At 30.6% G+C, this 52764-nt stretch carries 57 protein-coding genes; 8 read left to right on the forward strand and 49 right to left on the reverse strand.

The annotated features are described in order from the left end of the window. Positions 1-4 precede the first annotated feature (4 nt). The 5 genes from coaD to JJD95_RS05910 form a co-directional block, all read right to left on the reverse strand. Entirely contained in the window at positions 5-487 is a 483-nt protein-coding gene (coaD, locus tag JJD95_RS05890) for a pantetheine-phosphate adenylyltransferase (protein WP_291641306.1), read from the reverse strand. Positions 488-517: 30 nt separating this feature from the next. Further along, positions 518-1084 (reverse strand): 16S rRNA (guanine(966)-N(2))-methyltransferase RsmD, encoded by a 567-nt coding sequence (gene rsmD, locus JJD95_RS05895; protein WP_291641308.1) that lies wholly within the window; start codon positions 1082-1084, stop codon positions 518-520. A 78-nt stretch (positions 1085-1162) separates the two neighbouring features. Beyond that, positions 1163-3199, reverse strand: coding sequence for an ATP-dependent DNA helicase RecG (gene recG, locus JJD95_RS05900; protein ID WP_291641310.1), 2037 nt, complete (start codon positions 3197-3199; stop codon positions 1163-1165). 57 nt (positions 3200-3256) lie between these two features. Then, complete coding sequence (locus tag JJD95_RS05905) at positions 3257-4900, reverse strand: DAK2 domain-containing protein (RefSeq protein ID WP_291641312.1); 1644 nt, start codon at positions 4898-4900, stop codon at positions 3257-3259. Between the two features lie 13 nt (positions 4901-4913). Further along, the gene (locus JJD95_RS05910) at positions 4914-5264 is read right to left on the reverse strand and encodes an Asp23/Gls24 family envelope stress response protein (RefSeq protein ID WP_291641313.1); all 351 of its coding nucleotides are present in this window, start codon (positions 5262-5264) and stop codon (positions 4914-4916) included. A gap of 191 nt (positions 5265-5455) precedes the next feature. On the opposite strand from JJD95_RS05910, the gene rpmB reads away from it, so the two are divergent. Continuing rightward, entirely contained in the window at positions 5456-5647 is a 192-nt protein-coding gene (gene rpmB, locus JJD95_RS05915) for a 50S ribosomal protein L28 (RefSeq protein WP_291641315.1), read from the forward strand. A gap of 156 nt (positions 5648-5803) precedes the next feature. Here the strand turns inward: rpmB and JJD95_RS05920 are convergent, their stop codons facing one another. The 20 genes from JJD95_RS05920 to JJD95_RS06015 form a co-directional block, all read right to left on the reverse strand. After that, the gene (locus JJD95_RS05920; protein ID WP_291641317.1) at positions 5804-5974 is read right to left on the reverse strand and encodes a hypothetical protein; all 171 of its coding nucleotides are present in this window, start codon (positions 5972-5974) and stop codon (positions 5804-5806) included. 134 nt (positions 5975-6108) lie between these two features. Continuing rightward, the gene (locus JJD95_RS05925; RefSeq protein ID WP_291641319.1) at positions 6109-6744 is read right to left on the reverse strand and encodes a thiamine diphosphokinase; all 636 of its coding nucleotides are present in this window, start codon (positions 6742-6744) and stop codon (positions 6109-6111) included. Position 6745: 1 nt separating this feature from the next. After that, on the reverse strand, positions 6746-7396 hold the full coding sequence (gene rpe, locus JJD95_RS05930; RefSeq protein WP_291641322.1) for a ribulose-phosphate 3-epimerase: 651 nt from the start codon (positions 7394-7396) through the stop codon (positions 6746-6748). Continuing rightward, positions 7393-8262: a ribosome small subunit-dependent GTPase A gene (gene rsgA, locus JJD95_RS05935; protein ID WP_291641324.1), complete on the reverse strand. Its 870-nt coding sequence runs from the start codon at positions 8260-8262 to the stop codon at positions 7393-7395. Before rsgA ends, rpe begins: the two co-directional genes overlap by 4 nt. Positions 8263-8329: 67 nt before the next feature. Continuing rightward, a complete protein-coding gene (pknB, locus tag JJD95_RS05940; protein WP_291641326.1) occupies positions 8330-10246 on the reverse strand; it encodes a Stk1 family PASTA domain-containing Ser/Thr kinase in 1917 nt (638 codons plus the stop codon). After that, positions 10236-10967 (reverse strand): Stp1/IreP family PP2C-type Ser/Thr phosphatase, encoded by a 732-nt coding sequence (locus tag JJD95_RS05945; protein WP_291641328.1) that lies wholly within the window; start codon positions 10965-10967, stop codon positions 10236-10238. The genes pknB and JJD95_RS05945 overlap by 11 nt, the downstream gene beginning before the upstream one ends. A gap of 2 nt (positions 10968-10969) precedes the next feature. Then, positions 10970-12016 carry a 23S rRNA (adenine(2503)-C(2))-methyltransferase RlmN gene (gene rlmN, locus JJD95_RS05950; RefSeq protein ID WP_291641330.1) on the reverse strand — a complete coding sequence of 349 codons (1047 nt, stop codon included), beginning with the start codon at positions 12014-12016 and terminating at the stop codon, positions 10970-10972. Positions 12017-12024: 8 nt separating this feature from the next. Further along, the gene (rsmB, locus tag JJD95_RS05955; protein ID WP_291641333.1) at positions 12025-13356 is read right to left on the reverse strand and encodes a 16S rRNA (cytosine(967)-C(5))-methyltransferase RsmB; all 1332 of its coding nucleotides are present in this window, start codon (positions 13354-13356) and stop codon (positions 12025-12027) included. A gap of 42 nt (positions 13357-13398) precedes the next feature. Then, a complete protein-coding gene (fmt, locus tag JJD95_RS05960) occupies positions 13399-14328 on the reverse strand; it encodes a methionyl-tRNA formyltransferase (protein ID WP_291641335.1) in 930 nt (309 codons plus the stop codon). Position 14329: 1 nt separating this feature from the next. Beyond that, positions 14330-14782 carry a peptide deformylase gene (gene def / locus JJD95_RS05965; protein WP_291641337.1) on the reverse strand — a complete coding sequence of 151 codons (453 nt, stop codon included), beginning with the start codon at positions 14780-14782 and terminating at the stop codon, positions 14330-14332. A gap of 18 nt (positions 14783-14800) precedes the next feature. Further along, a complete protein-coding gene (gene priA / locus JJD95_RS05970; protein WP_291641339.1) occupies positions 14801-17002 on the reverse strand; it encodes a primosomal protein N' in 2202 nt (733 codons plus the stop codon). 49 nt (positions 17003-17051) lie between these two features. Continuing rightward, on the reverse strand, positions 17052-18242 hold the full coding sequence (gene coaBC / locus JJD95_RS05975; RefSeq protein ID WP_291641341.1) for a bifunctional phosphopantothenoylcysteine decarboxylase/phosphopantothenate--cysteine ligase CoaBC: 1191 nt from the start codon (positions 18240-18242) through the stop codon (positions 17052-17054). A gap of 1 nt (position 18243) precedes the next feature. Beyond that, a complete protein-coding gene (rpoZ, locus tag JJD95_RS05980; protein ID WP_291641343.1) occupies positions 18244-18462 on the reverse strand; it encodes a DNA-directed RNA polymerase subunit omega in 219 nt (72 codons plus the stop codon). Further along, positions 18455-19066 (reverse strand): guanylate kinase, encoded by a 612-nt coding sequence (gene gmk / locus JJD95_RS05985; RefSeq protein WP_291641345.1) that lies wholly within the window; start codon positions 19064-19066, stop codon positions 18455-18457. Before gmk ends, rpoZ begins: the two co-directional genes overlap by 8 nt. Continuing rightward, positions 19059-19337, reverse strand: coding sequence for an extracellular matrix/biofilm regulator RemA (gene remA / locus JJD95_RS05990; RefSeq protein ID WP_291641347.1), 279 nt, complete (start codon positions 19335-19337; stop codon positions 19059-19061). The genes gmk and remA overlap by 8 nt, the downstream gene beginning before the upstream one ends. Positions 19338-19351: 14 nt before the next feature. Next, on the reverse strand, positions 19352-20230 hold the full coding sequence (locus tag JJD95_RS05995; RefSeq protein WP_291641349.1) for a YicC/YloC family endoribonuclease: 879 nt from the start codon (positions 20228-20230) through the stop codon (positions 19352-19354). A 197-nt stretch (positions 20231-20427) separates the two neighbouring features. Then, on the reverse strand, positions 20428-21582 hold the full coding sequence (locus tag JJD95_RS06000) for an aminotransferase class I/II-fold pyridoxal phosphate-dependent enzyme (protein ID WP_291641351.1): 1155 nt from the start codon (positions 21580-21582) through the stop codon (positions 20428-20430). 55 nt (positions 21583-21637) lie between these two features. Then, positions 21638-22636: an asparaginase gene (locus JJD95_RS06005; RefSeq protein WP_291641353.1), complete on the reverse strand. Its 999-nt coding sequence runs from the start codon at positions 22634-22636 to the stop codon at positions 21638-21640. A gap of 229 nt (positions 22637-22865) precedes the next feature. Beyond that, positions 22866-23021, reverse strand: a complete 156-nt coding sequence (locus JJD95_RS06010) for a hypothetical protein (RefSeq protein ID WP_291641354.1) — start codon at positions 23019-23021, stop codon at positions 22866-22868. Between the two features lie 356 nt (positions 23022-23377). Beyond that, positions 23378-23869 (reverse strand): ferritin family protein, encoded by a 492-nt coding sequence (locus tag JJD95_RS06015; RefSeq protein WP_291641356.1) that lies wholly within the window; start codon positions 23867-23869, stop codon positions 23378-23380. A 314-nt stretch (positions 23870-24183) separates the two neighbouring features. Here JJD95_RS06015 and JJD95_RS06020 point away from each other — a divergent pair, with 314 nt between their 5' ends. Next, positions 24184-24729, forward strand: a complete 546-nt coding sequence (locus JJD95_RS06020) for a glutathione peroxidase (protein WP_291641358.1) — start codon at positions 24184-24186, stop codon at positions 24727-24729. A gap of 23 nt (positions 24730-24752) precedes the next feature. Next, the gene (locus JJD95_RS06025; protein WP_291641360.1) at positions 24753-25199 is read left to right on the forward strand and encodes a MarR family winged helix-turn-helix transcriptional regulator; all 447 of its coding nucleotides are present in this window, start codon (positions 24753-24755) and stop codon (positions 25197-25199) included. Positions 25200-25293: 94 nt separating this feature from the next. Here JJD95_RS06025 and JJD95_RS06030 read toward each other — a convergent pair whose 3' ends face one another. The 3 genes from JJD95_RS06030 to JJD95_RS06040 are packed head-to-tail and all read right to left on the reverse strand — an operon-like array spanning position 25294 to position 27986. Further along, complete coding sequence (locus tag JJD95_RS06030; RefSeq protein ID WP_291641362.1) at positions 25294-25704, reverse strand: hypothetical protein; 411 nt, start codon at positions 25702-25704, stop codon at positions 25294-25296. Positions 25705-25752: 48 nt separating this feature from the next. Next, positions 25753-27030: an FAD-dependent oxidoreductase gene (locus JJD95_RS06035; RefSeq protein WP_291641365.1), complete on the reverse strand. Its 1278-nt coding sequence runs from the start codon at positions 27028-27030 to the stop codon at positions 25753-25755. Then, positions 27027-27986: a sulfide/dihydroorotate dehydrogenase-like FAD/NAD-binding protein gene (locus tag JJD95_RS06040; RefSeq protein WP_291641414.1), complete on the reverse strand. Its 960-nt coding sequence runs from the start codon at positions 27984-27986 to the stop codon at positions 27027-27029. Before JJD95_RS06040 ends, JJD95_RS06035 begins: the two co-directional genes overlap by 4 nt. A 174-nt stretch (positions 27987-28160) precedes the next feature. Between JJD95_RS06040 and JJD95_RS06045 the strand changes: the two genes are divergently transcribed. Together JJD95_RS06045 and JJD95_RS06050 are read left to right on the forward strand one after the other, a co-directional pair. Next, positions 28161-28346, forward strand: a complete 186-nt coding sequence (locus JJD95_RS06045) for a hypothetical protein (protein ID WP_291641366.1) — start codon at positions 28161-28163, stop codon at positions 28344-28346. Between the two features lie 3 nt (positions 28347-28349). Next, a complete protein-coding gene (locus JJD95_RS06050; protein WP_291641415.1) occupies positions 28350-28820 on the forward strand; it encodes a phosphatase PAP2 family protein in 471 nt (156 codons plus the stop codon). A gap of 41 nt (positions 28821-28861) precedes the next feature. Here the strand turns inward: JJD95_RS06050 and JJD95_RS06055 are convergent, their stop codons facing one another. Both JJD95_RS06055 and JJD95_RS06060 read right to left on the reverse strand, forming a co-directional pair. After that, positions 28862-31195 (reverse strand): ATP-dependent Clp protease ATP-binding subunit, encoded by a 2334-nt coding sequence (locus tag JJD95_RS06055; protein ID WP_291641368.1) that lies wholly within the window; start codon positions 31193-31195, stop codon positions 28862-28864. A 48-nt stretch (positions 31196-31243) separates the two neighbouring features. Beyond that, positions 31244-31468: a hypothetical protein gene (locus JJD95_RS06060; RefSeq protein ID WP_291641370.1), complete on the reverse strand. Its 225-nt coding sequence runs from the start codon at positions 31466-31468 to the stop codon at positions 31244-31246. 180 nt (positions 31469-31648) lie between these two features. On the opposite strand from JJD95_RS06060, the gene JJD95_RS06065 reads away from it, so the two are divergent. Then, complete coding sequence (locus tag JJD95_RS06065) at positions 31649-33247, forward strand: recombinase family protein (protein ID WP_291641372.1); 1599 nt, start codon at positions 31649-31651, stop codon at positions 33245-33247. A 338-nt stretch (positions 33248-33585) separates the two neighbouring features. Here the strand turns inward: JJD95_RS06065 and JJD95_RS06070 are convergent, their stop codons facing one another. Further along, positions 33586-34716, reverse strand: coding sequence for a D-alanyl-D-alanine carboxypeptidase family protein (locus JJD95_RS06070; RefSeq protein WP_291641374.1), 1131 nt, complete (start codon positions 34714-34716; stop codon positions 33586-33588). Between the two features lie 130 nt (positions 34717-34846). On the opposite strand from JJD95_RS06070, the gene JJD95_RS06075 reads away from it, so the two are divergent. Beyond that, complete coding sequence (locus JJD95_RS06075) at positions 34847-35413, forward strand: DUF2953 domain-containing protein (RefSeq protein WP_291641376.1); 567 nt, start codon at positions 34847-34849, stop codon at positions 35411-35413. After that, a complete protein-coding gene (ytfJ, locus tag JJD95_RS06080) occupies positions 35406-35828 on the forward strand; it encodes a GerW family sporulation protein (RefSeq protein ID WP_291641378.1) in 423 nt (140 codons plus the stop codon). The genes JJD95_RS06075 and ytfJ overlap by 8 nt, the downstream gene beginning before the upstream one ends. A 113-nt stretch (positions 35829-35941) precedes the next feature. Here the strand turns inward: ytfJ and scpB are convergent, their stop codons facing one another. From scpB to JJD95_RS06170, 18 genes are all read right to left on the reverse strand, one after another. Then, a complete protein-coding gene (gene scpB, locus JJD95_RS06085) occupies positions 35942-36550 on the reverse strand; it encodes an SMC-Scp complex subunit ScpB (protein ID WP_291641380.1) in 609 nt (202 codons plus the stop codon). Between the two features lies 1 nt (position 36551). Continuing rightward, on the reverse strand, positions 36552-37292 hold the full coding sequence (locus JJD95_RS06090; RefSeq protein WP_291641382.1) for a segregation/condensation protein A: 741 nt from the start codon (positions 37290-37292) through the stop codon (positions 36552-36554). Positions 37293-37514: 222 nt separating this feature from the next. Continuing rightward, the gene (locus tag JJD95_RS06095) at positions 37515-38696 is read right to left on the reverse strand and encodes a D-alanyl-D-alanine carboxypeptidase family protein (RefSeq protein ID WP_291641384.1); all 1182 of its coding nucleotides are present in this window, start codon (positions 38694-38696) and stop codon (positions 37515-37517) included. Positions 38697-38896: 200 nt separating this feature from the next. After that, a complete protein-coding gene (locus tag JJD95_RS06100; protein ID WP_291641386.1) occupies positions 38897-39124 on the reverse strand; it encodes an endonuclease III in 228 nt (75 codons plus the stop codon). Beyond that, positions 39121-39771 carry a stage II sporulation protein M gene (gene spoIIM, locus JJD95_RS06105; RefSeq protein ID WP_291641388.1) on the reverse strand — a complete coding sequence of 217 codons (651 nt, stop codon included), beginning with the start codon at positions 39769-39771 and terminating at the stop codon, positions 39121-39123. The genes JJD95_RS06100 and spoIIM overlap by 4 nt, the downstream gene beginning before the upstream one ends. A gap of 151 nt (positions 39772-39922) precedes the next feature. Then, on the reverse strand, positions 39923-40738 hold the full coding sequence (spo0A, locus tag JJD95_RS06110; protein ID WP_291641390.1) for a sporulation transcription factor Spo0A: 816 nt from the start codon (positions 40736-40738) through the stop codon (positions 39923-39925). 196 nt (positions 40739-40934) lie between these two features. Continuing rightward, positions 40935-42134, reverse strand: a complete 1200-nt coding sequence (gene spoIVB / locus JJD95_RS06115) for a SpoIVB peptidase (RefSeq protein WP_291641392.1) — start codon at positions 42132-42134, stop codon at positions 40935-40937. A gap of 325 nt (positions 42135-42459) precedes the next feature. Next, a complete protein-coding gene (gene recN, locus JJD95_RS06120) occupies positions 42460-44148 on the reverse strand; it encodes a DNA repair protein RecN (RefSeq protein WP_291641393.1) in 1689 nt (562 codons plus the stop codon). Between the two features lie 11 nt (positions 44149-44159). Further along, positions 44160-44612: an arginine repressor gene (locus JJD95_RS06125; RefSeq protein ID WP_291641395.1), complete on the reverse strand. Its 453-nt coding sequence runs from the start codon at positions 44610-44612 to the stop codon at positions 44160-44162. A 1-nt stretch (position 44613) separates the two neighbouring features. Next, positions 44614-45462, reverse strand: coding sequence for an NAD(+)/NADH kinase (locus tag JJD95_RS06130; RefSeq protein ID WP_291641397.1), 849 nt, complete (start codon positions 45460-45462; stop codon positions 44614-44616). A gap of 60 nt (positions 45463-45522) precedes the next feature. Next, positions 45523-46335 (reverse strand): TlyA family RNA methyltransferase, encoded by an 813-nt coding sequence (locus tag JJD95_RS06135; RefSeq protein WP_291641398.1) that lies wholly within the window; start codon positions 46333-46335, stop codon positions 45523-45525. A gap of 36 nt (positions 46336-46371) precedes the next feature. Then, complete coding sequence (gene dxs, locus JJD95_RS06140) at positions 46372-48234, reverse strand: 1-deoxy-D-xylulose-5-phosphate synthase (RefSeq protein ID WP_291641400.1); 1863 nt, start codon at positions 48232-48234, stop codon at positions 46372-46374. Positions 48235-48381: 147 nt separating this feature from the next. Beyond that, positions 48382-49251 (reverse strand): polyprenyl synthetase family protein, encoded by an 870-nt coding sequence (locus tag JJD95_RS06145; protein WP_291641402.1) that lies wholly within the window; start codon positions 49249-49251, stop codon positions 48382-48384. Positions 49252-49278: 27 nt separating this feature from the next. Beyond that, positions 49279-49509 carry an exodeoxyribonuclease VII small subunit gene (locus JJD95_RS06150; RefSeq protein ID WP_291641404.1) on the reverse strand — a complete coding sequence of 77 codons (231 nt, stop codon included), beginning with the start codon at positions 49507-49509 and terminating at the stop codon, positions 49279-49281. Beyond that, a complete protein-coding gene (gene xseA, locus JJD95_RS06155) occupies positions 49509-50714 on the reverse strand; it encodes an exodeoxyribonuclease VII large subunit (RefSeq protein WP_291641406.1) in 1206 nt (401 codons plus the stop codon). The genes JJD95_RS06150 and xseA overlap by 1 nt, the downstream gene beginning before the upstream one ends. Further along, a complete protein-coding gene (locus JJD95_RS06160; protein WP_291641408.1) occupies positions 50704-51552 on the reverse strand; it encodes a bifunctional 5,10-methylenetetrahydrofolate dehydrogenase/5,10-methenyltetrahydrofolate cyclohydrolase in 849 nt (282 codons plus the stop codon). The genes xseA and JJD95_RS06160 overlap by 11 nt, the downstream gene beginning before the upstream one ends. 156 nt (positions 51553-51708) lie before the next feature. Next, positions 51709-52104, reverse strand: coding sequence for a transcription antitermination factor NusB (gene nusB / locus JJD95_RS06165; protein WP_291641410.1), 396 nt, complete (start codon positions 52102-52104; stop codon positions 51709-51711). A gap of 114 nt (positions 52105-52218) precedes the next feature. Then, a complete protein-coding gene (locus JJD95_RS06170) occupies positions 52219-52608 on the reverse strand; it encodes an Asp23/Gls24 family envelope stress response protein (protein ID WP_291641412.1) in 390 nt (129 codons plus the stop codon). Between the last annotated feature and the right edge of the window lie 156 nt (positions 52609-52764).

Below are 52764 nucleotides of genomic sequence, written 5' to 3' on the forward strand. Positions count from 1 at the left end.
CCCCCTATTTAGAATTCATTTTCCTAATAATATCTGGAATAATTTCATCTGGTACTAATCCTTTAATACAACCACCAAACATTGCAACCTGTTTAACTGATGAAGAACTTAGATATGAATATTCTGCTTTTGTCATCATAAACACAGTTTCTTTACTTGGATCCAATTTATTATTCATTGATGCCATTTGATACTCATATTCAAAATCCGAAACAGCTCTAAGGCCCTTAACAATAACCCCCGCACCTTCTTTATTCATTAGATTGACAAGTAAGCCACTAAACTTTTTAACTTTTACATTTGGCAATTCTTTCACTAGTTTTTTTATTTGCTGTACTCTCTCATCAGCAGAAAAGAGATTTTCTTTCTCAGGATTAACTAGTACTCCTACAATTAATTCATCGAAAACTATAGACGCCCTCTCAATAATATCTAAATGTCCGTTGGTTATTGGATCAAAACTTCCAGGGCAAATTGCTTTTTTCATGTTATACCTCCACTTTTTCCACTAGGAAAATTAATAATTATTAGTTTCCTTATATTCGTAAATAAGTACTGTAGTATTACCATATTTTCTCAAATCAGAAAGGTTAATAATAGAATCACCTTGGTATATTTCTTCTGATGAATCTATTTTGCAAACAATAAGTCCATCTTTACTTAAAAGTCCATTTGTCGCAATAATTTCAATAGCGGGTGGAATCATGTCTTTTGCATATGGTGGGTCTATAAAAATTAAATCAAATACAACTTTCTCATCTGCAAACTGTTGCATATATTTATATGTATCACCTTTTAAACACTTACATTTATCATTGAACTTTAAATTATCTACATTTTTTTGTAACATTTCAAATGTAGTATCACCCATATCAATTAAATAGCACATGGCCGCTCCTCTACTTATTGCCTCAAGACCCAAGCTACCAGTGCCCGAAAACATATCAACCACAACGGAACCTCTTGTTTTATTTTGTATTATACTAAACATTGATTCTTTTATTCTATCTAATGTGGGCCGAGTTCCCATACCAATTGGGGATAATAGCCTTCTTCCTCTTGCACTTCCTGCGATGATTCTCATATGTTTTTCCCTCCATTCAAGCCAGTTTCGATAATATTTTATCATATATATATAATTTATACAAAGATATTCTTTTTCTTAATTAAAACAAATGTAGTTGGCATTTTGTTCTATTTTTTCTATTATTTCATTCTTTATCTTTTGGTCTTCGATGATATTACTTTCTATTAATTTTTTTGCCTCACTATTTGCAAGTTTCAGAATATTAATATCTTCAATTACATCAGCTAAAATTAAACCTGATTCACCGTGTTGCTTAAATCCAAATAATTCTCCTCCACCCCTAGTTTTTAAATCTTCTTCTGCGATAAAAAAACCATCATTACTTTTTATAAGTATATCTAGCCTTCTTTTCACTATGCCACTTGTAATCTTAGCCAGTAATATACAATAAGACTTATGTTCGCCTCTTCCTACTCTTCCTCTAAGTTGATGAAGTTGTGCAAGCCCAAATCTTTCTGAGTTTTCAATTATCATAATTGTGGCATTAGGTACGTTTACCCCCACTTCAATTACAGTAGTTGAAATTAACGCCTTAATTTCACCGTTTTTGAATTTATCCATAATTTCTATTTTGTGTTTACCATTCATTTTACCATATATCATTCCTATTTCTATAGAGCTAAAATATTTTTCTTTCAATTCTTCATAAAGCACTTGGACAGAGCTTAATTTCATTTCTTCATTTTCTTCTACTAGTGGACAAACAATATAAACTTGCCTTCCTTTATTAATTTCACTTAGTGCAAACTCATACACATGACTGCTAGATTCCATACTTTCATAAGACGTATCAATTTTCTGTCTTCCTGGTGGTAATTCGTCTATTATAGATACATCTAAATCACCATATAAATATAGTGATAGGGTCCTTGGAATAGGCGTAGCTGTCATTACAAGTATATCTATATTTTTACCTTTATTAGAAAATCTATTTCTTTGCGATACTCCAAAACGATGCTGTTCATCAGTAACAATCATTCCTAAGTTCTTAAATTCTACATTATCTTCAATAAGTGCGTGTGTTCCAATAATTATGTCAATAGTTCCGCTTCTTAACTGCTCCTTAATTAGTTCTTTGTTTTTGGGCGATGTACTTCCACTTAATAGTTGTATTTCAAGCGGAAAATCTTTTAGCACCTTTTTAATTTCTTCGTAATGTTGCTTTGCTAAGATTTCAGTTGGTGCCATAAGCGCAGCTTGATATCCATTTTTCACCACGTTGAACATAGTAATTATAGCAACTATAGTTTTGCCACTTCCAACATCCCCTTGAAGTAGCCTATTCATGCCTCTGTCTTTCTTTTGATCTATCAGTATTTCCCTTACAACTTTGCTTTGTGCACTAGTTAGCTCAAACGGAAGCAATTTCTTTAAGATAATAAGTTCTGGAGCTATTTTGAATGCAATACCCTCATTATGATATTTTATAAACTCTTTTAACATCAATATTTTTAATGAATAGTTAAATAGCTCTTGAAATTTAAGCCGCCTTTTGGATTCATTAAGAAGTTGTAAATTTTTAGGGCTATGTATATTTCGAGTTGCCTCATCCAGAGAACAAAAATCATATTTTTTAAGGAGCCACTGCGGTAAATTTTCTGCTATTTCAACGTTACAAAGCACATCTGATATAATTTTATTAAAAAAACTATTAGTAACATTATTTTTAAGTGGATACACAGCGATAATTTTATTTGTATCCATTGATGTGTTTTTTACTATTTTAGGATTCATAATTGTAATTTCGTTCCTAAATTTATCTACTTTACCTGTTATTATGTATTTATTTGATATCTTAAAACTATTTTTTGCATATGTTTGATTAAACCATTTACCTTTGAATTTGTTTCCCCCTTGAGAAAATACTATTGTAGAAAGCGTTTTATTATTTTTTAATCTAAGGTCTCTTAATATATCTAAAACAGTACACTCTACAATTATTTTTTCACTTGCTGCGCATTCTAGAATGCTTTTCCCCACAGATACCTGTTCATAATCTCGCGGAAAATATAATAACAGATCTATCACATTAAAAATTCCACATTTATTTAAAATTTCAGCCATTTTAGGGCCAACACCTTTTATATATATTATGTTGCTATAAATTTCCACAAATACCACTCCAAAAATAAAATTTTAAATTATATAAGAAAAAAAGCCCTAAGGCTTTTATTCAACTGAAGCAATAAAATAATATAATGGTTGTTTTCCATTATAATGTTGAATATCTATATCTGGATATTTAAGCTCTAGTGCAGAAATAAACTCCTCAACTTCACTTGAATTACAATCTTCGCCATAGAAAATCGTAACAAGCTCGCTATCCTCGGTTATCATACTGTCTATAACTAATTCACAGATTTTATAAATATCTGTTCCAACCTCTTTAATGCTATTCTCTACTAATCCCAAAATATTTCCTTCTTTTATTATCTTACCATCTGACTCAGTATCTTTAACTGCAAATGTTACAGAAGCTGTTGCAACATTTTTAATCGCTTCTTTTAATGTATTTTCATTTTCTTCAACACTAACTTCTGCATTAAACATTGTTACAGCCGTTACTCCTTGAGGTATAGTTTTAGAAGGAATAACTACCACATTTTTATCTGACAGGTCAGCCGCTTGTAATGCTGCCATAAGTATGTTCTTATTATTGGGTAACACAAATATATTTTCTGCATTAATTTTATTTATGCCATCTAGTATGTCTTGTATACTTGGATTCATAGTTTGGCCACCTTGTATTACAACATCCACACCTAAATCTTCAAAAATGTTTTTAATACCTTCTCCAAGTGCAACAGATATAAATCCATATTTTTTATTTTCAGAAGCATGTTCTACTGCAGTTTCCACAACTTCTTCATACTCAAGGCCTAGTATATTTCTATGTTGCTCTCTCATATTTTCAATCTTAACTTTAGAAAGTTCTCCCAGTGTTACTGCTTTTGAAAGCACTAGTCCTGGATCATTTGTGTGTATATGTATTTTAAGAAATTCGTCCTGTGCAACTACAACCATTGAGTCTCCAAACTTTTCTAAATAACTCTTAAGTTCATTTGTATCAACATCTTCAGCTATAACTAAAAGTTCAGTGCAATACCCAAATTCTATGTGTACAGGCATACCTAGTGCTCCAGGTGATGTTATTTTAGGTTCATCACTTGGTGTTTGCAATTTATTTATTGTAGCCTGCATATTAGCATTCAAGGCTTCATACATACCTTTAAATAGTATTAGAAGTCCCATACCTCCTGCATCAACTACTTTTGCTTGTTTTAATGCTGGAAGCATATCTGGAGTTTTATCCAGCATAATTTTACTGTCCTTGCATATATCTTGCATAAGCGTAACTACGTTAGTTGTATTATTATTAACTGCGCTATGACCAGCTGCTTTAATAATAGTTAAAATAGTTCCTTCTGTTGGCCTCATAACAGCCTTATATGCATAAGTAGCACCTTCTAATATACTCTTGGCAAACTCTTCAGCCGTAGCTTCGTAAAGGCCCTCGAGTCCTTTACTAATACCTCTAAATATTTGTGATAGTATTACACCAGAATTACCTCTTGCACCCATAAGAGCACCTCTAGCTAGTTTTTGTGATACCTCAGAAATAGACTCCGTTGTCATATCTTCAATCTCACATACCGCAGCTTTAAATGTCATCGACATATTAGTACCTGTATCTCCATCTGGAACTGGAAATACATTTAGTGTATTTACATATTCTTTTTCTGCTTCTAACCTATTTGATGCATTTATTAGCATATTACGGAAATTTTGTCCGTTAATTTTTAAGCATTCCACTATCTATACCTCCTTAGACCCTTACACCTTGGACGTTCACTGTTATTGCTGCAACATTCAGTCCTGTATAATTTTCAACATTATATTTTGTTTTTTGAATTATATTGTTTGCTATTACAGATATCTTTGTGCCATACTCAACTATTATATATAATTCAATAAATAGTTGATTTTCCTTAGAATGAATTTTAACACCTCTATTTAAACCATCACTTTTAATTAATTGCCAAAATCCATCCTTAGCGTCTTTTAATGCCATGCCAACAACTCCATAACATTCCATAGTAGAAATGCCAACTATGTTAGCTAAAGCCTCCTCTGAATAATATATAGTTCCATTGTCTTTCATAATGTTACCTTTCATTGTAACTCCTCCTTATACCACTATATAGATTATTTTATATTATAATAGTAATTTATTCAAGAAAATTGTTTTTATAATTGTTTTTAATACTATTTTATTTGTATTTTACTTGCAAGAGTAGTCTAATTTATGATACAATAATTGTGTTTCAATCGAGAAGATTTATCTTCGTAGGTTAAGGAGGTGTTTTCATGTCAAGAAAATGCGATATATGTAATAAAGGTGTTATTTCAGGTAGCCAGTATAGTCACTCACACAGAGAATCAAAAAGAAAATGGGCTCCAAATATCCAAAAAGTTAAAGCTATAGTTAGCGGAACACCTAAATCTATTCATGTTTGTACTAGATGTCTTCGTTCTGGTAAAGTACAACGTGCAATATAATTGTGAATTAAAAATGCAGCTGTAAAGCTGCATTTTTTATTTTACTTTTTTATGTTACCTTCTCAAAAAAAAATTAATTATTCGAGACATAAATCTAGGCAATTTAATAGCCATAATCTTCATTTCTATTACCTCCCAAACATGAAATGCATATCACTAACAATGATTGTTGTGATTCATTATAGTAAACCCACAGTAAACAATTCCCCCTCCCGCAGCAATTAGCCACAACCAAAATGGAACTAGTACTACTGATATAACCCCTATGCCTACACAGGTAACAATTACTCCAAGCTGATTTCCTAAACGCTTATAATGCCTTCTCATAAGTTGCTCCCCTCCCAAAGTATTCCAATATTATTATATGATTTACCATTGCTAATGATACAAAAAAAGAAAAGTATATATTACACCTTCATATGGCATAATGTATACCTTTCTTATATGGAACTAAATATATATTAATCACATGATAATATTATCATCAGTGTTCCAGATTTAAAATTAAGCTTAACATTCGATGATACAAACTCATTTGAAATAGTTATACTCTCACCAATTTTTAAATTATAATTATTTAGTGGATATTTTGCACCATCAATAGTTAATCCAATTACTTCATCGCCATAAGCTTGTACTGAGAAAATTTGGCCCACAGTGCCATTTAATATAGTTGTGGCATTAGATAACCTAATATCATTGTTTTCGTCCACAATATGGGCACTAACACTATTTTTCAAACACTTTTTAAGCATTCCTATGTTTCCAAGCAGATGATCAACTCTACTTCCAGTACATCCTAGTAATACTATTTCACTTGGTTTCATGTTTATAGCTTTTTTAACCGCAATTTCTGTATCAGTAAAATCTTTTTCTGTAGGATAAATATCTATGATACATTGACTTTTTTCAAAATACTTTAATACCTTTTTACTGATAGAATCAAAATCTCCTAGCAGCAAATTAGGAAGAATCTTATAGTCATATAAGCAATTAGCACCACTATCTGCTGCAATTATAAATGTACCCTCTGTAATTTCTTTTATGAGAAGCTCTCTAGAAGGAGGTATACCGCCTGATACTATTATGACCTTCATGCTAAATTCCTGCTTTCAAAGTTTTTATATTTTTCTCGATTTCATCATTTTTAAATACCGCTGATCCAGCTACAATTACATTAGCACCACTATTTATAACTTCTGAAATATTAGTGCCATCAATGCCTCCATCTACTTGAATCATAAGATCTTTATTGAATTTTTCCGAAAGTTCTTTAACTTCCTTGATTTTACCTGAGCAGTACTTAATATACTTTTGACCACCAAATCCAGGGTTTACTGACATAATAAGTACCATGTCAACATTGCTTATTAAATGTTTAATTGTGTCTACAGGGGTAGCAGGGTTTAATGCAACTCCTGCTTTAATTCCAAAACTTTTTATGAAATTAATAGTTCTATCAATATGCCTATCAGCTTCATAATGAACGGTTATGATGTCAGCTCCTGCAGCTGCAAAATCTTCTACATACCTTGAGGGCTCTTCTATCATAAGATGTACATCAAATGGCAATTTTGTTAGTTTTCTAATACTCTTAATAATAGGCACTCCAAAAGAAATATTAGGTACGAACATTCCATCCATTACATCAATATGAACCATATCAGCACCGGATGCCTCTAGCACTCTAATATGTTCTCCTAGTCTTGAAAAATCCGCTGAAAGTATAGACGGTGCTATTTTTATCATTTGTTATTCCCCCTAGCAATAATTTCTTCTAATGTTTTCACATAGAATTTGTATCTATTAGTATAAATTTCGTTATTTTCTACTGCTTCCTTCACCTTACAGTTAGGCTCTTTATAATGCATACAATTAGAAAATCTACATTCACATCTATGTTTTTCAAATTCTGGAAAACAATATTGTAACTGTTCTTTATCTATAAAATCTAAACTTAAAGATGAGAATCCTGGGGTATCTAGCAAAAACCCTTCTTCATACTCAATAAGTTCACTATGCCGAGTTGTGTGTTTACCCTTTTGCGATTTTTTACTTATATCTCCAGTTTCCATAGCTTCTCTTCCAAGTAAACTGTTTAATATAGTTGACTTACCAACTCCAGACGGTCCACAAAAAACAGAAATATTATTTGCTATTCTTATCTTAAGCTCCTGAAGTCCTTCACCCTCTAATGCTTTTAAAAATACTATATCACATCCTACGCTTTTAAGTTCTTCTATAAGTTCTCCATCAACTTTTTGAACTAAATCCAGCTTATTCAAACAAAGAACTATTTTTAAGTTATAGTGTTCACAAAGCACTAAAAATTTATTTAACAAATCCATATTAAGATCAGGTTGTTTAAAGGCAAAAACTACAAAGGCTTGAGTGACATTAGCAACAACCGGGCGTATCATTTCTGTTTCTCTCGGGAAAATTTTTTCAATTACACCTTTACTAGTATCCGTCTCTAATATTATTTCCACTTTGTCACCAATAACTGGGGAAAGCCCGGTATACCTAAACTTTCCTCTTGCCTTGCATTCTATGACTTTGTCTTCAACTCTTACAAAATAAAGTCCACCTATACCTTTTGTGATTACTCCTTGCATATATCCTCCATCTTTTACTTATTTTTTTAATATTCTTCAAATATATTTTCTACAATTATTAATTGTTTTAAGGTTTATCTGTAGGTACTGTAGGTACTGTAGGTACTGTAGGTACAACCGCCTTAGATGTTAAAGTTATAGCATCTCCGACATCAGCCTTAGTACCCGCTGCTTTATCCTGAGAATCAATTATGTCCTCATCTGCACCATTAACTTTAATGGTTATGTCTTCTTCTGTTGCTTTATCTCTTGCCTGTTTAACAGTTTTTCCTACAAAGTCTGGGACAACATATGTTTCTTTTACTGGTTCTTTATAAACATAATAACTAACGCCTACAGTACTACCTTCCTCAACTTTCGTAGTTGCTGGAATACTTTGATCTAATATTTTGCCTTCCAGTTCTTTATCTTCAGTTTCTACTTCTTTTTTATTTCCCAATATTAAATTATTACTTAATAATAAACTTTCTGCTTCACTTACAGATCTTCCAAATAAACTTGGAACCTCTGTAGGTTTAAAATCTTTCCCCTTACTTATTACTAAATTTACTTTATCACCTTTTGATACTAAAGTGTCTTCAACCGGATCTTGGCTTATTACAATACCACTAGCTGCAGAATCACTAAATTCCTGTTCAACATTGTTTAGTACCAGCCCCCTTTGCTCAATCATGGTTTTAGCCAAAATTTGATCAAACCCTTTAACATAAGGGACTTTAACAGTCTCAGGTCCTTTACTTATTTTAACTCTTACTTCTCCAGTAACTGCTTCTGCTCCCTCCTCAGGAAAACATTCTACCACTATGCCCTCAGGTTTTTCGCTATTTACTTCTTCACTTACTGTAAAGAGTAAATCTTCCCCCTCAACTAATACTTTTGCCTCATCTTGATCTAATCCGATAATTTCAGGCACTAGTATTTGGCCTGCAACTATTTCCTCATTTTTGTTTCCGGAAAGCATAGTTTTCCATATTATACCGAAAAGAGTACCTAGAACAAGAAGTAAAATTATTGCAAGAGATATCATTATCTTTGTTTTACTTTTCTTGTTAATATTTGGATTTGCATCTTTTAAATCTTCTTCGTTTGCATAGTCAGCTACGTTTACAGGTGCCATAATTCTAGTGTACTCATTTTCATTGTTATTTGTTGCTATAGTATATTCACTATTACTTTGTATCCTCTGTAAATCTAAATACATATCTTTAGCAGTTTGATATCTTTTTATAGGTTCCTTTTCTATAGCTTTTACTATTAATTTATTTAAATTTAAGGGAATCCTATCATTTATATTTTTAGGTGGAACAACTGGTTCCTGTATATGTTTTAGTGCAACTGATACGGGGCTTTCTGCGTCGTAAGGCACTCTCCCTGTAGTCATCTCATAAAGTACTATTCCAAAAGAATATATATCTGTTCTAAAATCGACAAAACTCCCTTTTGCTTGTTCTGGTGAAAAGTAATGAGCTGAACCCATTACTGTGCTAGTATTAGTCATAGTTACAGAACTAGCAGCTTTTGCTATACCGAAGTCTGTAACTTTAACTGTTCCATCTTCAGTTATTAAAATATTATGAGGTTTAATATCCCTATGTATAATGTTATTCTTATGAGCACACTCAAGTGCTTTTGCAATTTGCATACCATAGTCTATTACAAGATTACTATCCATGCTACCATTTTGAAGTATAATTTGTTTTAAGGTTTTACCTTTAATATACTCCATTACAATATAGTTAACATCACCTTCCTGGCCAACATCATAAATATTAACTATATTATTTGATGAAAGACTAGCTACAGATGCTGCTTCTCTTTTGAACTTTTCCATGAATTCTATATTATTCGAAAATTCTTCTTTCAGTATTTTTACAGCAACAAAACGGTTGAGTAAACGGCATTTAGCTTTATAAACTATTGCCATTCCACCCTCTCCGATTTTTTCAAGTAGCTCATATCTACTCCCTAATATTCTACCTATCATCTGTGCACCCTCCTTCAAATACGATAACTGATATGTTATCTCTTCCACCTCTTGATTTGCTTAAATCTACTAATAGTTTGCAGCTGGAATCATTATCATTTTCTGTAATAATATTAAACATTTCAGAATAGGTCACTTCGTTACTAAGGCCATCCGTGCATAAAATACATTTAATTACACTCGTCAAATCGACATCAAATAAATCTACTTCCACTGATTCATTTGTCCCAAGCGCTCTTGTAATAATATTTTTATTAGGGTGATTTCTAGCTTTTTCTTCAGTTATACTACCATTATCTAAAAGCTGTTGTACCAGTGAATGATCTCTTGTTATTTTTACTAATTTTCTTTTATTGTCAACAATGTAACAACTACTGTCTCCTACATTTGCAACAACCATTTTGCTTTGTTTTATTAAGCACATTGTTATAGTTGTACCCATCCCCTTAAGGGAATCATCTCTACTTGCCATATCATAAATTTTATCATTGGCAGATTTTATCGCTTCAGAAATCACTTTTTTCATATCTAAAGTACTGTGATTATCTTTTATATATTCTATTATAATATTTATAGCAAGTTCACTTGCTACCTCTCCTGCATTGTGTCCACCCATGCCATCTGCTACAGCATAAATACCAATATCATCACCTTCAAAATAACCCACTGAGTCTTCATTTGTTTTTCTAACATTTCCGACATCAGATAAAATCCCCAGCATTGTTATACCCCCTCATTTAAGTTTTCGCCTTTAATGTGGCTTATTCTAAGTTGTCCACACGCCGCATTAATATCTAGGCCCATTTCTCTCCTTATTGTTGTTTGAATATTATTAGCTTCAAGTACCCTCTTAACCTCAGCAACATTTTCATTTGATGATCTTTTTAATTCATTTTCTTTTATTTCATTGATTGGAATTAAATTAACATGACATAACATTCCCTTTAATAGCTGGCTTAACTTTTCTGCATCATCCGTGCTATCATTTATATTCTTCACAAGTGCATATTCAAAAGTTATTCTTCTATTGGTCTTCACTATATAGTACTTACACGCCTCAATAATTTCTGCAACAGAATACTTGTTTGCAATTGGCATACTTTTCATTCTAACTTCATCCGTAGCTGCGTGAAGTGAAATAGCCAGTGTTGTTTGCAGGTTAATATTTGCAAACTCTATAATTTTGGGAACAATTCCACAGGTAGAAATAGTTATATGCCTTTGACCTATATTTAATCCATTTTCTGAATTTACAATTTCAAGAAATTTCATAACATTGTCAAAATTATCAAAAGGTTCCCCACTGCCCATTAATACCACATTGGAAATTCTCTCAGAGATTAGCTCCTGTGCTTTCATTATTTGGGACAACATTTCTCCGGGTGTTAAATTTCTAATAAGTCCTCCAATTGTAGATGCACAAAATTTGCATCCCATCCTGCATCCAACTTGAGTGGATATACATATAGAATTTCCATGTTTATATTTCATAACAACGCATTCAATTAAATTACCATCCTCCAATGCAAATAGATATTTTATTGTATCGTTTTGTTTTGATTTATATTCGGAAATCAGCTCAGGTATTCTTATACAAAAATTACTTTTAAGCTTTTCTTTTGTACTCTCTGAAATATTACTCATATCTTCAAACTTCAAAACACCCTTGTAAATCCATTCTGTCACTTGCTTAGCCCTAAATTGACTCTCCCCATTATTTTTCATCCACTCTTTTAGTTCTACTAAATTCAAATCTATAATATTTATCATTTATACACCTACCGAGACTTTATAATTTTGGCTATAAAAAATCCATCCATGTACTGGTTTGGTAATATTGTAATATAACCGCTATCATTATATCTTATATTATCCAATTCTCCAAAAAATACTGGTTCGACCTTAAATTCGGGATGTGTTTCTATAAACCATTCTATATTGTCTTCATTTTCTTCTTTATTAAGGGTACAAGTTGAATAAACCATCACTCCACCTTTTTTTAGGTATTTTGAAGCGTTATCCATAATTTTTCTTTGCGTCTCTATTATACTTTTTATATTATTTATGTGTTTGCTCCACTTTATCTCAGGTTTTTTCCTAATAATTCCAAGCCCAGAACAAGGCACATCAATAAGTACTCTATCTGCACATTCAAATAAATTTTCAGTACATACCGTAGCATCAATAACATCACAAGTTGTATTTGTAATCCCTATTCTTTTTAAATTCTCCTGGATTAATGACAGTTTGTTTTGATGTATATCATATGCATAAACCTGACCTGTATTTCTCATAATCTCTGCAATATGTGTGGTCTTTCCCCCTGGTGCACTACATAGGTCTAAAACCTTTTGATCTGGCTTTAAATCCATAGAAGGTGCTGTGAGCATTGCACTTTCATCCTGAACAGTTATGTATCCTTCATTAAATAAAAGATTGTTCTCTATGTTTTTTCCTTTGATAATTCGTATTGCTTCAGGGGCTACATTCCCTTTCTCTATATTATACCCATTTTCTATAAGTTTTTCCCATATTTCTTCAAAAGTTAACTTTAGAGTATTAACCCTAACTGTAACATCAGGTTTACAATTGAGTCCTTTAAGAATTTCTTCAGCACTATTAAACCCATATTGCTTTATAAAAAGCTTAACTAAAGCCTTAGTGAAGGAATACTCAAAGCATAATCTTTCAATGTCATCTTCAGTATTATAGTACTTTGCACTTGTTTCTCTTAGATAACTTCTAAGCACCGCATTAACAAGTTTTGATGCTCCTATATTGCTCTTTTTTTTGGTTAAGTTTACAGCCTCGTTAACCGCTGCAAAGCTAGGTACTTTATCTAGAAATCTAATTTGATAAATAGATATTCGCAGTATATTTAAAACAAAGCTATCTAATTTATCTATACCCTTTTTAACATAGTTACACAATATTTTATCTATAGTATATTTATATTTTATCGTACCATAAACTATTTCTGTAACTAGTGCTTTGTCCTTATCACTTAAGTCAGATTTATTAAGTTCCATTCCTAAAACTATATTAGAGTAAGCATTTTCATTCAATACCTTTTCTATAATTACAATTGCCACAAGTCTACTATTATTCATACTATTACCTCAATTTTCTATTTGATTTTTATCTATCTCTACTTATTTTAAGACCACACCGACCTTTATCTTATTTCCAATAATATAATCCTTTACCTTTAACGGCTTTTTACCTGGAAACTGTATCTCTTCAATAAGTAGAACACCACTTCCGGTTGCTACTTTTAGTCCCTCTTTTGAAACCTCTATAACGCTTCCAATTTTTTCATTTGATTCTTCGTTTATTACTCTTGATTTATATATTTTCATCACTACATCTTCGTAAAGAGTATAAGCAACAGGCCTAGGATTTAATCCTCTTATAAGATTATGAATGTCTACATTACTTGAATTCCAGTTTATCTGAGCCATTTTCTTGTTTAGCATAGATGCATAGCAGCTGTGCTCATTTTCCTGTTTAATTTGCTCTATCTCACTATTAACTATACCATTTATAGTTTTAATTAAGAGCTCACCACCACTACTTTTAAGAATATCAGTAAGTTCACCTGCCGTAATACTATCATTAAGTTCAATTTCCTCTTTTAAAAGTATGTCACCAGTATCAAGACCAACATCCATAAACATGGTTGTATTTCCGCTTTTACACTCGCCGTCAATTATACACCAATTTATAGGAGCTGCGCCTCTATATTTTGGTAATAGTGAAGCATGTAAATTTATGCATCCATATTTAGGAATATCTAATATTTCCTTTGGCAAAATCTGACCAAATGCTACTACTACAATGAAATCTGGTTTTGAATTTTTAATTATTTCTATCATTTCCTCATTATTTCTAAGCTTTAGAGGTTGATACACTGGTATATTATAAGAAATAGCTAACTGTTTAACCGGAGACATGGATAAATTTTTGCCCCTCCCTTTTGGTCTATCGGGCTGAGTGAAAACTTCAGAAACTTCAAATTCATTTATAAGCGACTGAAGTGATGGCACAGAAAATTCTGGTGTACCCATAAAAATTATTTTCATATTATTCTCCCTCGCCTTCAAGTGCTTTATCTATAAATAAAATACCATCTAAATGATCAATTTCATGGCAAAGTGCTCTTGCAAGAAGACCTTCTCCGCGAATTACAATTTCTTTTCCTTCTTCATTTAATGCCTTAACTGTTACGTTTAAAGGTCTTTCGACATTTTCCTGTTTTCCAGGTATGCTTAAACAACCTTCACTATCTATCTGTGAACCAATCATTTCTGATATTTCAGGATTAATAATTACTATAGGTCCATCCCCAACATCTATAACTGCTATTCTTTTTAGAATACCAACTTGTGGTGCAGCAAGACCTACCCCCTTTGAATTATACATAGTTTCTTTCATATCTTTAATTAATAGTAAAATCCTAGGACTAATTTCGTCTACGATTTTACTTTTTTTCCTTAAGATGTCGTCTCCATAGATTCTAATCGTTCTTATAGCCATACAAAAACCTCCTTAGTTTTACATCATATTGCTAGGGTTAATATCTATACTAACCCTAATGCTTGTATAAACTTTTTTTACTGATTCATAAACTATATTCTTTATGTCGCGCGCTACTTCCCCTTTAATATTTCCCTTAACGATGATTTGCCATCTGTAGAAATTCTTAATTTTCGAAATTCCTGAGGGACATGGTCCAAGTAATGTAATTTTATCATTTTGTCCCATCTTATATGTTAAATTTTCGCCAACATTTTGTATATTTTTTATTAACAATTTTTCATCTTCAGAACTCATACTTATCACTAGAATACTTGTAAAAGGTGGATAATCCATAGCTTCTCTAAGCATTATTTCATTTTTATAGAAATTATCATAATCATTATTTGCTGCATATTGTATAGTTAAATTATCTGTATTATATGTTTGAATAACTACCTTACCTTCTTTTTCACCTCTACCTGATCTTCCTGAGACTTGAGTAAGTAATTGAAATGTCCTTTCAAACGCCCTAAAATCAGGTAAATTCAATGATAAATCTGCTGCTATAACTCCTACTAAAGTAACATTTTTAAAATCTAATCCTTTAGCTACCATTTGAGTTCCTATCAAAATATCTGCCTGTTTATTTTTAAATGTATTATATATATATTCATAAGAATTCTTTTTCCGAGTTGTATCAAAATCCATCCTTAGAGTTCTTGCACTTGGAAAAATTCTGTTGATTTCTTGTTCAATTTTTTCTGTTCCTACTCCAAAATATTTTACATAAGTACTACCACAAGCAGGACATGTTTTACTAATTCTTTCTTTTTCTCCACAGTAATGGCAAGTTAAGTATTCACTTGAATTATGATAGGTTAAGGAAATATCGCATTTCTTACACTTGAAAACATAACCACATTTTCTGCAAGATACGAAGGTTGAAAAACCTCTTCTATTCAAAAATAGAATTACCTGTTCATCTTTTTTAAGAGCCTCAATAATGCCTTCATGTAAGGACTTGCTAAATATTGAACGATTATTATTCATTAGTTCTACTCTCATGTCAACAATTTCTACTTTGGGCATGGCCGCACCATCCGCCCTGTCATTAATAGTAATAAGTTGTAATTCATTTTTGGTAGTTTTATAATAACTTTCAATAGATGGTGTGGCAGAACCTAGTAGTAATTTGCAATCTTCTAGTTCACATTTCATATAGGCTATTTCACGAGTATCATATTTAGGATTACTGTCAGATTTATAACTTGCTTCATGCTCCTCATCTATAACAATTAATCCCAAATTCTCAAAAGGCAGAAATATGGCAGACCTTGCCCCAATGGCAATTTTAACATTTCCAAACTTTACTCTCATCCACTCATCAAAGCGTTCACCATCTGATAGTCTACTATTAAAAACTGCTATATCACGTCCAAATCTACCTTTGAACCGTTCAACCATTTGGGGAGTTAGAGATATTTCAGGTATAAGTATTATAGATTGCTTATCCTCTTTTAACATATGGCTGACTAAGTTCATATATATTTCGGTCTTCCCACTACCTGTAACTCCATGTATCAAGAATTTTTTCCCTTCAGAATTCATTATGAGATCCACAGCCTTGTGCTGCTCATCATTTAGTTTTCTTTCTTCATACACTGTATAGTTTTGCTGATTATACCTATTAATTATAATCTCTTCAGTGGCTAAAAAACCGTATTTAATCATTGTATTTATTGATGACAATGACTTGTTAAAACTTTTACTAAATTCATTCTTATTGTATTTCGCATCACCCAGCTCTATTAGTTCATAAATACTCTTATATGGTTCGTTTAAAAATTTACCTTCTAATTTTTTGCAAACGGTTAATACCTGGGCTGTCTTCTTCTTGATACCTTTAGTTATACCTCTTGGAATAATAACTTTTATACACTCTAAATATGTACAAAGATATTTTTCTTTCATAATCTTTATAAGTTCAATATCAGTTGTTTTAAGCAGTGGCATATCATCACAAATACTCCATATCTCCTTAATATTTTTCACATTGGCACAATCCTCAAATAGTTCTAGAACAAAAGCATCCAATGTCTTGTTTCCTTTACCAAAAGGTACTTTAACTCTAAATCCTAAATCGACTTTGCCCATTAAACTAATAGGTATTTTATATGTAAAAACCTTATCTACTTGAACCGAATCATTATTTACTACAACCCCAGCGTACTGATACATAAAATCACCCTTTTGGTTTTATAATTTTCAATAATAAATAAAAAGCGCATTAGCGCTTTCTATTTATTAAATTAAACAATTCCCTAGCAACTTGTTTTTTTGACATTTTATCTAAAGCTATTGGACTATCGTCTTTGCTTAGAATAAACACTTTGTTATCATCAGTTCCAAAACCACTGTCTTTCTGAGTTATATCATTTGCAACTATGTAATTTAAATTTTTCTTTATAAGCTTTGCTTTTGCATTTTGTAGTAAGTCATTACTTTCTGCTGCAAACCCTACTAATATTTGCCTCTTTTTATGTACTCCTAATTCACTTAAAATATCATTATCACGAACAAACTCTAAACACAATTCATTTCCACTTTTCTTTATTTTATTATAGCTGTATATTTTAGGCTTATAGTCAGCTACAGCCGCGGATTTAATAACTATATCACTATCTTCATAATTATCTAAAACTGCAGTCCTCATCTCATCATTAGTATTAATTTTTATGACTTTTATGCCAAAGGGTATTTTTTCATTACAAGGACCAGATATTAAAGTTACAATTGCACCTCTATCTCTGGCTTCCCTCGCAATTGCATAGCCCATTTTTCCTGAAGATCTATTTGTTATGAATCTTACAGGATCGATAGGTGCAATTGTAGGACCCGCTGTAACTAAAACTTTAGTGCCACTCATATCTTTTAAAGGATACAATTCACTCATAATAATTTCAAAAATATCCTCAGTTTGTGCTAATTTACCTTCGCCTATGTCGCCACAAGCAAGTCTTCCTGAGGTAGGCGCAATAAAATCATACCCATAATCCACAAGCTTTTGGATATTACCCTGTACTACTTTATTATTGTACATATTAACATTCATGGCTGGAGCAAAAATCACTGGTGCATTTGTTGCCATAATAGTAGTAGTAAGCATATCGTCAGCAATTCCATTTGCAACCTTGCCAATTATATTAGCAGTTGCTGGGACTACAACAAACAAATCAGCTTTTTTAGCAAGAGATATATGTTGTATCTCCCATGCTTTAGGCTCGTAAAACATATCATGAATCACCATATTTTGACTCATTGTTTGAAAACTTAAAGGATTTACAAATTCCATAGCAGACTTAGTCATGATAACATGTACCTCAACATTTTCTTTTTTAAGTCTACTAATAACATCTAATGCTTTATATACTGCTATTCCTCCCGAAACACCAATAACTACTGTCTTTTTACTTATCATACTATTTTATGCCTTCTTTTGTTGTGATTGCAACAATAGCACCTTCGAAAATTTCATGTATAGCTATTGTAACAGGCTTAGCTGAATCCACATGTACAAGTGGGCTTTGACCTTCTATTATTTGTCTTGCTCTTTTTGATGTTGCTACAACCAAGGAATACCTATTATCGACTTTTTCTAGTAAATTTACTATTGATGGATTAATCATTGAATTATTCATTATTTACTTCCTCCTTTAAAAAATCTGCATTTAGTCTATCAGCCCTACATCTTTCTGCTATTATAATACTTTGAATTTTTTCACAAGCCTTATCTACAGTATCATTTATCACTGCATAATCATATCTTGTTACAAACCTTATTTCCTCATGAGCCGATGTAAATCTAGTTATTAACGACTCTGGCGTTTCACTACCTCTATTTGTAATTCTATTTCTTAATTCTTCCATAGATGGTGGAAGAATAAAAATGAATAAACCCTTGGGATAAGCTGTCTTTACCATAAGTGCTCCCTGGATATCTATTTCAAGTATTACATCCCTACCACTATCTAACACTTTTAAAACCTCAGACTTCGGTGTGCCATAATAGTTTCCATAAACTTCTGCGTATTCGAGAAAATCTTCTGTTGCAATTTTTTCCTGGAATTTTTCTTTAGTTAAGAAATAATAATTTATTCCTTCTATTTCAGAATTTCTTGGACTTCTTGTAGTTACAGACACCGAAATCCAAAAATCGTTTTTTTCAAGAATGGCTTTGCATACAGTCCCTTTACCAGCACCGGAAGGTCCCGAAATAACAATTAGCTGTCCTCTACTATTCATTATTCAAAGCCTCGTCAATATGTTCCTCGTCTTTAACTGATAACCTGTGAGCAACTGTTTCAGGTTGAACAGCTGATAAAATAACATGATCACTATCAGTGATAATGACCGCCCTAGTTCTTCTTCCATAAGTAGCATCAATTAACATGCCTCTATCTCTTGCTTCTTGAATTATTCTTTTGATTGGAGCTGATTCAGGGCTTACTATTGCTACCAATCTATTTGCTGAAACAATGTTTCCAAATCCTATGTTTATCAATTTTATACTCATGATTCGCCTCCTGTTTACTCTACATTCTGTATTTGTTCTCTAATTTTTTCTATTTCACTTTTCATATTAATTACTGTATTTAAAATTTCTAAATCATTTGCTTTTGATGCTATAGTGTTAGTTTCTCTATTCATTTCTTGAATTATAAAATCAAGTTTTCTACCAATTGGTTCGTCTAAAATTAGGGTTTCCTTCATTTGCTGTATATGACTATTTAATCTTACAATCTCCTCATCAATTCCAGCTTTATCAGCAAAAATTGCAACTTCCATAGCAACTCTATTCTCGTCAAAAACTATTTCCTTATGAATATCATGAAGCCTTTGGTTTAGTTTTTCTTTATACTCTAAAAAAACCAAGGGCGATCTTTCTTTAACCTTTTGAACTAACACATTTATTAAATCACATTTACGCGAAAGGTCCTCTAGTAATTTTTCGCCTTCACTTTCTCTCATGAAAAGAAGAGATTTAAGCGCCTGCGTTAAAGATTTCTCCATAACATCAAAGGTTTCTGAAACATCTTCTTTTTTCTGTTTAAGAGTTACTACCTCCGGTAATCTACCTATTTGCGAAACTGATATATCGCCAGATAACTCAAACTTATCTTTTAAAATTTTAAAACATTTAATATAACTTTCAGCTAATTTTTCATCCAAAGAGGCGTAAGCTTCTTCATTGTCATAATTACCTTGAGTTACAAATACATCAAGCTTTCCTCTTTTTACCTTTTCATTAATTGTTTTTCTAATTTTATCCTCAAAAGCTATTAACACCCTAGGCATTCTAATATTAGTTTCAAAATATCTATGATTAACACTTTTAATCTCTATGGTAAAGCTTTTACCATCTTTTTCACAGGTTCCGCTCCCGAACCCGGTCATACTCTTAATCATAATAACGCATCCTTCCAATGTTCCTTGTGACTACCTTAACATATTATATAAATTCAGAACTATAATTATAAGTTTTTACCCTCTTATTGATTTTCATCTACAAAATAATATCTAATTGTAATTATAAACATTACAAAAAAATTATGCACTTATAATAAAATATTTCCTATCTAGATTATATTATACCAATAATAATATTATTCGTCACATTTTTTTAGAGATTTTAAGGCTTCTTCAATAATAAGTACATCTTTTGTAAGTGCTATACGAAAATAATCACACCCAAGTTTTCCAAAAACATTTCCAGGTGTAACCACAATACCACTACTCGTTAAAAGCTCTTCGCAAAATTCAATGGTCGAATAATTTTTAGGTGTCTTGCACCACAAATAAAAAGTAGCTTCTGTATCAAAAAAGCTAATATTTTTTTGTAATAGAATACTTTTAGCAACGTCTCTTCTTTCATCATATATTTTTCTTATATTTTGAATATGTGCACGTTCTAAATCAAGCGCAGCAATAGCAGCTTTTTGCACCGGATTAAATTGACCAGAATCACAATTACTTTTAATCTTTAGAAGTGCATTTATTACTTTAGCATTACCAACAGCATATCCTATTCTATACCCTGTCATATTGTAAGTTTTAGATAATGTTCCAAACTCCACACATTGCCTTTTTTCGTCAAACTGCATAAGACTAATAGGTTTTTTATTTATCTTAATTATTTCATTATATGCTGAATCATTGCATAAAACAATATTATTATCATAGGAAAACTTTATAATGCGCTTATAGAACTCACTAGTAGCTACAGCACCTGTTGGGTTATTGGGATAATTAATAAAAATAAGCTTACTCTTTTCAACAATTTCAGTAGGAATATCTAAAACATTTAGCATATATCCATCTTTTTCTTTTAAAGGTACAGTATAAGGCACACAACCCCATAGTTTTGAACAAATACTATAAACAGGATATGCAGGCTCTGGTACTATTACAAAATCAGAAAAATCACATACAGCTGGAATTATATTGCTTATGCCTTCTTTTGACCCAATAAGAATTATTACTTCATCCAAATTTAAACACACAGAATAAACCTTGCTATAATATCTTATAACTGCTTTTTTAAGGTCAATTAACCCATCATAAGGAGGATAATTATTATATCTATTTTCATTTAACCCTTTTATTAAAGCATCTGTAATATTCGAATGCACTCCTAAATCTGGATCCCCTATACTCAAATCAATAATTTTTTTACCGCTTAAAATAGCTTCATTTTTTATGTCGTCAATTTTTTTAAAATGATATTCATCCACATTTGATAATCTATTATTTATTTTCATAATATCACCCTTTATACGATTTTCGTATTATGTTATTCCGGTGATACTAACTTTGTTACATTATTTTGCTTTTGTAACTTCCACTTTCAAATATATGTTGTATTTCATTCATATCAGTTGTTTTTGCAAGTGCAAGCATAAGTTTAATTCTAGCCTTTTGCCCTGGTAGTCCATCTCCAAAAATGACGCCTGCATTTCTAAGTTCTTTCCCACCACCTGGATATCCATAAGAGTCTAATACTCTTCCTTTAAAGCATCTAGATACGATAACTACAGCTACCCACTTTATTATAGCTTTTCTTACTCCATCTGCCATCTTAGGCGGTATATTCCCTCTTCCCATAGCCTCAATAACAAGACCTCTTGCACCCTCTAAAACACAAAAATCAATTAATTTTGAATCCATTCCAGCACAGGCTTTTATTAAATCTACTCTTGTTTCTATATTATCTGTCATTATATGTTCTTTTTTCAAACTATCTCTATAGAATATTGCTTCATTATTATCAATAATACCTATTGGGCCAAACTCTGGACTTTGAAAAGTATTTAGATGCATAGAATGAGACTTAGTAACCTCACCTGCACAATTAAGTTCATCATTTAAACAAACTAATACTCCCCTATTTCGAGCTTCCTCAGAAATAGCAGTACAAATGGAAGCAGATAAATTTGCTGGACCATCATAACCCAGTTCCGAACTATTTCTCATTGAGCCTGTAACAATTACAGGTTTAGGACTATCTATAGTTAGGTGCAATAGATATGCTGTTTCTTCAAGTGAATCCGTACCATGAGTCACTACAACTCCGCATATATCCTCTCTACATAAGAAGCTTTGTATGTATTTAGATAGTTCCATCATGAGCACTGGTGTTACATGAGGTCCCGGTAAATTCGAAAAAGTATATGATTCTATATCTGCATAATTTTCGATTCCAGTAACCATAGCCATTATTTCTTCTCCACTGAGCGTTGGAACTGCAGCCTTTATTCTTGGATCTACCGTCATTGTGATTGTACCGCCATTAAAAATAACTGCAACTTTTTTCATTCCAAATCCCTCCTAATTACTAGTTTAGCATGAAATTTTTTTTTATTTTCATAGCAAAATATTAATAAATATAATTTTTCATATAATAACAAATACTATTTTACAATATATTTATCACAATTACATCCCTTATATGAAATTTCGCCCCTAATAAGAAAATAAGATATACTTATCCAATAAATATATCTTATTTACATTATTACCATTATCTTTCTTTTAAGCTACCCACCTATTTATTTTTTAAATATTTAAATAAATCCTTTTCTATTTCATCTGCATCATTATCATCTAAAGTTATATACTCAAAATGTCCATCTAAGGCCTTAAGTTCAATTTTCCCTATCTCTTGCCCAGTGATCATATCAATATCACGTTCAAACTTCATTATCTTATCACTTTCATTTATTAAATACTGTGATTTTTTTCCATAATATCATTCTCCTCTTCGAATTAAATTATGTTCTATTTTTAAGTTACATGTGAAACTTCTTTATTATTTTCTCATATAAAATATTTATTATACCTAAAGTCTTCACTTAAATTTCATACTTTAAACACTAAAAATTTTTGTAACCTTTTTTTAAAATTCTCATAATATATATTATAGTAGTTTTTATCATATTAAATGGACTAAATACATCACAATTTTTAATTTTTATTGATGGTTCCGATCCCCCCCATAAAAAACCACCTCTCTATAACTAGAGAGGTGGTTTTATAGCTATTTGCAATAATATTCAATTAGAATGGTGAATATCCTTGTTCTGACCACCATTCCTCTTTTAACTCTTCATACTGAGAAGAAAATTTATCCAAGTGAACTTTTTCCCAATTAGTTAAAATGTTATATAGTTCCTTTGCCTCTTTAATCTTTGTCTCCTTAGCAGCTTTTTCATAATATTCAACTGAGGCTTTTTCCATCTGTATTCCAATTCCAAACGCAGATACAGCAATACCCGCATCTACTCTATCTATATTTTCCCATTTGAAAATTGCTGGAGAAGTAGGTTCTGGTATTAATGCCAATTGGAAATCGGAAACATTATTATCTTTAACCTTACTAAACAAATCTTTTAACCAAATCACATGTTGCATTTCTTCATTTGCCAATTCTAAAAAAGCATTTTCCACCTCTTTTGAACTAGATTTACTACTTGCCATGTTATAAAATTCGTAACCTTCTATCTCGTTTATAATCGCTTGTTTTATCACCATTAACTCTTCATTATTCAACACTATCTCCTCCTTTAATATTAACCTGAAAATTTTAAATATGATTTGTATTTGTTCTTGATTAATAATTATTATCTTTGTATTATTTTATCATAAATTTAACTTTAAAACAACAATAATACTTTATTATTTATAAATGAATAAAATACTCATCATTTATAAATGAATAAAATACTCATCATTTATAAATAATAAGTACTTGACAGTTTGATATTAACCTGGTAAATTTAAATTAATTGTACACAATTTAATTTAATACATTTAAATTTACCAAAATTAATTTTTAATTATATTTTAAGGAGGATTATTATATTATGAAAATTTACGATTTCAAATTTAAAACTATAGATGGTGAGGATGCTTCGCTAGACCAATTCAAAGACAAGGTATTGTTAATTGTGAATACTGCAAGTAAATGTGGTTTTACACCTCAGTATAAAGATTTACAAAAACTATACGAGAAATATAATGCTAGTGGTTTAGAAATACTAGGTTTCCCATCCAATCAATTTGCAGAACAAGAACCAGAAAATAATGATGATGTTAAAAAGTTTTGTGAAATTAATTTTGGAGTAACTTTCCCACTTTCAGAAAAAGTTAACGTTAAAGGTAACGATGCAGATCCATTATTCAAATATTTAACGAGTGAATCTCCATTTCAAGGGTTTGACATGAATAACCCCGGTGCTAAGAGACTACATGGTATCTTGCAAGAAAAATTCCCTGAAAATTTAGTGGGTGATTCTATTAAATGGAATTTCACTAAATTTTTGATAGACAGACAAGGAAACATTTTAGAGAGGTTCGAATCACCTACAGAACCAATGGACATAGAACAATCAATTAAAAATTCACTTTAAAAATTCATAGGAAGTGATTAACATTGAATGATGAAGCTCTTAAATTAGAAAACCAATTATGCTTTGCTTTATATGCTTGTTCCCGTGAAATAACAAAATTATACAAACCAATATTAGCGGAACTTGGTATAACCTATACTCAGTATATTTCTCTTTTAGTATTATGGGAAAAAGATAATATAACCGTGAAAACTCTGGGAGAAAAATTGCACCTTGACTCTGGAACATTAACTCCACTACTTAAAAAATTAGAGTCTATGAACCTAGTAAAAAGGATTAGAGATACTGTTGATGAACGAAATGTATATGTTACATTAACTTCCGACGGTGTAGCCCTCAAGAAAAAAGCTCTTAAAATACCAAACAAAATTCTTTGCTCTACAGGACTTTCACTCAAAAATGCAGATTTAATAAAAGAAGATATTAATTCACTATTACTTTATTTAGGTGTGCAAAATAAATGTAAATAAAAGCTACATGTAGTAGATAAAATGTATTTTTTACATTTTGCTTACTGCATGTAGTTTTTTATCCTGTGATTATCTAGTCTAAACTAATTTAAAATTACCATAAACACCTTTCAATATGGACTATAGTATCATGTATTTTTTCAAATATGAGCCCAACCACAATCCACACTGGTGCATAACTAAGTGTAATTATTCCGCATACTGACAAAGTGTTATTTACATAGTTCCAAGGGCACGAACCTAAAACTAATCTAAGCAGCAGTCCGCAAGTTAATTCTACTGCAAATATAATAACCATATATATGCCTCCCCTCACAATAAGCGGAAGATGTTTTATCCTATAATGTACAGGTTCAAGAAATACAGCAAGACCATATATAGGAAACATCCAGATACAGGTGGTGCCCCTCAGTAATATATCTCCTTTAATCATTGCTCCAAAACCATTCCACAATACTTCTGCCAACAGACCTAAAAATCCATATATAATAAATTTTTTCCACATAAAAGTATTGTTTGTATTACTTAGTAAAATATACTTCTAAAATTTAATCTATATAAGTTTTTCATTAAATATATTGGTTAAATTTAATTTATCTACTTTAGCCTTTATTTTCTCTATATCCAAGGTATAAAGTCCCACCTCCTGCATTCTTTTAAAATACTCTGCTCCTGCAAATGTATATCTGTTTGCTCTTCCTTCTTTAGTTTCTATTCTTTCATTAGCATAAGCTATTATGTCTCCAACAGCTAGTGACCTTGGCAATATAAGTAGAGGCATTCCTAGGTAATTCCTTATAGCATTTTGACCTGCTAAAGCCCCCGTCATAATAGCTTCAGTATGACCTACAAATAATCCGCCTTTTTCTCCTGCACAGAATAAATTATCTAAACCTACAACCTTCATACTGTTTGTTCTTGGGGCTACTGATAAGTATCTTATAGAGTTCCCCTTTCCACCAGCATATGGATCTATATATTTTGCGTTTTCAAGCCCTTTAATTTTTCTTAGTTTATCTAATGGGTAATATGAAGTCATAAGTTTAACATGACCTGTATCTAATAGGACTATATTTTCTGCAAACTCTTTAAGAGCATACTGTTGACATACCTTTAGTTTAAGTTTTCCTAAATTTACATCTTCCTCCGGAACTTTTATAACAGCAACGCCTGTTGCTTCTAGCTCTTTTATAATATCATCAGCTAGTGATTCCTTAGCTAGTTTACACGAACCGCTAAAAGCACCATATACATCTTCTTCTCTTTCTCCTTTTAAGTCTTCAATACCCGCTCTATAACTTATGCTAACTCTTGGACCAAAAGCTGGGCACCTTAACACGCACATTACACATCCATTGCCATATTTTAAGCAGTTACCCATTGGACCTGTAGAACCTGTGGTTTCTATAAATACATCTGCTTCAATATATTTACCATCTGATAAATATATTCCTTTAATGCTATTACCTTCTTTTTCAACATCTACTACTCTCGTAATAAGGTTTATTTCTATATCCATAGCTTTTAAATATTTTCCAACTGCCGGTTCAATTTTATTTACATCGTAAAGCCAGGCATTTTTGTGCCCAGGAAATTCAATGTTTTTATGTCTGCTATTTTCATCCGTCAAATGTATTAAATCTCCCGCCCCCAGTGCTATCATTTCTTCTGAAGCAGTATATCTTCCATTATTCCTCATAATGCCACCTACATTTCCCAGCCCCAAAAGCATATCCGTTTTTTCATATAATGCAACCGTAGCACCAGCTTTTTTCGCTATTATTGCTGCGCTACAACCAGACCATCCACCGCCAATTATGATAACCTTCAAAATATTCTCCTCCCTTCTAATACATATTTAGGTTCTGTCTGCATTTTACAAAGCCTTCTTAATTTACGATCATTATTTTTTCTTGTACAGCAGCCACATACGCCTTCTCCACAAGACATTTTAGAATTATTACAACAAGAAAATTTAATGTTTTCATCTATATTTTCTACAGTCTTCATCATTTCATAATTTAAAACGTCTGCTGCATCACAGTGTACTAATCTAATATCATTATCTTTAATTATTTCATTCAATATGTTATTGAATTCTTCTGTAATTCTACCACTGCATATAGTATTTACCTGTATAGTTTTTAAAGCATATTTATCTAGATACCCATTCACAAAACTATTTTTATAAGGCGTATTATCAAGCACAACTATAATCTCATTATTATTTGAATATAAATGCTTGAGTGCTGGTATCATTGGCGCTTGACCTATACCCCTTGCTACAATTAAACATTTGCTATTTTTTATTGTATATATGTTTTGAAGTCCCAAAATACCATTCCAGAATGGTGCTTTTACAAGCATATCTTCACCTTTATTTAACAAATCTAACGCTTTGGTTTTAACTCCCTTAAGCTCTATAGCAATAGTTACAGTATTATTTCTAGTATCCGTATCCATTATAGATATTGGTGTATCAAAACTTGTTTCTGCGCCTGGTCTTCTCATAAAAATAAAGCTTCCCGGACGAACTAATTCACTTACTAATTTTTGTGTACCTTGTAGCGTGAGTATAATAATATCATCTTCGAATCTAGTTTTTTCTAATATTTCCCACTTATAATATTTTCTACCCTCTTTAGCTTTGTAATTGTTTGAAGCATATTCTTGATATATACATACTCCATTCCAGTTACCACAGTCACAAAAATTTTTTCCTGCTAGCTGTGAACATAATATACAATCTCCTGTTTCTGCCAGATGGCAAGGACATGGTTGAGACACCAAAGTGCGATATTTTTTGTGTAAAAGTATAATCTATAAATGATACAGTTGTTTAGTTTTAATATTTTGACATAATATTATATAAACCTCCATAAAAAATATTGAAAACACTATAATTCTGGGTTAAACTAATCTTTGAGATAAAAATTTATATTTGAAAAGAGGATTGATTAATTGAAGATTGTTTTTAAGAAATTATTGCCCCTAATACTTATTGGATGTGTTCCACTTTCTAATTTGTTTTATTGGGGCCTAAATAATACCGAAAGAGGAGTTTACGATTTAACTACTGATTTAGATAGAGTTTTACCACTTATAAAAATATTTATAATACCCTATATGACTTTATGGTTTTTCTAAGCCATTTGTTTTGTTTACTTATGTTACAAAAACAGAAGTGTTTATTATAAGATTATGATTACCTTGTGCTTATGTTATGTTGTTACTTTTATAACTTATTACTTTTTTCAAACAACTGTTCCAAGGCCTCTTGTTACAGGAGATGACATATTTTCTAAACTTATTTTATTTACTTATAATTCTGATGCGCCTTTTAATTGTTTCCCAAGCATTCATGTAATTACTGCATACTTAGCTATGAAAGGAATTAATGCAACTGATGCTATTAAAAGGATTAAATTTCCAGTTAACATAGTTGGATTTCTTATTATCATCTCCACTGAATTTGTAAAACAACATGTTATAATGGATATATTTTTTGCAATAATTTTATGTGATGTGATTTTGAATTGCACTAATTATATAGAAGTCCACTACAAATTATATAATTCCAATAAATCACTTAGCTCTCACAATCAAAATATTGATCAATAACATAAATCAAAGGCTACTGAAAATTTTCAGCAGCCTTTGGTTTATATTATAACAACTTTACCATTTACTAACCCCATTGATATTTTTGATCCCGCTCTAAATTCGTTTTTAAGATATTGTTCTGCTATCTCATCTTCAATATATTTTTGAATAGTTCTTCTAAGTGGCCTTGCGCCGAATTTTTCATCGTATCCAGTTGCTAAAATAAAATCCTTTACCTCTTCTGACACATCCAATGTAATATTCTTTTCTTGTGCCTCATCGACTACTTCTTTAATCATTAAATCAACTATTTTTCGAAGTTCTTGCTTTTCAAGTAGGGTAAATACAATCGTTTCATCTACTCTATTTAAAAATTCCGGCCTAAAGGTTTCTTTTAAAGCATCCTTTACATGCGCCGATAATACATCATAATTATCTTGAACAAAACCAATGCCACTTGTTTTAAACTGAGTCCCTGCATTTGATGTCATTATTATTACGGTATTTTCAAAGAAAACAGTTCTGCCTTGACTATCCGTTAGTCTTCCGTCTTCTAGAATTTGGAGCAGCATGTTAAATAGATCCGGATGAGCCTTCTCTATTTCATCTAAAAGAATTACTGAATAAGGCTTTCTTTTCACCTTTTCCGTTAACTGACCACCTTGATCATAGCCTACATATCCTGGTGGTGCACCAATCAGCTTAGAAACTGTATGTTTTTCCATATATTCAGACATATCTATACGAATTAATGCTTCTTCACTTCCAAAAAGTTCACAAGATAGTGCTTTAACTAGCTCTGTTTTTCCGACCCCCGTTGGTCCTACAAAAATAAAAGAAGAGGGCTTTTTCTTTTTTCTAAATCCCGAACGGTTGCGTCTGATTGCTCTTGATAAACTAATAATAGCCTCATTTTGACCTACAACTCGTTTGTGTAGCCTACTCTCCAAATTTAATAACTTGCTAGCCTCTTTTTCTGTAATCTTCTGAATTGGAATTTTAGTCCATGACTCAATGACAAAAGCAACATCCTCTAATGTAATTTGAACTTCATTACATGTTTTTTCAATTTCATTAATATCTTCATTTATTTTGCAAAATTTCGTTTTATATTCTGCAGCTTTTTTAAAGTTCGCAGTATCATCTGCTTCTTTCTGTGATGCCTTAATTTCTTCTAATTCCTCTTTGAGTCCCGCTAGTTCCACAAGACCTTTGTTTTTTAAATTAGCTCTAGAACCCGCTTCATCAATAACATCTATAGCTTTGTCTGGAAGAAATCTATCTGTTATATACCTCTCAGATAAATTTACGACTTCCCGTATTACTTCATCAGATATTTTAACTTTATGATACTCTTCATAGTATACTCTGATTCCCTTTAAGATTTCTATTGTCTCATCTATACTTGGTTCTTCAACTAGTACTGGTTGAAATCTTCGCTCAAGGGCCGCGTCTTTTTCTATATATTTTCTATATTCTTCTAATGTAGTAACCCCAATGACTTGTATTTCTCCCTTAGCTAACGCCGGTTTCAAAATATTGGCTGCATTCATTGAACCACCTTGAACTTCACCCGCACCCATTATATTATGTACCTCGTCAATAACTAATATAATATTTCCACTTTCCTTAGCTTCTTCAATAATTGACTTCATACGGCCTTCAAATTGTCCTCTAAACTGTGTACCTGCAACCACAGCGGTGAGATCAAGCAGATAAACCTCTGAATCGAATAATTTTTCTGGAACTTGCTTTTCCGCAATTCTCACTGCTAACCCCTCTGCAATAGCTGTTTTACCTACACCAGCTTCTCCAATTAATATAGGATTATTTTTGGTTCTTCTATTTAATATTTGTACCACTCTATCAATTTCACTATGCCTTCCTATAACTTTATCTATACCCTTTTGATTTGCTTTATTTGTTAGATTTATCCCATATGTATCTAAGTGTTTTCTCTTCTTTTTAAACCAACTTTTCTTTGATTTATCATCATCCGATTGTTTACTCTTTGGGGTATCCTCCACTTCATCTTCTACAAAATCCTTGTTTTCATCTTTAGCTCCAAATAAACCGCTAAAAACATTTCCAATTGATTTTTTTCCTTCACCTTCTTCATCATCCATATCTGAAATATCCAAATCCTCAAGGTTCATGCCTTCTAAGTTCATATCTTCCAAATTCATGCCTTTAAACATATTACCCATTTGATCATTTAAGTTTTCAATATCATCAGAGGATATTCCCGCTTGTTGCATTAGTTGATCCATTACAGGGATGCCCCTCTTCTTAGCACACTCCATGCATAGAGCTACTGTTTCAGTTTTTCCATTTTCAACTTTTGATGTTAAAATCATTGCTATATTTTTTTTACATATATCACATAATTTCATATAAATCATCTCCATATTTTATGTTGTATTTAATACTATAATATAATGTTATATTAGTATATCATCTTTTAGTAGAATTTGCTTCGTATATTCAGATTGTTTCTTTTTTATTAATAAAACACCACCATTCATTAGCTTTTCTATTAATTCGTTTATTTCTTGTAGCGAAAGCTTTGAAGCTATTATTCTTGCAATAATCCTTGTATACTGCTGAGTCAAAAGTTCCCTCTGTTCTTCATTTAATTCTGATATAATCGTAGATTTAACTTTCATTTATTCTCCCCCAAGTAAACTATTATATTATAGTATGCTGCATGAATTTCAGTGTTACAAAATGTATATACATAAATATATTTAGTTAAATTCTTTTTTACGTAATATTATTTTTTTAAGACACATATGTTTATCTTGTAACTCTTAGTATTTTAAATCAATTGTTAAGGAGTGTGTAAATTGAAAATAGCAGCTATATACTCCAGAAAATCAAAGATTACAGTAAGTGGAGAATCAATTATAAACCAAATTGAACTATGTAGGCATGAAGGCACACATTTAGGCATTAATGAATTTATAATATACGAGGATGAAGGTTTTTCAGGAAAAAATATAAAAAGGCCTCAATTTCAAAAAATGCTTGTTGATGCAAAAGAAAATAAATTTCAGGTGCTTATTTGTTATAGACTTGATAGAATTAGTAGAAACATATCTGATTTTTCTACTCTTATAAAAAAGCTGGATAGTTTACACATAAGCTTTATAAGTGTTAACGAGAAGTTTGATACCTCAACACCTATGGGACGTGCCATGATGTATATTTCCTCAGTTTTTGCACAGTTAGAACGTGAAACTATTGGCGAGCGAGTTCGCGATAATATGTTAGAACTATCTAAAACCGGAAGATGGCTCGGTGGACAAACGCCTCTAGGTTATGAAAGTAAGAAAATATCATATTTGGATTTCGATCACAAAGAAAAAAACATGTATGGTTTGTCACCTATAAAAAAAGAGTTAGCAGTGGTGAAAATTATTTATGATAAATATTTAGAATATAAATCTATTAACCAAGTTTTTATCTACCTTTTTAAAAATAACATCAAAACAAAATATGGTGCTGACTTTACTAAGAAAAGAATTCAACTCATATTGAGAACCCCTCTTTATGTTAGAGCAAATGAAGATGTTATGAAATATCTTGATTATATTGGCATGAATGTCATTGGAAACACTAATGAAAAATATGGTATTTTAACTTATAACAAAAGTAAAGGCACCCGAACTAAACGAGTTATAACGGAATGGATTGCAGCTGTTTCCTTCCATGAAGGGATTATTGCTAGCACGTCTTGGCTTAAAGTTCAACAAATACTAGACCAAAATAAAAACAAAGCTCCAAGACTTGGCACCTCTGCTTCTGCATTACTTACTGGAACCTTAAAATGTTCTAAATGTGGTAAGAGTATGATTGTTAAACATGGTCATATTAGTTCAGAAACCAATAAAAAAATTCAGTATTATGTCTGCAGTACTAAAGATTATTCAAGGGGCCTTCGATGTAATAATCCTAATATCCGTGTAGATGAACTTGAAATTATAGTTATAGATTATTTAAAAAGTATGACTATTGACAAGACTCTTTTATTAAAAGAATTAACTATTATAAAATCCGAACTCCTTAAAAACGTCGACCTGCAATGCGAAATAACTAGTCTTCCAACACAAATAAAGATAAAACAAGACCAAATTGACGTTCTAGTAAATCATTTATCTTTAGAGAATGACATTTCCAAATATATAAGCCCTCAAATTTATAAATTGGGAAATGAATTAGAAGAATTAACACATAAATATGAAATTTTAAAAGCAAGTTCCTATGAATATAATAAAGATAATAATAATTCAAATATTTTTTTTACTTCCTCAAATAATTTTTTGGATATTATCGATCTCTTAGATTTTAATAATAAACGACTTTTAATTAATAATATTGTAAACTCAATATTTTGGGATGGTGCAAAAGGTGAAGTATTAATAAATCTAATTTCTTTAAATTAAATCATCATCTGCGAAGCTACAATATTAACAACTTCAGAAGGAGACTTATACACCCACTAAAGTTTTTTATTTGTTATAGCATGTAACTCCCACTTATAGAAGTGGGAGACTTTCCTTCTGAAATGTTGTTAAACCACTAAACTGGGTGTCGCAGTTTAGTGTAGCTAGCACAAAATTCACTTCCTACATCAATACAATCATAAGGTTCGTAACTCATCATTATTACCTCCAATGCACTATACTATTAAAATATATAAAAATCATAAAATTGTTACAAATCAAACAATAATCTCTATACTTATTAACTCATACACAAAAGGCACTAAAATATCTATACACTACTTACTTTGAAGGAAGAAACTCTTGATTTTACTGAACCTATCTTTTATAAAATTCTTTTTCTGAACAGCGTTTTTAGCTACTAGTGCTTCCGTAAATAGAAGTTTACTATTTTGGTATATATCTACCCTACCAACCTTTTCCCCTTCATTTATCGGTGCATAAACGTCATACAATGGCTTTTTAATCTTAGCTTCAATCTTCGAATCTTTTACTACTGGAATTATAATATCTCTTTCACTTACTATTTCAACACTATTGGCTCCGTTTTTTATAGCAAATCGTTCCAAGATATCATCTTTACTAATTATTTTTTTATATTCATAATTTTTTTCAACATATTTACTTATCTTTTCGGTTTCCTTCCATCTAGGTGTACAATTCAAAGTTACTATAATAACTTCTCTATTATTAATGGTTACAGAAGTTACTAAACATTTTCCTGCCTTCCCAGTATACCCAGTTTTCACTCCAGTAGAATTTGGTAGAAGATATAGAATTTTATTTATATTATGATAACTTCTAGTGAAATTATATTCTTTTGCATCAATATCTTTAGAGCCCACTATATCGTTAAAAAGTTTTATTTCTTTTGCCTTTGCAGTAATTAGAGCTAAATCATATGCAGTAGAATAATGATTAGTACTATCAAGTCCATGAGGAGACTCAAAATTGCTGTTTAGAAGTCCAATTTCTAAAGCATACTCATTCATAAGCTTTAAAAACTCATCAACACTTCCACTTATTCCTTCTGCTATTGCAATGGCTCCATCATTTCCTGACCTTAACATAAAGCCATATAATAGTTCTTTTAAGCTTATTTGTTCTCCACTTTTGTATCCTATTTCTGATCCACGAATGCTTGCTGCCTTTTCAGATATAGTTATTTTTTTGTTCAAATCGCCACATTTTATTGCCACAAGAGCTGTTACAATCTTTGTAGTACTTGCAATTTCAATGGGAGTGTATGCATTTTTTTCATATAAAACAATTTTGGAATCTGCGTCTAATGCTATAGCACTTACAGCATCAATGTATATATCATCAGCATACACATTTTGAGCTAAGGTTGTGAGTAAAAAAAATAAACTTAAAGACAATGATATTGATATTTTATATTTCTTTTTCATAACCGCACCTCTTTTAAATTATTTTTAATTGAATTACTAACTATAAAAAAATAATAATTATTATTGATTTTTTAATAGATTTTTGGGCATAATACCAGTTATTAGGTATTCATTATTATGGGAGGTTGTGATGTTTGTAAGTATACTAGTGTTTGTTATTGCGCTAACAATTATATTATTTCCAATTCCTATTAAAATAACTCTCAAATACTCAAAGAAAATTTTAGAAATTTTTATATACAATAAAAAACTAAAAGCAAAAAAAAGCAAGAAAAATAATCCAGCAAAAAAACAAAAAATCACTACTGAGAAATCTTATACTTTTATCGACATAAAATTAATTATAAATAAAATTATGAGTTTAAAATTCAAGCCTACTTTAACCTTAACCACTAAACTAGAATATGGATTTGATGACGCTGCACTTGTAGCTATATTATTTGGATTAATTCATTCGACATATAGTCTTTTATATTTATTATTGTTAAATTTTGTTAAGATAAAAAATATAGATCACAAAGTTATTCCTTATTTCAAAGAAAAAAATTTAAGTATTGAAATTTCCAGTATAATTTATACCAATTTAGCAAAAATTATATATATGTCAATTCTAATGTTAATTTGCCTTAAAAGCATAAACATAAGACATAAGAAAATCAATTCACAAAAATATAAAGGAGGAAATGTACATGGATAGTCACCCAATTGAAAATTTAATGAGAAGCACCATGGAAAGTATAAAGGATATGATAGATGTAAACACCATTGTAGGTGATCCTGTAGAATCACTAGATGGAACTACAATTATTCCCATTTCTAGAGTATGTGTTGGTTTTGCATCTGGAGGTAGTGAGTTTAATAGCGTTAAGCATTCTGATTCAAACGCTAAATATCCTTTTGGAGGTGGTTCTGGAGCTGGAGTCACTGTAAGACCTGTTGCATTTTTAGTAGTCAAAAATGATTCAATAAGACTTTTATCTGTAGATCAGCAAAATACATATGATAAAATCGTTGATACAGTACCACAAATTATCGATATTATTAAGGGAATGTTTAAAGATAAAGGTAACACAAAATCAAAATACGATGATAAAGAAGATTTTGATGAATAATTGCTTATAATATAATTCTTAATTGATAAACCCCATCACAGTAAAGTTTTTAATGAAAAACTTTACTGTGATGGGGTTTATAACTTTGTACCTAAGTCATTTTAGTTAAATACCTAAACTGTTTGGGTCGTCTTAGCTGTATCAATATCACTCTCTGAATTTTCATCCGCAAAACTTTCTAAGCAAGGCATATCTTGAAGACTATTAAAATCAAAGTGTTTAAGAAATTCATCCGTGGTTACATAAATAATTGGCCTTCCTGGAACATTTTTCCGACCACTTTCTTTAATTAATTTTTTTTCTGATAATGTATAGACACCCCTATCGCTTTTAACACCTCTTATCTCCTCTATTTCCACTCTCGTTATTGGTTGTTTATATGCAATTATTGCTAGTGTTTCGAGGGAAGCCTGAGATAGTGATTGTCTGATATTTGTTTTTAATAATTTTTGCACATATTCGCTATTACAAGATTTTGTAACAAATTGAAATTCATCATTAGTTACTATAATTTTAATTCCCCTATTATCTTCTTCGTATTTTACTCTTAATTCATCTGTTAATTGCCTTGTAAAATCTATGCTACATTCTAAAATATTTGCCATTTCAGTTAGTTTTAGTGCTTCTCCCGTAACAAAGAGCAGAGATTCAATAATAGAAAAATATATGTTTTTAGTAGAAACTTCTTCAATATCTATCGGTTTAATGTTTATTCCATCCATATTAATTTACCCTTTCTAAATGTATATCTTTAAAGTTACTTTCCTGAATTACTATTACACCACTAATTTTGATCAGCTCAAGTAGAGCTAAAAAGGTAACAATAGCCTCTAATTTTGATGAATATCCAATAATTAAATTTGTGAAATGAATTTTCCCAAAGAAAATAACCTTTTCTTTAAGTTCTTCCATTTTATCTTCTATTTTATATTCCTCCATTTTAATTTTTTTATTTATAATATTATCAGTATTCATTTTATTTATATAGTTTAACATTAAATTATTATACAAATCGTATAAATTCAGCATTGTAATATTTTTTAAAAAATCCGGTTCCACAATGTTATAGGTATCTTCTATTATTATTTCAGGTTTTTTACTAAACATTATACCTGCATCCTGTTCCATGATCTTTAGATTTTGAGCTATGAGTTTATATTTTCTATACTCTATTAATTTATTTAATAAATCCATCTCTATATCATTTTCTTCCTCTTTACTAACCTCATCTTTATTTTTGGGCAACAAATATTTTGATTTAATTTCAATTAATGTTGCAGCTATAACAATAAATTCTGATGTTACCTCTAAATCCATTTCCGCAATACTTTTTAGGTAATCTAAATATTGATTTGTAATTTCAAAGATATTAATATCATAGATATTCATCTCATTTTTTTTAATAAGATGTAATAACAAGTCAAATGGGCCTTCAAAATTAGTTATTTTTATACTTAATGGCATGTACACTCTCTCCTAATAAAAATTTAATTGTAAAGAAATTACAAATTCGCTTTAATTTCTTTACTGCAAGTTATCCTAATTATAATGCATCTTTTGGAAAATAACTAGTGAGTATAATTTAAAAATTAAAAATAGATTGCACTATAAAAGATAAGCTTCTAAACAAATAATTAATTGTTTGGAAGCTTATCTTTTATATTAATGCCATACAATAGTCGTAGTTTAAATTGCCTTATCAAATAAGTCTATTAAATTATTCTTAATATTATCCCATACTCCAGATTTTTTAATGTCCCTGTCGCTGTATATAACAACCTTACCAGATAATTTACTATCAACGTATATTTCACAAAATCCAATTGGACTATCCTTCTTATACTCTTTTAATTCTTTATCTATAATAAACTTCTTAGTAACTTCATTTTTGTTACCTCTTTCAAGTGTTATGTTAAAATCTTCTTTTGCTTTTGCTATTAGGAACTTGTCACCTTTTTTATTTAGTGGTATTTTTTCTAATTCTTCATTTTTGGTTATTATTTTTTTAGTTTCAAACTTAGAAAACCCAAAATTCATTAGCATACTAGCATCACTATTTCTTATTTTATAAGTTGGTGCGCCCATAATTATTGCAAGCATTCTTACATTGGACCGAACTGCAGTTGCAGATATACAGTATTTTGCCTCATTTGTAAATCCTGTTTTAAGTCCGTCACATCCGTCAAAAAATCTAACTAGCTTATTATGATTAACAAGACCAATTGGAGTTTTTCTTCCCTCTGAAATAGTTTCCATATAAGTTCCTGAATATTTTAATATTTTAGGATGTTTCAAAAGTTCTCTAGACATAATTGAGATGTCATAGGCAGAGGTGAAATGTCCTTCTGCACTTAGCCCAGTACAATTTTTAAAAGCAGTATCTTTCATATTAAGGCTTTGTGCTTTTGCATTCATCATTGATACAAAACCACCTTCACTTCCACCTAGATACTCTGCCATAGCTACAGCAGCATCATTGCCAGATGCAATGGCAATTCCTTTTAAAATTTCTTCTACAGTTCTAATCTCCCCTGTATCCAGGATCATGCTGCTTCCACCCATTTTTTTAGAATTTTCACTTATAGTTATTTTGTCTTGTAATTTAACCTTACCACTATCTATTGCCTCCATTGCTAATAACATAACCATTATTTTAGTTACTGACGCAGGTGCAAACTTTTCATGAGCATTTTTTTCGTAGATTATTTTGCCACTAGATGGCTCCATTAACAAAGCCGACTTCGCCTCCACTACAATTCCTTTATTATCCTTATTTTCTTCTACTGCCAAAACTGACAAAGTTAAAATCTGAGCAGTAACAATTAATGATAAAATCAAACATAATGCAATTTTAATGTTTTTCTTCATATGGATCCTCCTCATATTACATTCTTGTATCGTTCAAAGTAGACAAGATTTACAAAAGTTTGCCTACTTGCTTCAAATTCATAACATTATTTTTACCCAATTGCCATAATATTATAACTATATTTTTCAAAATTAAAAATAATAATATATAAAACTCCGCTTTCATAATTAATGAAAGCGGAGTTTTATTTTAAAGCTATTTAGACTCTGAAAAACAAGTAAAATTTAAGAATATAATTGTAAACTAGTTTATAATTTAAATCTACTAACTTGTAAACAGCAATACTATTTTTATAGATTTCTGTATTATTTATTAAATTATGAAGCAAGAAATCTACAGCTTTAGGCATTAAAATCCCCATTGCCAGTAAAATTATAAAACATTTTACTGTTAAAATCGTAAAATTCCATAACTCTTTATATTTCATAGTATTATACTTCCTAAACTATTAATAAGCTTTTTAACAAAATATGGAGCGATATAGGACTCTATAATTATCCCTATAAATAATAATATTATTATCAAAATAAATATAACACTATAATATATAATTTTGCTAGATATACTACTTGTCCATTGTTTACTAAATTTATTCTTAACTAGCATTATAGAAAATTCCATTGATACTACCGATGCAAAAATAATACAGGGTATATAGATCAAATTTTGAGGCAGTACCCCAAGGATTGCAATTCCAATACCATTTTTTGAAATCCCGTTAATCATAAAGCTAAATGTAAATCCAACGGTAAATCCTTTCAATACATCGATTATTAATATTACTGGTAATCCTACAATAGTTAAACCTAAAAACCAAAGAAAAATAATCACAGGCAGATTATTTTTAATTGATTGTATAAATATTAATTTATAACTAATCCCCCCTGTATTAGAAGGATTGGTAAAATTAGTCAAATAATTCAATAAATCATTTCGTTCATAATCTCCCATGTATTTCACACTATAAATTCCTAAAATTATACCTGTAAGCACACAAAGAATACTTATCATATACAACCAAAAATTTTGTTGTATATGTTTGTTTATATTGCTTAATAAAGTATTAGATGACATAATTTTTTCCCCCTTTGTTAATAACGTTACTTTTATTAATAACTTTATTCATATTTATGATAGCAAAGAGGTTTATATGCATAGTTGTTTTAACATTAGTTTATAAATAATATAACCTATGCGCATAAGCGCATAGGTTATATTATTTTGATTAACTAACTCTATTTTGAAGTCTTAACTTATCGGCAACCATAGCTATAAACTCGCTATTAGTTGGTTTACCTTTAGCATTGTGTATGGTGTAACCAAATATTTTATTTATAGTTTCAACTTGACCACGTCCCCATGCTACTTCTATAGCATGCCTTATTGCTCTTTCAACTCTGCTTGCAGTTGTATTAAATTTCTTAGCAATAGATGGATATAATTCCTTTGTTACCGCAGATAATAATTCAATATCATTTACTACCATAGTAATTGCTTCCCTTAGATACATATATCCCTTAATATGGGCTGGAACACCAATTTCATGAATAATACTTGTAATCTCAGCTTCTAAGTCCATTGGTCCACTACGATTACTTTTTCTAGGTTCATTTTCATCAACATAAGAAATGGATTTTTTACTGCTATCACCAGATATGGTGTTATTAAACATTTGTCTAATTCGTTTTGTGAAAACATCCATGTCAAAAGGTTTTACTACATAATAATCTGCTCCCAAACTAATAGCTCTTTGAGTTATTTTATCTTGACCTACAGCAGATAATACTATTATTTTAGGTATTGGGTCAATATCCATGCTACCCAATCTTTCAAGCACACCAAGACCATCTAAATGAGGCATTATTATATCTAATACCACCAAATCCGGCTTTCTCTCTTTTATTAACTTAAGAGCCTCTATTCCATCTTTTGCAATACCTGTAACCATAATATCTCTTTGGCTTAATAAATAATCATTTAAAATATTACAGAATTCTTTATTATCGTCTGCAATAAGTACGCTAATTCTAGATTCTTCCATATTATAAATCCCCCTCACAAATAAATTTACCAATTACTAACAAATTATTAATTCGACAAAAGAAATTCAATTCCTTCTTTTTATTAAAAAAATTACAAATAAGTGATTATTTAGTATTATTTGCAAAATAAAAGATAGCAATTGCTATCCTTTAACCCACAATTCTATTTTACCCTTTTTTTTAAAATAATGCTAGTTATTCCGATAAAATATCCGCATCTTTTAACATCCACTCTATATATATCCCATAACCTATATCAGGTTTGTTAATTAGTACATGGGTAACAGCACCAATTATTTTATTATTTTGTATTATTGGACTACCACTCATACCTTGAACTATACCTCCAGTTTTGTCTAAAAGTCTTGAATCTGTGATTTTAATAATCATACTTTTAGATCCTGATGTATCTTGATTTAATAATTTTTGAATTTCTATATCAAATAATTCTGGTTCGTTTCCATTTATGGTTGTTATAATTTGAGCTTTTCCTTCTTTAATCTCATTCTTTAACCCTATTTTCATAGGCTTATTGAATTTATTATTTATAAGACTTTTATTTCCATTGCCGAATATACCACATTCTGTATTTTTCATTATTTGTCCTTTAATCTTATCTTCATCTACAAAAAGGCCTCTTAATTCTCCTGGATTTCCTTTTGTTCCTTTTTTTATCGAAACAATATTAGACGATATAATTACACCATTGTTAACATTAAGTATAGTACCAGTATCTGTATCTGTTATTGGATGTCCTAAAGCTGCAAACTTTTTAGTCTTATCATCATAAAAAGTTAATGTACCCACTCCAGCCGTTGAATCTCTTACCCAAAGTCCGATTTTTTGCTTCCCATCATTAGAATCTGTAACTGGTTTAACTTTCACTTCAAAATGATCTGTATTATTTTTTCTCAGTATTTTAAGAGTAAGCTCTGAATTTTTTTCTCTATTTACAAATCTAGTTACTTCTTCAGCACTATTTATTTCAATATCATTTATTTTTATTATGCTATCTCCTATTTGTATACCTGCACTTGCAGCAGGGCTTTGTATTTTACCTTTAACCCCCTCAATATCAGATAATGCTACTACTAAAACACCCTTTGTATTGAGTTTAACACCTATAGGTGCTCCTCCTGGATAAATCATTATTTCTTTACTATCTTTTAGAGGGATTGAATTAACTCCTGTAAATTCTTTCAAATTCACTTCTACATCACTATCTCTTTGGTTTAAATTCGAGCTAATACAATTATTGTAATTAGCTTGTTTTATTTTAATGATTTGACTTGAATATATAGCAAAAGCTTTACTAGGACTTTTAAATAAAGTACCAAAAGAGATAATTAATAGTGGTGCAATAATCCAGCATATTCTATTTGGTCTTTTTTTCATAAGCTTTAGCTCCTTTCCCGGTATAATTATGCTTTTAAGTTACCCTCAATCTACCTACATTATGCTATAATATTAATGCAATAATAGTCAAAGAAATAAATTATAAACTAATTTATGATAAATTAAAAAAATTTCTCTTTATTTGAATTATTTTCACCTTTTCTATAAATCTAACAATTAAAAACTTATATGTATCTATATTATAAAAATAATATCCATCTTCAATATCCACAAAATAAATAAAAAAAAGCCATACATATATACGACTTTATTTTTCCCTATAAAACATATTTTTATTACTAATTATTTTAAATAATAACAACATCTATTTTTTCTTTTGTTTGTTAGCCATATTTATCATTTCTTTAGAATTCTCAAGTGTTAACTTAGTAACCTCAGTTCCACCTATCATTCTAGCTATTTCTTGCTGTTTTTCACTATCACTCATCTTTATAATATTCGTAAATGTTTTATCATTTATAACATTTTTAGATATTAAATAATTTGTATCTGCCATACTAGCTATTTGTGGCAAATGTGTAACACAAAAAATTTGATGACTTAATGATATTAAATACATTTTTTCTGCGACACACTGTGCAATTCTACCACTAATACCTGTATCAATCTCATCAAATATAACAGTAGGTATTTCATCCTTATCAACGAATACAGTCTTTAAAGCAAGCATGATTCTAGATAATTCTCCTCCTGACACAATATCTTCTAATGGGTTTAATGGTTCACCTGGATTAGTTGATATACAAAATTGAACTTTGTCACAACCATTCTCATAAAATTCATCTTCTAATTTTACTTCTATATAAAATTTACTTTTTTCAAGACCGATATAGTTTAATTCATCTTTTATTTTGTCCCCAAGTTCTTTTGCTATACTACCTCTAATTTTATGGATTTTATCACCAATAATCTTCATTTCACACTCTAGTTCTAATTTTTCTTTTTTTAGAAGCAAAATTATTTCAGTACTATTAATTAATTCTTCACACTCTAATTCTATTTTTTCTTTATATTTAAATATTTCTTGTATAGTAGTTCCATACTTTTTTTTACAAGTATTAATTAGCTGTATTCTACTATTGGTATATTCTAATTCACTTTCATCATAATAAATTGTTTCTTTTAAGTCTCGGAGGTCTGTAATGTTTTCCTCAATATTATAGTAACTTTCTTCTATTGAATCAGTAATTGTTTTTATTTTTTCCATATGATTTTCTATAGTTCTTAGTTCTTTGATAGCAATAGCCAAGCTGTCAAAAACCGAATTTTTTTCTTCATCACTAGTGTATAAAACACTATAGCTTTTTGATAAATGTTTTTCCAGTTTTTCTGAATTAGTAATTATTGCACACTTTTCTAGGAGTTCCTTGTCTTCATCAATTTTAAGATTAGCTGTCTTAATTTCTTCTAATTGATAATTTAAAAAATCAATTCTTTTTTCACGTTCTCCTTCATTTCCTTCTAGTTTGTTAATTTTATTCTTTATAGTTGTCATTCTTATATATTTTTCATTATATGATATTATAATTTTATTAATTTTATCAGAGCCAAAAGAATCCAGATAAGATATGTGATTAGCTTTATCTAATAAATTATAATTATCGCGTTGACCATGGATATCCAGTAATGTCTTACTAATATATTTAACCTTTGAAAGTAACAATGATTTCCCATTAATTTTAGCGATGCTTTTTCCAGATTGAAAGGTTTCACGACTTATAAATATCGTGTCCTCATAATCAATTTCCATTTCATCAAAAACATTTTGATTGTGTTTAGTATCCAATGAGAATATTGCCTCAACATAAGTTTTGTTTTCCCCTGTCCTAATTAAGTTCTTGTTGAATTTTCCGCCTAATACATAATTTATAGCATCAATTAAAATTGATTTACCAGCCCCTGTTTCGCCAGAAAGCACATTAAATCCTTGTTCAAAATTAATACTTAGCTTTTCAATTAGGGCAAAATTCATAATATTTAATTGTAGGAGCATACCAATACCTCCTAATCTGTTATCATTTTTTTGATCTTTTGAAGTAATTCGTCTTTATCTTCTTCTGTTCTAACTAAAATAAAAATAGTATTATCACCTGCTATAGTTCCTACAATACCATTGAATTTTAGTGTATCTAAAGCTTCGGCAGCAGCTGATGCAGCTCCTGATATAGTTTTTATAATTACAAATTTATCTACGTAATCAACACAAACAACTGTTTGAGAAAAAATATTAACTAATTTATTTGATAAAAAAGTATCAGTTGGAGAAATAGTAGCATACTTATGAGTTCCATGTGAATTCATTACCTTAATTAATTTAAGTTCCTTTATATCCCTAGATACTGTTGCTTGAGTAATATTGAATCCACTTATTTTTAAACTTTCTGCTAATTGTTCTTGAGTCTCAATATCTTTAGCCTGAATTATTTCAATTATTTTAGCTTGCCGCGCAATTTTCATTTTATTCTCCTTCACAATCTATAGCTCTAGAAATTATTTTTTTCCTTAATATATGATAATAATCATAATCATTAAATTTAACTAATCTACATTTTTTATCTGAAACACTTACTACTATTTGCTCATAAGTGTTTAACTTTATTGCACGTTGTCCATCTAATGTCAAAAATATGCTTTCATTTTCACTTTTTATACTTACGGATATTTTACTTTTACCATCAAGTACTATAGTTCTCATAGATAATGATAATGGACAAATTGGTGTTAATGCTATAACATCTAGATTAGGATAAATAATAGGTCCACCTGCTGATAGGGAATATGCTGTAGACCCTGTGGGAGTAGATATTATAAGTCCGTCCCCTGTAAAATCCGTATAAAATTTATTATCTATATGTATTTCATACTTAACAACTCTGGCTAGTGTTCCTTTTGATACAACTATATCATTTAAAGCAACATATTCTTTAGTGTCCCCTCGATGAGGAAATGTGCAATTAAGCATCATTCTGTCTTCTACGTAATAATCATCTTCAAAAAAATTTTTCATTGCACTTTCAAATTCTATTAACTCCACACTAGAAAGAAAGCCTAAATTTCCTATATTCACTCCTAAAATTGGAATATTAAAATTATTTAGATTACGTGATGTCCCTATAATAGTTCCATCTCCACCTAAAGCAATAATAATATCTAAATCCTTATATTTAATATTTTCAAGTCCAATTGAATCTTTAAATATAAATATATTAGTTTCATCAATATATTTCCGAATGACGTCGTTTACATATTTAATTGTTTTTCCATCTTTATCTTTAGTGGTATTTATATTAATGCCAATTTTTTTCATATTTCCTCCTTGCCATTCTCTATGTCAGATATCAACTATAAATTATTACCTTCCTTACACCTAATTTAAATTACTGTGAGCTTCACCAACTAGTAGCTTTATATCTTCCTCAATATAATTATGATTTTTATCTTTAGATTTTGTAAAATAAATTAAGTATTCAATGTTTCCATTTGGTCCTTTTATAGATGAGTAATTAACATTAATAATACTTAAATCAAGAAATTTCAAATAATTTAAAACCCTAATTATTACCTCCACATGTTCACTTTGCTTTTTAACCACACCTTTTTTATTTACAACCCCTACCCCTACTTCAAATTGTGGCTTTAATAGTGCAACAGCACTACCATCGGCCTTTAATAAGTTTAGTAAATTCGGAATAACCTTTTGGAGGGATATAAATGACACATCTATACTTGCAAAGTCAGAGAGCTCACCTATACTGCCTACACCTAAATATCTTATGTTGGTATTTTCCAGTGACACTACTCTCGTATCTCCTCGCAGCTTATCGTCTAACTGATTTGTTCCAACATCTATAGAATATACCTTAGACGCTCCATAAAATAGCATGCAGTCGGTAAACCCACCTGTAGAAGCACCTATATCAAGGCAGATTTTATCCTTAAGGTCTATGTTGAAGCTTTCTATAGCCTTTTCAAGCTTTAATCCACCTCTACTTACGTAAGGAAAATCTTCTCCTTTAAACTCGATATCACATGATAAATCCACTTTTTTTCCATATTTAGTAGTCATAATACCATCCACAAATATGTTTCCAGAAATTATATTTTCCTTTGCTCTTGCTCTAGAACATAGAATTCCCCTTTTAACTACAAGTACATCTAATCTTTCTTTATTTTCTAACATAAAAAACTCCTTAAAGATTCCACTAAAGTGGCTTTTTTAGACTAGCTCTAAAATACTTTCAAAAATACCATCCACATCTAGCTTATGCAATTTATAAAGTGTATCTACTACCCCATGAGTAATAAATTCATCTTGAAATCCTAAATTAATAACTTTTGTTTTCCCCTCCAATGTACTTACGTATTCTAATACTAAAGAACCCAGGCCCCCATGTATAAGATTATCTTCTATAGTTACAATGGAATATTTTTCGTTGACAAGCTCTTCAATTAATTTTTTATCAATAGGTTTAATAAAACAAGCATTAATTACAGTAGCTTCTACTCCTAGTTTATTTAATTTTTCTCTTACTAAAATTGCATTTTGAACCATTTTACCTGTTGCTATTAATGCTATTTTACCACCATCAAATAGTTTCTCCCACTTTCCTCTCTGAAGGTTTTCAATACAAGACATTTTAACATTTGAATTATCGCCGCCCCTTGGGTATCTTATAGCAATGGGATACTCTTGTTTTACTGCAAAAGTTAACATAGACTTTAATTCACTTATACACTTAGGTGCCATAATTGTCATATTAGGAATATGAGATAAATACGATAAATCAAATACTCCTTGGTGCGTTTCTCCATCTTGGCCAACTATCCCTGCTCTATCAATAGCAAAAATAACAGGTAGTTTTTGAAGACAAACATCATGTACTATTTGGTCATAAGCCCTCTGAAGAAAAGTTGAATAAACTGCAAAAATAGGTATTATACCTTGCGTTGCCATTCCTGCAGCCATAGTAACAGCGTGTTGCTCTGCAATTCCTACATCAAAAAATCTATTACTAAACTGTTTTGAAAATGCTTCTAGCCCTGTACCTTCTGGCATTGCAGCCGTTATTGCTACTATATTTTTATTATCTGTTGCAAGTTTTACCATTTGCTCACCGAATGCCTTAGAGTAACTTTCCTTAGAACTACCTTGTAACTCCCCAGTTAAGGGATCAAATGGACCTACTCCATGAAACTTATGTGGTTCTCTTTCAGCAAATTTATACCCCTTGCCCTTTTTAGTAATAACATGAATAATAACCGGCCCGTCTGTTACTCTAGCTAACTTTAAAACCTTACTTACTTCTTTAATATTATGTCCGTCAATAGGCCCTAAATACTTTATACCCATATGCTCAAAGAGCATACCTGGTACCAGTGCTTGTTTAATCCCATCTTTTAGTTTTTGAATTGAATTAACCATGCCTTTACCAAGAGAAGGAATCTTTATTAACGTTTGATTTATTTCTTTTTTTATCCTATTATATGTTGGATCAATTCTTATTGAGTTTAAATATTTGGACAATCCTCCAACATTTCTGGATATAGACATTTGATTGTCATTAAGCACGATAATCATTTTAGTTTTCTTAAACCCTATATCATTTAGCGCCTCAAAAGCCATGCCCCCAGTAAGGGCCCCATCACCTATTACTGAAATAACGTCATAGTCTTCGCCCTTTAAGTCTCTAGCTCTTGCCATACCTACCCCTGCTGAAATAGATGTACTACTATGTCCTGCTCCAAACACATCATATTTACTTTCATCCCTTTTAGGAAAACCGCTGAGTCCACCGTAATTTTTAAGTGTATCAAATTTATCTTTTCTTCCTGTAAGAATTTTATGTACATAGGATTGATGCCCTACATCCCATATTATTTTGTCCTTGTCAAGATCAAAAACATTGTACAAACTTAGCGTTAACTCTACAACGCCTAGGTTAGAAGCTAAATGGCCTCCGGTTTTAGATACTTTTTCAATTAAAAAGTCTCTAATCTCACCTGCAAATATATTCAATTGTTGTATGGACATATCTTTCACGGCATTTATATCATTAAAATCATCTATAATTTTACTCATATATATATCTATCCTCTTTTATTATTAAATTTATATTACCCACAATTATGGGCATATTATATCATATAATAATATTTATTTCAAAAGCTATTCACTATTAACGAGCAATTTAGAAACATCATATTAAGAGTGATTACTTTGCAAACACTAACAATCTCTTTTCAATAAAAATTCAGTAATTTCTTCTAAATATACTGTATTCACTTTAAGTTTTTTCAGAATTCCAAAGCACTCCTGAGTTAAATCGTTACATTTTGTTTTACATTTTTCTAAACCATACATAGTTATAAAGGTTGTTTTATTATTACATTCATCGGCTTTTACATTTTTGCCTAAAATCTCAACCTCTCCAATTACATCTAATATATCGTCTTTTATTTGAAATGCTAAACCTAATTTGTCACCATACTCTTTTAAATCCAATAAATCTTCCTCACTAGCATTTCCTAAAACAGCACCACATAATATTCCAGCTTTAATTAATTGCCCTGTTTTATTTCTATGCATGTATAAGAGTTCTTCCTCTGATATTGATATGCCTTCACTCAAAATATCGCATATTTGTCCTGCTATCATGCCCTGTGCACCAGAAGCTTTTGCTATAAGGCTACTGGCCACAATTTTATTTAAACTTCCATCTAAACACTGATTTAGCATTATTATCATAGCCTCGTTCAAAAGCCCATCTCCTGCAAGGATGGCTATTGCCTCCCCGTAAATCTTGTGATTTGTAGGCTTCCCACGGCGTAAATCATCGTTGTCCATTGAAGGCAGATCATCATGAATAAGCGAGTATGTATGAATCATTTCAAGAGCGCCTGCAAAAGGTAAAATTACTCTATAATCCTCTTTGTACATAGCATAGGTAAGAAGCATTAAAATAGGTCTAACTCTTTTCCCGCCAACCTTTATACTATAAGCCATTGCCTCAAAATTTCTACTGTCAGTTTCTGGTACACCCTCAAAGTAATCACTTATCCACTTCTCTATTTCATTTTTAAGCGATATCATGTTCATATTATCCCTTCTTTTCTTTATATGTTTTTATTTAACTACGTCCCCTGTTGCCCTAAAATCTTTTTCACCTTCTGATGTTAGTATTTTTATCTTACCTTCTGTATCATTCAAAATTTTATATAAACTATTACAGATTTTTACACCTTCTTCATAACTTGCCATAGTCTCTTCTAATGTAATTTCATTTACCTCCATAAGGTCAACAATTACTTCAAGCCTTTCCATCATGTTTTCATAAGATTCTTTTTTCTTTGCCATTAAAACCCCTCCAGATTGCTTATATTAAATGAAGCACTACCATCTTTCAATGTAATTTTTACCTCTTTCACATTATTAAGTGCACCTATTTCACTGATAACCGCATTTTCATTGTTTTTAAGTACCGCGTACCCCTTATTAAGTATATTCAGCGGGTTATGTGCATTCAAAAGAGCATTGAATTTAGAAAGCTTCTGCTTTTCCATTGAAACTTTGGTATTAAGTTTATAACACAATGCTTCTTTTAGATTATCTATTTGAATATATTGATTAACTATATAATTTAGGGGATTATTTATTTTTAGTGTTTTACCCATTAATTTAACTTTATTATATTCTTTTGTAACCACAAGTTCCACACGTCTTAATAGTAGTTCTCTAAATCCTTTAATTTCATTGTTTAACTCGCTTAAATTCTTCACAGCAATTTCTGCAGCTGCTGATGGAGTTGGTGCTCTATAGTCACTCACAAAATCTGCTATAGTAAAATCCGTTTCATGACCAACTCCAGTAATTATAGCTATTTTAGAATTATAGATTTCATTTGCTAAATTTTCTTCATTAAATGCCCATAATTCTTCTATGGAACCTCCACCTCTTGCAATAATAATTAATTCAACATTTTTTGATTCATTAAAATATTTTATTCCGCGTATAATATCCGCACTAGCATTTACTCCCTGAACTAGCGCTGGGTATATAAGCATGTTAACCAAGGGATTTCGTCTTATGCCTACATTAATTATATCTTTAACTGCAGCCCCTGTTTCTGATGTAATTACACCTATTCGTTTTGGGAATGAAGGTATGCTTTTTTTATGCACAATATCAAATAGCCCCTCATTTTCTAGCTTTTCCTTTAGATTTTGAAAAGCTAAATATAACTGTCCCTCTCCATCTGCTTCCATTGAGTCACAATAAACCTGATATGCTCCTCCACGTTCATAAACAGAGACTTTACCTCTTATGATAACGTTCATACCATCTCTAGGAGTAATTTTAAGCTTGGATGCCTGAGATTTAAACATTACACAATTTATCTTTCCAAATTCATCTTTTAATGAAAAATATATGTGCCCGCTAGAATGCAATTTTACATTAGATAGTTCTCCTTTAACATTGGTATTATTTAAAATAAAGTCGTTATCTATTATTTTTTTAATATATCCATTTAGAGCAGTTACTGTTAATACTTTAATAAACATTATCCCTCCATGATTCGCATACATTTTTAATAAGCATTGTGGTAGTCATGAGTCCTGTTCCACCAGGTACTGGGGTAACATAGCTTGCATGAGATATAACCTCATCAAAACATACATCTCCAGTAATTTTACCATCTACCATAGAAGTTCCAACATCTATAACAACAGCTCCTTCTTTAATAAAATCACCGGTAACAAAACCTGGTCTACCTATTGCTGCAACTAAAATATCTGCACTTTTACAAATTTCCTTTAAATTTAGTGTTTTAGAGTGACATATAGTTACTGTTGCATCCTCGTTAAGTAGTAGTTGTGCTGCTGGTTTACCTACAATATTACTTCTACCTAAAACAACAGCATGTTTGCCTTTAATAATGCATCCAGTATTTTTAATCATTTCAATCACACCTAAAGCAGTACAGGGAATAAAACAATTCTCCCCCTTATAAAATCTACCCATATTCTTGTCAGTTAATCCATCAATATCCTTTTTATATGAAATTTTCGAAGTTATTTCTTTTTCATTAAATTTTTTCGGTAGTGGCAATTGAAGTATTATACCATCCACACTATTATCAGCATTCAATTTTTCTATAATATCTACAACATTTTCTTCAGAAGTGTCCGCATCTAGTTTAATACAAGCATAAGAAATTCCAAGTTTATCACAGAGATTGTTCTGGCTCTTTACATATGACAGTGACCCACCATCATCACCTACTAAAATTGTTTTGATTGAAGGTACCCTTCGCCCGTTTTTAGTCCCCTCATTTATAATGGACTTAATTTCATCTCTGTATTTTTCAACAATTAGCTTTCCATTAACTCTAATACCCATATTATCCGCTCCTTTTATATATTCTAAAAATATTAGTTAATATAAAAATTCTAACATAATCCTAAAATACCTCTTTTATATAAATAAAATAGCTAGTCATGGTTGACTAGTTATTTTTTTGAATAATTATATTATATTTTTGTTAATGCATTGCTCTTAGAGCATTTTCGCTAATATACCATTTATAAAAGCTGGAGAACTATCTTCTCCATATTTCTTAGCAAGTTCTATCCCCTCGTTAACTGATACCTTATCAGGTATTTCTTCCTCAAATAATATTTCATATGTACTAATTCTTAAAATAGCTAAATTCATTTTTGATAATCTATTAAGTTTCCACTTGATTAAGTGTTTTTCAATATTTTTATCAATTTCAGTTATATTTTCATTGATTCCTGCTAACGCCTTAGTGATGTATGACATATCAACATCTTCTAAATCAACATCTGTATGCTCTTTGAAATTTTCAATTATATCCTCATACTTTTCTTTGTTTATTGACATTTCAAAAAGCAATTTCATTGCTATCTCTCTTGACTTTCTTCTATTCATTTAAATATACTCCTTCATTTTCGTAATATTTAATTATAGCTTTTACATAAGCACAATGATATAAATATCAAATTTAACGTGGAAACACCCTCTGATAACAGAGGGTGTTTATAACTATGCTTCTATTTCCTCTAGCTTTTCTGTTTTAGGTAATACAACATTTTGTACATAAACATTTACAGCTGACACTGCAAGGCCTGTCATTAGCTCTACAGATCTTTTCACATTAATTTGTGCTTTCTCAGTTACTTCTGGTATTTTAACACCATATTCAACTACAATGTGTAAATCAATTACAGCACTGTTTTCTTCTACATTTACCTTAATACCTTTAGATAAATTTTTTTTGCCACTTAATATTTGAGTTATCCCACCAACAATACTAGCACTCATTCCAACTATTCCCTGTATTTCAGCAACAGCGAGTCCTGCAATGACACTAACAACATCCTCAGATATTTTAACAATACCTATCTCTGTTTCATTTATTATTTTATCTTCCATATTAGTACCCCCTTATTTAGCTTGAGCTTTCACGGAAACTCATTAGCTCCTATGATTACTCATTTCTAGTATCATTAATTTTTGTTGATTCCCCCGTTTTTTCTGCATAAAACGCTTGACAAGTCTGTAAAGATTTGAAAAATCCCTCCTAGAGAC

The sequence above is a fragment of the Clostridium sp. genome (assembly GCF_016650035.1).
Classification (GTDB): domain Bacteria; phylum Bacillota; class Clostridia; order Clostridiales; family Clostridiaceae; genus Clostridium_AD.

Coding starts and splice junctions, on each gene's coding strand:
- rsmB (WP_291641333.1), bottom strand. CDS start 13,356: ATGAATAATAGTAGACTTGTGGCAATTGTAATTATAGAAAAGGTATTG.
- JJD95_RS05995 (WP_291641349.1), bottom strand. CDS start 20,230: ATGATTAAGAGTATGACCGGGTTCGGGAGCGGAACCTGTGAAAAAGAT.
- rpmB (WP_291641315.1), top strand. CDS start 5,456: ATGTCAAGAAAATGCGATATATGTAATAAAGGTGTTATTTCAGGTAGC.
- JJD95_RS06090 (WP_291641382.1), bottom strand. CDS start 37,292: ATGCCATTAAGTATAAAAATAACTAATTTTGAAGGCCCATTTGACTTG.
- rsgA (WP_291641324.1), bottom strand. CDS start 8,262: ATGCAAGGAGTAATCACAAAAGGTATAGGTGGACTTTATTTTGTAAGA.
- JJD95_RS06130 (WP_291641397.1), bottom strand. CDS start 45,462: ATGAAAAAAATTGGCATTAATATAAATACCACTAAAGATAAAGATGGA.
- spoIVB (WP_291641392.1), bottom strand. CDS start 42,134: ATGAAAAAAAGACCAAATAGAATATGCTGGATTATTGCACCACTATTA.
- JJD95_RS06170 (WP_291641412.1), bottom strand. CDS start 52,608: ATGGAAGATAAAATAATAAATGAAACAGAGATAGGTATTGTTAAAATA.
- ytfJ (WP_291641378.1), top strand. CDS start 35,406: ATGGATAGTCACCCAATTGAAAATTTAATGAGAAGCACCATGGAAAGT.
- JJD95_RS06010 (WP_291641354.1), bottom strand. CDS start 23,021: ATGAAGTTTGAACGTGATATTGATATGATCACTGGGCAAGAGATAGGG.
- JJD95_RS06095 (WP_291641384.1), bottom strand. CDS start 38,696: ATGAAGAAAAACATTAAAATTGCATTATGTTTGATTTTATCATTAATT.
- coaD (WP_291641306.1), bottom strand. CDS start 487: ATGAAAAAAGCAATTTGCCCTGGAAGTTTTGATCCAATAACCAACGGA.
- JJD95_RS06135 (WP_291641398.1), bottom strand. CDS start 46,335: ATGTTAGAAAATAAAGAAAGATTAGATGTACTTGTAGTTAAAAGGGGA.
- JJD95_RS05925 (WP_291641319.1), bottom strand. CDS start 6,744: ATGAAGGTCATAATAGTATCAGGCGGTATACCTCCTTCTAGAGAGCTT.
- JJD95_RS06055 (WP_291641368.1), bottom strand. CDS start 31,195: ATGAAATTATGTGATATATGTAAAAAAAATATAGCAATGATTTTAACA.
- xseA (WP_291641406.1), bottom strand. CDS start 50,714: ATGTTTATTAAAGTATTAACAGTAACTGCTCTAAATGGATATATTAAA.
- rlmN (WP_291641330.1), bottom strand. CDS start 12,016: ATGATAAATATTATAGATTTGAATTTAGTAGAACTAAAAGAGTGGATG.
- JJD95_RS06000 (WP_291641351.1), bottom strand. CDS start 21,582: ATGAAAATAAATAATAGATTATCAAATGTGGATGAATATCATTTTAAA.
- JJD95_RS05910 (WP_291641313.1), bottom strand. CDS start 5,264: ATGAAAGGTAACATTATGAAAGACAATGGAACTATATATTATTCAGAG.
- fmt (WP_291641335.1), bottom strand. CDS start 14,328: ATGAAAATAATTTTTATGGGTACACCAGAATTTTCTGTGCCATCACTT.
- JJD95_RS06145 (WP_291641402.1), bottom strand. CDS start 49,251: ATGAACATGATATCGCTTAAAAATGAAATAGAGAAGTGGATAAGTGAT.
- def (WP_291641337.1), bottom strand. CDS start 14,782: ATGGCTATAAGAACGATTAGAATCTATGGAGACGACATCTTAAGGAAA.
- JJD95_RS06005 (WP_291641353.1), bottom strand. CDS start 22,636: ATGAAAAAAGTTGCAGTTATTTTTAATGGCGGTACAATCACAATGACG.
- recN (WP_291641393.1), bottom strand. CDS start 44,148: ATGCTCCTACAATTAAATATTATGAATTTTGCCCTAATTGAAAAGCTA.
- remA (WP_291641347.1), bottom strand. CDS start 19,337: ATGAGTATAAAATTGATAAACATAGGATTTGGAAACATTGTTTCAGCA.
- JJD95_RS06030 (WP_291641362.1), bottom strand. CDS start 25,704: ATGTGGAAAAAATTTATTATATATGGATTTTTAGGTCTGTTGGCAGAA.
- dxs (WP_291641400.1), bottom strand. CDS start 48,234: ATGAGTAAAATTATAGATGATTTTAATGATATAAATGCCGTGAAAGAT.
- rpe (WP_291641322.1), bottom strand. CDS start 7,396: ATGATAAAAATAGCACCGTCTATACTTTCAGCGGATTTTTCAAGACTA.
- spo0A (WP_291641390.1), bottom strand. CDS start 40,738: ATGGAAGAATCTAGAATTAGCGTACTTATTGCAGACGATAATAAAGAA.
- priA (WP_291641339.1), bottom strand. CDS start 17,002: ATGTATCAGTACGCTGGGGTTGTAGTAAATAATGATTCGGTTCAAGTA.
- spoIIM (WP_291641388.1), bottom strand. CDS start 39,771: ATGTCATCTAATACTTTATTAAGCAATATAAACAAACATATACAACAA.
- JJD95_RS05920 (WP_291641317.1), bottom strand. CDS start 5,974: ATGAGAAGGCATTATAAGCGTTTAGGAAATCAGCTTGGAGTAATTGTT.
- JJD95_RS06060 (WP_291641370.1), bottom strand. CDS start 31,468: ATGAAAGTTAAATCTACGATTATATCAGAATTAAATGAAGAACAGAGG.
- JJD95_RS06070 (WP_291641374.1), bottom strand. CDS start 34,716: ATGAAAAAGAAATATAAAATATCAATATCATTGTCTTTAAGTTTATTT.
- nusB (WP_291641410.1), bottom strand. CDS start 52,104: ATGAATAGAAGAAAGTCAAGAGAGATAGCAATGAAATTGCTTTTTGAA.
- scpB (WP_291641380.1), bottom strand. CDS start 36,550: ATGGATGGAATAAACATTAAACCGATAGATATTGAAGAAGTTTCTACT.
- coaBC (WP_291641341.1), bottom strand. CDS start 18,242: ATGATAAGTAAAAAGACAGTAGTTATTGGTGTTTCGGGAGGAATAGCA.
- JJD95_RS06100 (WP_291641386.1), bottom strand. CDS start 39,124: ATGAAATATAAAGAGTTATGGAATTTTACGATTTTAACAGTAAAATGT.
- JJD95_RS06150 (WP_291641404.1), bottom strand. CDS start 49,509: ATGGCAAAGAAAAAAGAATCTTATGAAAACATGATGGAAAGGCTTGAA.
- pknB (WP_291641326.1), bottom strand. CDS start 10,246: ATGATAGGTAGAATATTAGGGAGTAGATATGAGCTACTTGAAAAAATC.
- rpoZ (WP_291641343.1), bottom strand. CDS start 18,462: ATGAATAATTCAATGATTAATCCATCAATAGTAAATTTACTAGAAAAA.
- JJD95_RS05945 (WP_291641328.1), bottom strand. CDS start 10,967: ATGCTGGGGATTTTATCTGATGTCGGAAATGTTAGAAAAACAAATGAA.
- JJD95_RS06020 (WP_291641358.1), top strand. CDS start 24,184: ATGAAAATTTACGATTTCAAATTTAAAACTATAGATGGTGAGGATGCT.
- JJD95_RS06160 (WP_291641408.1), bottom strand. CDS start 51,552: ATGGGTATTAGAGTTAATGGAAAGCTAATTGTTGAAAAATACAGAGAT.
- gmk (WP_291641345.1), bottom strand. CDS start 19,066: ATGAATAGTAGAGGACAGCTAATTGTTATTTCGGGACCTTCCGGTGCT.
- JJD95_RS06125 (WP_291641395.1), bottom strand. CDS start 44,612: ATGAAAATTGCGCGGCAAGCTAAAATAATTGAAATAATTCAGGCTAAA.
- rsmD (WP_291641308.1), bottom strand. CDS start 1,084: ATGAGAATCATCGCAGGAAGTGCAAGAGGAAGAAGGCTATTATCCCCA.
- JJD95_RS06075 (WP_291641376.1), top strand. CDS start 34,847: ATGTTTGTAAGTATACTAGTGTTTGTTATTGCGCTAACAATTATATTA.